The organism is Aestuariibius violaceus, from assembly GCF_040779325.2.
In the GTDB taxonomy this organism is placed as follows: domain Bacteria; phylum Pseudomonadota; class Alphaproteobacteria; order Rhodobacterales; family Rhodobacteraceae; genus Aestuariibius; species Aestuariibius violaceus.
In genome coordinates this window covers 55,154-112,024 of the sequence record NZ_JBFONT020000005.1, presented here as the reverse complement: position 1 = coordinate 112,024, position 56,871 = coordinate 55,154, and the positions used below count along the sequence as shown (strand labels likewise).

51 protein-coding genes and 1 tRNA gene (2 of these 52 only partly in view) are annotated in these 56,871 nt (G+C 63.2%); 39 read left to right on the top strand and 13 right to left on the bottom strand.

Annotated features, from left to right (window positions below; genetic code table 11):
- From AADZ90_RS16155 to hisH, 5 genes are all read left to right on the top strand, one after another.
- On the top strand, positions 1-949 hold the 3' portion of the coding sequence (locus AADZ90_RS16155; protein ID WP_367311700.1) for a phosphate ABC transporter substrate-binding/OmpA family protein. Its footprint begins 635 nt before the window's first position; 949 of the gene's 1,584 nt are visible here — the last part of the coding sequence; its start codon lies beyond the left edge, outside the window; its stop codon occupies positions 947-949.
- 85 nt (positions 950-1,034) lie between these two features.
- On the top strand, positions 1,035-2,060 hold the full coding sequence (gene dctP / locus AADZ90_RS16150) for a TRAP transporter substrate-binding protein DctP (protein WP_367311699.1): 1,026 nt from the start codon (positions 1,035-1,037) through the stop codon (positions 2,058-2,060).
- Positions 2,061-2,364: 304 nt separating this feature from the next.
- Positions 2,365-5,076, top strand: coding sequence for a protein kinase domain-containing protein (locus tag AADZ90_RS16145; RefSeq protein ID WP_367311698.1), 2,712 nt, complete (start codon positions 2,365-2,367; stop codon positions 5,074-5,076).
- A 79-nt stretch (positions 5,077-5,155) separates the two neighbouring features.
- Entirely contained in the window at positions 5,156-5,743 is a 588-nt protein-coding gene (gene hisB / locus AADZ90_RS16140) for an imidazoleglycerol-phosphate dehydratase HisB (protein ID WP_367311697.1), read from the top strand.
- Entirely contained in the window at positions 5,740-6,381 is a 642-nt protein-coding gene (gene hisH / locus AADZ90_RS16135) for an imidazole glycerol phosphate synthase subunit HisH (protein WP_367311696.1), read from the top strand. Before hisB ends, hisH begins: the two co-directional genes overlap by 4 nt.
- 125 nt (positions 6,382-6,506) lie before the next feature.
- On the opposite strand, the gene AADZ90_RS16130 is transcribed toward hisH, so the two are convergent.
- A complete protein-coding gene (locus tag AADZ90_RS16130) occupies positions 6,507-6,896 on the bottom strand; it encodes a DUF2147 domain-containing protein (RefSeq protein WP_367311695.1) in 390 nt (129 codons plus the stop codon).
- Between the two features lie 129 nt (positions 6,897-7,025).
- On the opposite strand from AADZ90_RS16130, the gene hisA reads away from it, so the two are divergent.
- Positions 7,026-7,745 carry a 1-(5-phosphoribosyl)-5-[(5-phosphoribosylamino)methylideneamino]imidazole-4-carboxamide isomerase gene (gene hisA, locus AADZ90_RS16125; RefSeq protein ID WP_367311694.1) on the top strand — a complete coding sequence of 240 codons (720 nt, stop codon included), beginning with the start codon at positions 7,026-7,028 and terminating at the stop codon, positions 7,743-7,745.
- 19 nt (positions 7,746-7,764) lie between these two features.
- Here the strand turns inward: hisA and clpS are convergent, their stop codons facing one another.
- Positions 7,765-8,070 (bottom strand): ATP-dependent Clp protease adapter ClpS, encoded by a 306-nt coding sequence (gene clpS / locus AADZ90_RS16120; protein WP_367311693.1) that lies wholly within the window; start codon positions 8,068-8,070, stop codon positions 7,765-7,767.
- A 123-nt stretch (positions 8,071-8,193) separates the two neighbouring features.
- Positions 8,194-8,277 (bottom strand) — tRNA-Tyr (locus AADZ90_RS16115).
- A gap of 132 nt (positions 8,278-8,409) precedes the next feature.
- Here AADZ90_RS16115 and rlmB point away from each other — a divergent pair.
- The 4 genes from rlmB to AADZ90_RS16095 all read left to right on the top strand — a co-directional run bounded on the left by rlmB (position 8,410) and on the right by AADZ90_RS16095 (position 10,738).
- Positions 8,410-9,189 carry a 23S rRNA (guanosine(2251)-2'-O)-methyltransferase RlmB gene (gene rlmB / locus AADZ90_RS16110; protein ID WP_367311692.1) on the top strand — a complete coding sequence of 260 codons (780 nt, stop codon included), beginning with the start codon at positions 8,410-8,412 and terminating at the stop codon, positions 9,187-9,189.
- Positions 9,190-9,198: 9 nt separating this feature from the next.
- Complete coding sequence (locus AADZ90_RS16105) at positions 9,199-9,492, top strand: hypothetical protein (protein ID WP_367311691.1); 294 nt, start codon at positions 9,199-9,201, stop codon at positions 9,490-9,492.
- 144 nt (positions 9,493-9,636) lie between these two features.
- Complete coding sequence (locus tag AADZ90_RS16100) at positions 9,637-10,095, top strand: YHS domain-containing (seleno)protein (RefSeq protein ID WP_367311690.1); 459 nt, start codon at positions 9,637-9,639, stop codon at positions 10,093-10,095.
- 175 nt (positions 10,096-10,270) lie between these two features.
- Positions 10,271-10,738, top strand: coding sequence for a CoA-binding protein (locus tag AADZ90_RS16095; RefSeq protein WP_367311689.1), 468 nt, complete (start codon positions 10,271-10,273; stop codon positions 10,736-10,738).
- 11 nt (positions 10,739-10,749) lie between these two features.
- On the opposite strand, the gene AADZ90_RS16090 is transcribed toward AADZ90_RS16095, so the two are convergent.
- Complete coding sequence (locus AADZ90_RS16090; protein WP_367311688.1) at positions 10,750-11,145, bottom strand: RidA family protein; 396 nt, start codon at positions 11,143-11,145, stop codon at positions 10,750-10,752.
- Between the two features lie 216 nt (positions 11,146-11,361).
- Between AADZ90_RS16090 and AADZ90_RS16085 the strand changes: the two genes are divergently transcribed.
- The 15 genes from AADZ90_RS16085 (at position 11,362) to AADZ90_RS16015 (ending at position 25,333) form a co-directional block, all read left to right on the top strand.
- The gene (locus AADZ90_RS16085) at positions 11,362-12,351 is read left to right on the top strand and encodes an ABC transporter substrate-binding protein (RefSeq protein WP_367311687.1); all 990 of its coding nucleotides are present in this window, start codon (positions 11,362-11,364) and stop codon (positions 12,349-12,351) included.
- 66 nt (positions 12,352-12,417) lie between these two features.
- A complete protein-coding gene (locus AADZ90_RS16080) occupies positions 12,418-13,203 on the top strand; it encodes an ABC transporter ATP-binding protein (protein ID WP_367311686.1) in 786 nt (261 codons plus the stop codon).
- A complete protein-coding gene (locus AADZ90_RS16075; RefSeq protein ID WP_367311685.1) occupies positions 13,200-14,060 on the top strand; it encodes an ABC transporter permease in 861 nt (286 codons plus the stop codon). The genes AADZ90_RS16080 and AADZ90_RS16075 overlap by 4 nt, the downstream gene beginning before the upstream one ends.
- The gene (locus AADZ90_RS16070; RefSeq protein WP_367311684.1) at positions 14,060-15,325 is read left to right on the top strand and encodes a cytosine deaminase; all 1,266 of its coding nucleotides are present in this window, start codon (positions 14,060-14,062) and stop codon (positions 15,323-15,325) included. Before AADZ90_RS16075 ends, AADZ90_RS16070 begins: the two co-directional genes overlap by 1 nt.
- Positions 15,322-16,722 carry an FAD-binding oxidoreductase gene (locus AADZ90_RS16065; RefSeq protein WP_367311683.1) on the top strand — a complete coding sequence of 467 codons (1,401 nt, stop codon included), beginning with the start codon at positions 15,322-15,324 and terminating at the stop codon, positions 16,720-16,722. Before AADZ90_RS16070 ends, AADZ90_RS16065 begins: the two co-directional genes overlap by 4 nt.
- 88 nt (positions 16,723-16,810) lie before the next feature.
- Positions 16,811-17,392 (top strand): NAD(P)H-dependent oxidoreductase, encoded by a 582-nt coding sequence (locus AADZ90_RS16060; protein ID WP_367311682.1) that lies wholly within the window; start codon positions 16,811-16,813, stop codon positions 17,390-17,392.
- A complete protein-coding gene (locus AADZ90_RS16055) occupies positions 17,392-18,021 on the top strand; it encodes an NAD(P)H-dependent oxidoreductase (RefSeq protein ID WP_367311681.1) in 630 nt (209 codons plus the stop codon). The genes AADZ90_RS16060 and AADZ90_RS16055 overlap by 1 nt, the downstream gene beginning before the upstream one ends.
- Complete coding sequence (locus tag AADZ90_RS16050; protein ID WP_367311680.1) at positions 18,018-18,917, top strand: isopenicillin N synthase family dioxygenase; 900 nt, start codon at positions 18,018-18,020, stop codon at positions 18,915-18,917. The genes AADZ90_RS16055 and AADZ90_RS16050 overlap by 4 nt, the downstream gene beginning before the upstream one ends.
- The gene (locus AADZ90_RS16045; RefSeq protein ID WP_367311679.1) at positions 18,914-19,687 is read left to right on the top strand and encodes a creatininase family protein; all 774 of its coding nucleotides are present in this window, start codon (positions 18,914-18,916) and stop codon (positions 19,685-19,687) included. The genes AADZ90_RS16050 and AADZ90_RS16045 overlap by 4 nt, the downstream gene beginning before the upstream one ends.
- Before the next feature lie 273 nt (positions 19,688-19,960).
- Positions 19,961-20,143, top strand: coding sequence for a hypothetical protein (locus AADZ90_RS16040; protein ID WP_367311678.1), 183 nt, complete (start codon positions 19,961-19,963; stop codon positions 20,141-20,143).
- Positions 20,144-20,851: 708 nt separating this feature from the next.
- On the top strand, positions 20,852-22,417 hold the full coding sequence (locus tag AADZ90_RS16035) for a bifunctional AfsR/SARP family transcriptional regulator/alpha/beta hydrolase (protein WP_367311677.1): 1,566 nt from the start codon (positions 20,852-20,854) through the stop codon (positions 22,415-22,417).
- 179 nt (positions 22,418-22,596) lie between these two features.
- Positions 22,597-22,995: a COG4315 family predicted lipoprotein gene (locus tag AADZ90_RS16030; RefSeq protein WP_367311676.1), complete on the top strand. Its 399-nt coding sequence runs from the start codon at positions 22,597-22,599 to the stop codon at positions 22,993-22,995.
- A gap of 156 nt (positions 22,996-23,151) precedes the next feature.
- Entirely contained in the window at positions 23,152-23,664 is a 513-nt protein-coding gene (locus AADZ90_RS16025) for an RNA polymerase sigma factor (protein ID WP_367311675.1), read from the top strand.
- A complete protein-coding gene (locus AADZ90_RS16020) occupies positions 23,661-24,437 on the top strand; it encodes an anti-sigma factor family protein (RefSeq protein WP_367311674.1) in 777 nt (258 codons plus the stop codon). Before AADZ90_RS16025 ends, AADZ90_RS16020 begins: the two co-directional genes overlap by 4 nt.
- Before the next feature lie 152 nt (positions 24,438-24,589).
- Positions 24,590-25,333 carry a metallophosphoesterase family protein gene (locus AADZ90_RS16015; protein ID WP_367311673.1) on the top strand — a complete coding sequence of 248 codons (744 nt, stop codon included), beginning with the start codon at positions 24,590-24,592 and terminating at the stop codon, positions 25,331-25,333.
- A 355-nt stretch (positions 25,334-25,688) separates the two neighbouring features.
- On the opposite strand, the gene AADZ90_RS16010 is transcribed toward AADZ90_RS16015, so the two are convergent.
- The 3 genes from AADZ90_RS16010 to AADZ90_RS16000 all read right to left on the bottom strand — a co-directional run bounded on the left by AADZ90_RS16010 (position 25,689) and on the right by AADZ90_RS16000 (position 35,187).
- Entirely contained in the window at positions 25,689-33,110 is a 7,422-nt protein-coding gene (locus AADZ90_RS16010) for a hypothetical protein (RefSeq protein WP_367311672.1), read from the bottom strand.
- Positions 33,111-33,300: 190 nt separating this feature from the next.
- The gene (locus tag AADZ90_RS16005) at positions 33,301-33,975 is read right to left on the bottom strand and encodes an outer membrane protein (RefSeq protein WP_411997063.1); all 675 of its coding nucleotides are present in this window, start codon (positions 33,973-33,975) and stop codon (positions 33,301-33,303) included.
- Between the two features lie 195 nt (positions 33,976-34,170).
- A complete protein-coding gene (locus tag AADZ90_RS16000; RefSeq protein ID WP_367311670.1) occupies positions 34,171-35,187 on the bottom strand; it encodes a LacI family DNA-binding transcriptional regulator in 1,017 nt (338 codons plus the stop codon).
- A gap of 140 nt (positions 35,188-35,327) precedes the next feature.
- Here AADZ90_RS16000 and AADZ90_RS15995 point away from each other — a divergent pair, with 140 nt between their 5' ends.
- The 7 genes from AADZ90_RS15995 (at position 35,328) to AADZ90_RS15965 (ending at position 42,625) form a co-directional block, all read left to right on the top strand.
- Complete coding sequence (locus AADZ90_RS15995; RefSeq protein ID WP_367311669.1) at positions 35,328-35,660, top strand: EthD family reductase; 333 nt, start codon at positions 35,328-35,330, stop codon at positions 35,658-35,660.
- Positions 35,657-36,412, top strand: a complete 756-nt coding sequence (locus AADZ90_RS15990; protein ID WP_367311668.1) for an SDR family NAD(P)-dependent oxidoreductase — start codon at positions 35,657-35,659, stop codon at positions 36,410-36,412. Before AADZ90_RS15995 ends, AADZ90_RS15990 begins: the two co-directional genes overlap by 4 nt.
- Positions 36,413-36,417: 5 nt before the next feature.
- The gene (locus AADZ90_RS15985) at positions 36,418-38,499 is read left to right on the top strand and encodes a glycoside hydrolase family 31 protein (RefSeq protein ID WP_367311667.1); all 2,082 of its coding nucleotides are present in this window, start codon (positions 36,418-36,420) and stop codon (positions 38,497-38,499) included.
- A gap of 62 nt (positions 38,500-38,561) precedes the next feature.
- Positions 38,562-39,776 (top strand): ABC transporter substrate-binding protein, encoded by a 1,215-nt coding sequence (locus tag AADZ90_RS15980; protein ID WP_411997062.1) that lies wholly within the window; start codon positions 38,562-38,564, stop codon positions 39,774-39,776.
- A 55-nt stretch (positions 39,777-39,831) separates the two neighbouring features.
- Positions 39,832-40,734: a carbohydrate ABC transporter permease gene (locus AADZ90_RS15975; RefSeq protein ID WP_367311665.1), complete on the top strand. Its 903-nt coding sequence runs from the start codon at positions 39,832-39,834 to the stop codon at positions 40,732-40,734.
- 8 nt (positions 40,735-40,742) lie between these two features.
- On the top strand, positions 40,743-41,558 hold the full coding sequence (locus AADZ90_RS15970; RefSeq protein ID WP_411997061.1) for a carbohydrate ABC transporter permease: 816 nt from the start codon (positions 40,743-40,745) through the stop codon (positions 41,556-41,558).
- Positions 41,555-42,625 carry an ABC transporter ATP-binding protein gene (locus AADZ90_RS15965; RefSeq protein ID WP_367311663.1) on the top strand — a complete coding sequence of 357 codons (1,071 nt, stop codon included), beginning with the start codon at positions 41,555-41,557 and terminating at the stop codon, positions 42,623-42,625. Before AADZ90_RS15970 ends, AADZ90_RS15965 begins: the two co-directional genes overlap by 4 nt.
- Positions 42,626-42,628: 3 nt before the next feature.
- Here the strand turns inward: AADZ90_RS15965 and AADZ90_RS15960 are convergent, their stop codons facing one another.
- Genes AADZ90_RS15960 through AADZ90_RS15940 form a run of 5 tightly spaced genes read right to left on the bottom strand, consistent with a single transcriptional unit; the run spans position 42,629 to position 47,964 of the window.
- Positions 42,629-43,501, bottom strand: coding sequence for an SMP-30/gluconolactonase/LRE family protein (locus AADZ90_RS15960; protein ID WP_367311662.1), 873 nt, complete (start codon positions 43,499-43,501; stop codon positions 42,629-42,631).
- Positions 43,498-44,442, bottom strand: a complete 945-nt coding sequence (locus AADZ90_RS15955) for an ABC transporter permease (RefSeq protein ID WP_367311661.1) — start codon at positions 44,440-44,442, stop codon at positions 43,498-43,500. Before AADZ90_RS15955 ends, AADZ90_RS15960 begins: the two co-directional genes overlap by 4 nt.
- Positions 44,439-45,404 carry an ABC transporter permease gene (locus tag AADZ90_RS15950; protein WP_367311660.1) on the bottom strand — a complete coding sequence of 322 codons (966 nt, stop codon included), beginning with the start codon at positions 45,402-45,404 and terminating at the stop codon, positions 44,439-44,441. Before AADZ90_RS15950 ends, AADZ90_RS15955 begins: the two co-directional genes overlap by 4 nt.
- Positions 45,401-46,894 carry a sugar ABC transporter ATP-binding protein gene (locus tag AADZ90_RS15945; protein ID WP_367311659.1) on the bottom strand — a complete coding sequence of 498 codons (1,494 nt, stop codon included), beginning with the start codon at positions 46,892-46,894 and terminating at the stop codon, positions 45,401-45,403. The genes AADZ90_RS15950 and AADZ90_RS15945 overlap by 4 nt, the downstream gene beginning before the upstream one ends.
- 41 nt (positions 46,895-46,935) lie before the next feature.
- Positions 46,936-47,964, bottom strand: coding sequence for a sugar ABC transporter substrate-binding protein (locus AADZ90_RS15940; protein WP_367311658.1), 1,029 nt, complete (start codon positions 47,962-47,964; stop codon positions 46,936-46,938).
- Between the two features lie 139 nt (positions 47,965-48,103).
- Between AADZ90_RS15940 and AADZ90_RS15935 the strand changes: the two genes are divergently transcribed.
- The gene (locus tag AADZ90_RS15935; protein ID WP_367311657.1) at positions 48,104-50,146 is read left to right on the top strand and encodes a glycoside hydrolase family 31 protein; all 2,043 of its coding nucleotides are present in this window, start codon (positions 48,104-48,106) and stop codon (positions 50,144-50,146) included.
- Positions 50,147-50,150: 4 nt separating this feature from the next.
- Here AADZ90_RS15935 and AADZ90_RS15930 read toward each other — a convergent pair whose 3' ends face one another.
- Complete coding sequence (locus tag AADZ90_RS15930; protein WP_367311656.1) at positions 50,151-51,059, bottom strand: LysR family transcriptional regulator; 909 nt, start codon at positions 51,057-51,059, stop codon at positions 50,151-50,153.
- Positions 51,060-51,173: 114 nt separating this feature from the next.
- Between AADZ90_RS15930 and cuyA the strand changes: the two genes are divergently transcribed.
- The 6 genes from cuyA to hisD all read left to right on the top strand — a co-directional run.
- On the top strand, positions 51,174-52,199 hold the full coding sequence (gene cuyA / locus AADZ90_RS15925) for a D-cysteate sulfo-lyase (protein WP_367311655.1): 1,026 nt from the start codon (positions 51,174-51,176) through the stop codon (positions 52,197-52,199).
- A gap of 10 nt (positions 52,200-52,209) precedes the next feature.
- The gene (gene cuyB / locus AADZ90_RS15920) at positions 52,210-52,986 is read left to right on the top strand and encodes a cysteate racemase (protein ID WP_367311654.1); all 777 of its coding nucleotides are present in this window, start codon (positions 52,210-52,212) and stop codon (positions 52,984-52,986) included.
- 30 nt (positions 52,987-53,016) lie between these two features.
- On the top strand, positions 53,017-53,979 hold the full coding sequence (locus AADZ90_RS15915) for an ABC transporter substrate-binding protein (protein WP_367311653.1): 963 nt from the start codon (positions 53,017-53,019) through the stop codon (positions 53,977-53,979).
- An 85-nt stretch (positions 53,980-54,064) separates the two neighbouring features.
- Positions 54,065-55,093, top strand: coding sequence for a quaternary amine ABC transporter ATP-binding protein (locus tag AADZ90_RS15910; RefSeq protein WP_367311652.1), 1,029 nt, complete (start codon positions 54,065-54,067; stop codon positions 55,091-55,093).
- Position 55,094: 1 nt separating this feature from the next.
- Complete coding sequence (locus tag AADZ90_RS15905) at positions 55,095-56,657, top strand: ABC transporter permease (RefSeq protein ID WP_367311651.1); 1,563 nt, start codon at positions 55,095-55,097, stop codon at positions 56,655-56,657.
- A 32-nt stretch (positions 56,658-56,689) separates the two neighbouring features.
- Positions 56,690-56,871, top strand: partial view of a histidinol dehydrogenase gene (hisD, locus tag AADZ90_RS15900; protein WP_367311650.1) — the 5' end (the start) only. 1,126 nt of this gene lie beyond the right edge of the window; the window shows 182 of its 1,308 coding nt (coding positions 1-182); the start codon lies at positions 56,690-56,692; its stop codon lies beyond the right edge, outside the window.

Sequence of the window (56,871 nt, the reverse complement as noted above, 5' to 3'; positions counted from 1 at the left end):
TGCGGCGCTTGCCTTCGGTGGCCAGATCACGAACTGGCGCGACCTCGGCGGCCGGAATGCTCCGATCAACCTCTATGTCCGCGAAGACGACAGCGGCACGCGCGAGGTGTTCGACACCCTTCTGATGCGGCCCAACGGTCTGACCGTGAATGGAAACATCACTGTCCTGGAAAGCGACGATGAGATCGCGGAAGCAGTCCGCAACGACCCGAACGGTATCGGCTTCACCAGCTTTGCCAATGCGGGCGAAACGACCGCGCTCGCCATTGAGGGGGTCTGTGGTCTGCGTACGCCGGCCACTGCCTTTACGATCAAGACGGAAGAATACCCGCTGACCCGCCTCCTCTACATGTACAACACGAACGAGGAGATGCCCTTCCATGCCCAGGACTTCCTGAGCTACATAAAGACTGATCCCGGTCAGGAACTCGTGGCCCAGGCAGGCTTCATTGACCAGACCGTCTCGACCGAGACGATCAACTCCCAGGGGATCCGCGTGGCTTCGGCCATCGTGAACAACGAGACGCCGGAAGAGTATAACGCAATGCGCGATATGTTCACCCAGCTGATCAACGCGGACCGTCTGTCGACCACCTTCCGCTTTGAGACGGGTTCCGCCCGTCTCGACGCCCGTGCAACTTCGGACGTCGAACGTCTGGCCGAGCTTCTGGCCAGCCCGCGTTTCTCGAACAAGGAAGTGCTCTTCGTCGGCTTCACCGACTCGGTCGGGCGCGCGGACCTCAACCAGCTCCTGTCGCAACAGCGCGCCGAACTCGTTCGCCGCTCGGTCGTTGCGGCAAACCCCAACCTGCGGACCAGCACCCAGACCCGTGCCGTCGGCTTCGGCGAAGCGTCTCCGCTGGGCTGCAACGAAACCGACACCGGACGCCGGATCAACCGCCGCGTCGAAGTGTGGGTGCAAGACGTCGTGGCCGACGACCGGACCTGATCCAGTCACGGCCAAAACAAAAAGATAGGGGGCGGCCCCGTTTCTGCGAAGCGCGGAAACGGGGACCGTAATAGGAGTAAATCGGATGAACAGACTGACAAAATACCTTACTTTGGCAGCGATGGCTCTTCCTGTCGCAGCCACCGCAGACCCGACGGGCTGTGATACTGGCGAAGAAGTGCTGAAATTCAGTGTCGTGACGGCGCTCCAAGGCCATCCGAAGGGCGAAGCTGCCCTGGCCTACGCCGACTACATCAACGCTGAAATGGACGGGCGCTATTGCGTTGAGGTTTACGGGCGGAGCGAACTCTATCCAGATGACGAGACGCTCTTCCAAGCCATGCTGGACGGCGACCTTCACTTTGCGGCGCCATCGTTCGCCAAGATCAGTGGGTACGCTGCGAAAGCGGATATCTTCAACTTGCCGTTCCTCTTCGACGGGCCGTTGCACGTTCTCGAATTTCTTCAGTCAGAAGAAATCAATCAGATCGGCGATCAAATGTCTGACGATGGTTTCGCCGCGCTTGGCTATATCAGCAACGGCATGAGGCAGTTTTCCTCGACGGTGCCGATGCGCCGTCCTGGCGATGCCGAAGGTCAAACCTTCCGCGTTTCATCCAGTTCGCCAGTGACTGCTGCAGTACTGGATATCATGGGCATTACGCCGATGAAGCTTAAGTTTTCGGAAGTGTACGACAACCTTGCCAACGGCACTGTCCAAGGTCAGGAAAACACTTTCGCAAACATCCAAAAAATGGGCTTCTATGAAGTTCAGGCCGCGGTAACCGAAACCAATCACACCTATATCGGCTATCCGATGCTGACATCGCAGAGGTTTCTTGACTCGCTCGATGCCGAGACCCGCGCAGTATTCTTGATCGGCGCTCAGCTCATCACCCACGAGCGCAACCGCTTCGCCTTCGAACTGAACCAGATCAGCCGCCGGAGTATCATCGAAGATGATGGGGTTGTTCTGGCACTCAGTCCAGCGGAAATGCAGGCGTGGCGCGATGCCTTTGCTCCGGTCCTCGACGAATTCAAACCGTCGGTCGGCGCCGAGTTCGTCGATGCAGCGATCCGCATCAACGCAGCCGCTGATCCGTACAACTAAGGCCGGTTCATGGCCGACGGGCAGTCTGGCGCGCCGTTTGTGCGCGCCGGATTCTTTTTGAACGCCACGTCAGTTTGCAAAGAATCTTAGCAAACCGGTCGAGAAGTAGCCCTCGGCCGGTTTTTACTTGGATTGTCAGGCATTTCCTCGAATTGAACACGAAATTGTCCGAATTGCACAAGACACTGATCCTGAGTAAGTATGTGGATTGTGCTACCGCTTTTTCGATGACCACCCTCGGTCCGGTCCACAGGAAAAACAAGTAAACCCGTAAGGGAGCGGGCGCTGGGGCCCTAGGATTGACATGCAGAACGCACCTAAGCAGTCCACCGGTAAGGATCAGGTCCACGATCAGGACGTGAATGACGAGCTTGACGATGGCACGCAGCTTCTTGGCGGCCTCTACAAGATCGAGAGCTTTCTGAATGCTGGTGGGTTCGGGATCACATACCTCGCCAAGGACAGCCTTGAACGCACCGTCGTAATCAAGGAATGCTATCCCTCCTCTATGTGCCGCCGTGTGGGCACGAAGGTGAAGGTACGGTCGAAGAGCCATGAGGCCGACCTTCAGGCGGTGATTAAGTGCTTTACGCAAGAGGCGCGCAGCCTCTCGAAGCTCGAGCACCCCAATATCGTCAAGGTTCACCTCGTCTTTGAGGATAACGACACCGCCTATATGGCCATCGACTACATCGATGGTCCCGATCTGCTGGATATGATTGAGCAGAACGACCCGTTCCTCACGCCGCAGACCATTACATCGATGCTGCGCCAAGTGCTCGACGCGATTGGATATGTTCACCAGCTTGGTGTTCTGCATCGCGACATCGCGCCCGACAACATCCTGATCGATGAGACGGGCAAGCCGACGCTGATCGATTTCGGCGCTGCCCGCGAGCAAGCATCGAAAAAGACACGTGTCCTGACCGCGCTCAGCTGCGTCAAGGATGGCTACTCGCCACAGGAATTCTATGTCCAGGGCTCGACCCAGTCGAACGCCTCGGACCTCTACGCGCTCGGCGCGACCTTCTATCACGCGATCACCCGCGATACGCCCCCGCCTAGCCAGTCGCGCCTCGTGGCCGTCGCAGAAGGCGGTGAAGATCCATATCAGCCCCTTGTCGGCCGCTTCCCGGAGTATTCCGAAGACTTCCTGCGTGCGATCGACAAGGCGATGGAAGTCGTCCCGAAGAATCGGATGCAATCGGCGGCCGAATGGGTCGCTATGATGAACGGCAGCGATCCGGAGAACGTCATCCGCCTGACCCCACCGGCCGAAGAGCCCGGATGGAGTACCGCAGCAGCTATCGCTGCTGTCGTTGCAGAAGACGCGAAGGCCGATGTCAAGGAAGACGCCGCGCAGCCTGCTCCTGCGAAAGCCGCAGGCAGCGGCTCGAGCCGCGTTGCATTTCTCGCAGGTGGCAGTGTCGCGGCCTTGGCAGCGGGCGCTGCGGGTATCTACTTGGCCATGTCTCCCAGCGATCCTGCCAGCGTTCCGGCGCCGACAGAGCAAGCTGAAACCAGCATTCCGGTCACATCGCCCGAGCCGTCCGCGACAGCCGAGGCACCTGATGCGTCCGCACCAGCTGAACCAACAGTCGATGTCGCCGCGACCCCATCTCCCGCGGTTGAAAGCGAGGTCCCGGCCTCGGATTCGGGCGAGACTGCGGCAACTGCTGAACAGAGCACAGCTGACGTTGCCGAACCTGAACTGCCGGTGACGCGGCCTGACCTCGTCGAGCCCGACGCACTGGTATCAGATACGCCTTCGGAAGCGATCGCGGCAGAACCGACGGAAGAACGTCTCGCCACGACAGGCGAAGATGAAACAGCCATTGCTCCGTCCGCCGACGTTCAATTCGAGATTATCGAGAGTACCACCTCAGTTGACACGGCCGAGGAAGCGACCGGTGGTGTGAGCGCTATCCCGCCTGGCATGGAAGCGGAAATTGCATCGCCGATAGAAGCACAAACCTTCGCTGGCAATGCACTGGACGGTTCTGCACTTGGCATCGCGCCGATCACGGACATTCTGCGCGAGGTTGACACTGCGCCATCCCCGATTACCCCCCGGGCGATCGACAGCGCCTCTCTGCCGATGCAGATGAGCGAGCGCGAAGTCCTTCCTTTCGCCTCAGAGGTATTCGTCGAAGACGCGCCCGCGGAACCCGAGACAGTCGCTGAGGCTGAGGTCACCAACATCATCACCTTCGGCGCGCCAGCAGAACCGGCCGATACATCGGATGAAGCTCAGGATGTCGTAGCCGCGCTGACCCCGGACAGCACCAGCGATCGTCCGGCATTTCAGATCGCGCCAGATACTTCCGCCGAAACCGAGTCGGCACCCGACGCGCCGACTGAGAATACCGAAACCGCATTCGAGATTATTACGTTCGGTACGCCGGCCCCTCAGGCAACACCTACGATCGCGGGCGATTTCGTGAGCGCTCGTTGGGATATCGAAATGCCGTTCGTGGTTGAAAGCGCCAATACGGAGTACGGGACCTTTCCGCAGGTTACCGAGCTGACCGGCGATCCCGTCTCACTCATCGAGAACGAATGGCTGACACCGGGTGTCGTAATCCTCTCGATCGATGGACAACTCGTTCAGGGCGTGAACGGCTTGGAGGATGCCTTCTCCTCTTCGGCGACGAGCGATAGCGATGGACGGCTGGCAGCCAGTATATTGGTTCAGATCCCCGGTCAGGAGGCCTTCGTTGATCGTGCCCTGCGCCTTCCTTCCGCCAGGATCGTCACCTTGGAGAACGGTCTTAGTTTCCGCACCGATCTTGAGGGCGGCAGCTGGGTAACCCGCGTGACCGCGACCGGCGGCGTCAGCGACCTCGAAGTCGGCGACAGGATCGTGAGCGAGGGTGCCTCCGGTATCCGTTTCTCTGGGCCCACAGACCTTGAAACCGCTCTGACGAGTGTTGCGGGATCGGGCTTTGCGGATGCGGAGTTCACCGTCCGTCGCGATGGACGTCAGTTATTCGTAACGGCACCGCTCGTCGAATAGACCCAGGCCACTCGCTAGCGCTTGGAAACCTGACGCCGCGCACTTATACCGCGCGGCGTTGACGTTTGAGGGTTCCCCAATGCGCAGAGCCGAGATCACCCGAAAGACAGCCGAGACTAACATCACGGTCGACCTAAATCTCGATGGGACGGGTCAATATGATTGTCAGACGGGGGTTGGTTTCTTCGACCATATGCTCGACCAGCTTGCCCGGCATGCGATGATCGATCTGACCGTCCGAGCTGAAGGCGATCTTCACATCGATGACCATCACACAGTGGAAGATACCGGCATCGCGATCGGCGCGGCGCTTGCCTCCGCGCTTGATGACAAGCGCGGGATCCGCCGTTACGGCGATTGCCTCCTACCGATGGACGATGCGCTGGTCCGCGCCGCGCTGGATCTTTCGGGTCGTCCGTTTCTGATCTGCAATCTCGATCTTCCAACCCCGAAGATCGGCAGCTTCGATACAGAGCTCGTGCGCGAGTTCTTTCAAGCATTTGCTACCCACGGCGGCATAACGCTTCACATCGACCGTCTGCATGGCTTCAACAGCCACCATATCGCGGAAGCCACTTTCAAGGCGGTCGCCCGTGCATTGCGTATGGCTATCGAGCCGGACCCGCGGCGGAGTGATGCGATCCCATCAACCAAAGGCAGCCTATGACGCTAACCGTCATCATCGATTATGACAGCGGAAACCTGCATTCGGCACAAAAGGCGTTTCAGCGCGTGGCACGCGAGGCAGATGCCGGAACGGTCGAGATTACCAGCGACCCAGATCGCGTTTCCCGGGCTGACCGCATCGTCTTACCAGGTGATGGTGCCTTTCCGGCCTGTCGTCGTGAACTTGATGCGCGCACCGGCATGGTCGAGGCGATTGCGGAAGCCGTCCGCGTCGAGTGCCGGCCCTTCCTCGGTATCTGCGTTGGGATGCAAATGCTTGCAACTCGCGGTCTGGAGTACGAGCCGACCCCCGGCCTTGCCTGGATCGACGGCGAGGTTACACGCATTCTGCCAGATGACCCCACACTCAAGGTCCCGCATATGGGCTGGAACGAGTTGACGATTGATCACCCGCACCCGGTGCTCGACGGCATCTCTAGCGGCGACCATGCCTACTTTGTTCACTCCTACCACATGGCAGTGAAAGATCCGGTAAACCTTCTCGCCCATACCGATCACGGGGGTCACGTCACAGCTATCGTCGGTCGGGATACATTCATCGGAACGCAGTTCCACCCGGAGAAAAGCCAGGCCGCGGGTCTTCGTTTGATCGCCAACTTTTTGACCTGGCGACCGTAGGCCTAGGCTATTTGCGTTAGCGACCGGTAAGTAAGGATGCGTTCGGTCGAGCCAGTAGAGGATATGGCTCGCGCCGTCCTTGCAGCGGATCAGACGATCCCGTCAGTTGCTCAAAACCAGACCGGTTAGTTCTGCCGCTGCCACGTTCCTCCGTTCCGGCAGATCCCGAACGCACAGCCGGAGACTGCGAGCTGGTTGCCCTGCAATTGCAGCCGCGAATTATATGTCCGACCGCGGTCCGGCGAGTAGATCTTCCCACGATAGCTGCCACCGCCTTGCGCCACTGTCTCGGTGATGATTTGGCGCCCGAGGTCATCGCTGTCGATCTGGGTTCCACTTCCATCAAACGCAGCAACCAGCGTCCCGCACAAAGCAGCGCCACAAGGCGCGATCCGGATCAGCCCGCTATTGCCGTTATCGTCGGGGATCGTCCGCCAATCCCCTTCAAGCGGGTCGGCCGCGGCCATGCCGGCAAAGCAGATCATCGCAAAAACCTTCAGAATGAGACACTTCATCTCCATCCTCCCTTATCACATTCAAGATTCTGCGGCTCTAGCGCACCCCAGGCAAGCCTTACGTGAGGTCGCGTTGCATGACGCCTTAACCCACCTTATGGCGGCAGAACGGTTGAGAAAGGCTGAACAATGATCCTCTACCCCGCAATCGACCTTAAAGACGGAGAAGCCGTTCGCCTCCTGCGGGGGGAGATGTCGGCGGCGACAGTGTTCAACGCTGACCCTGCCGCCCAAGCGCGCCTGTTTGAGCGGGCGGGCTGCGAGTGGATCCATCTGGTTGACCTCAACGGCGCGTTCGAGGGCTATCCTGTAAATGCAGCAGCGATTGGTACGATACTTGAGGCGATCTCTATTCCGGCCCAGCTTGGCGGCGGGATCCGCGACCTTGGCACGATCGAAAGCTGGCTCGACCGGGGGATCGAGCGGGTGATCCTCGGCACTCTTGCAGTCGAGGATCCGGACCTCGTCCGCGAGGCGGCGCGCACCTTCCCTGGTCAGGTTGCCATCGGCCTCGATGCCCGAAAAGGTCAGATCGCCACCCGCGGCTGGGCCGAGGAAACCGACCTGACCGTGACCGATTTGGCGAAAGCCTTCGAAGATGCAGGCATTGCAGCAATCATCTACACTGACATTGACCGTGATGGCGCGATGGAAGGCCCCAACTTGACCGCGACCGAGACATTGGCCAAGGCCGTCTCAATTCCCGTCATCGCCTCGGGCGGAGTTTCGTCTTTGGACGATCTAACACGGCTGCGCGATACGAACGTCATCGCCGGTGCGATCACGGGCCGTGCCCTCTATGATGGGGCGATAGACTTGAAGGACGCCCTATCAGCCTTGGAAAGTTGACGGCCGGGCGCAGGGGAGATCAACTCTCCCGCTCGGTCGTGAACGTAAGCGGGTAGCCGTGTTTCTGTCCGAGTTCAGTGCCTTGGCGAGCTTTCGTCTCCGCAATCTCCTTGGTGTAGACGGCAACCACGCAGGCACCTTTCTGATGCGCGGTAAGCATCACTCCTAATGCCTCGCCCTCCCCCATCCGGAAGATTCCCTTAAGCACGCTGACGACGAAATCGCGCGGCGTGAAATCATCGTTCAGCAGAATGACCTTATAGAGCTTCGGACGCTCGGTCTTGGGTTTCGTTTTGATCATTGGGAGAGTTGTCGTGTCGCTCATCACCGGGGCTCCGTCTGGGCCGCTTTCAGTAGAACATAGGCGTGATGGCCCAGCCTTCGGAAAAACTAGGCCAACAAAGAGGTTCGCCCAAAAGCCCTTGGAAGGTTTCACTCTGGAAAGTGATGGTGGGCGACCCTGGAATCGAACCAGGCATGGGTCTCCCCGGCGGAGTTACAGTCCGCTGCCGCACCTTGCAGCACGTCGCCCTTTGCCGGACACATCCGGCGTTGCGGGCAATAACGGCAGGGCCCGGGGGGCGTCAACCTTGAAATCGCGGGTTCTGGCAGGTGAGGCAGCGATCCGGTAGAGCGCGGGATCAGAACTGACGTGGAGTGGGTAATGAAGAAGCCGAAATGGGTCGTGGAGAAAGAGCGGGCAAAGCGCGCCGCGGCGACCGAGACCGTCTGGCTTTTCGGGCTGCACGCTGTTCGCGATGCATTGATGAACCCAAGGCGGGAAAAGCTCAGGCTCATTCTGACGAAGAACGCGGAGACGCGCCTGGAGGAGGCTGTGGCTGCGGGCGGGATCGCACCGGAGCTTAGCGATGCGCGGTCTTTTGCAGCGCCACTGGATCCGGAATCGGTGCATCAGGGCGCGGCTTTGGAAGTTCGGCCCCTGGACTGGGGATCGCTCGATGAAATCGTGACGGGGGCAGAACCGCCGCTGCGTCTTGTCTTGCTCGACCGGGTCAGCGATCCGCGCAATGTGGGCGCAATCCTGCGGTCGGCGGAGGTCTTTGGGGCGGCGGCGGTTATCGGCGTTAGGCGGCACGCTGCGCCAGAGACGGGCGCCTTGGCCAAGACGGCAAGTGGAGCCCTAGAACGTCAGCCGTATCTGAGGGTCCAAAACCTAGCAGCGACAATGGGTCGGTTGCGAGAAATGGGTATCGACTTATTGGGTCTCGACGGAGACGGAGAGCAAAGCCTTGCTGAGGCAATGTCGTCACGGCGAAATGTGCCCGTGGCCCTCGTGCTCGGCGCGGAAGGAGCAGGACTGCGGCAGCGGACTCGAGAGATGTGTGACGTCGTGGCCCGAATTCCCGCAACGGGCGGGTTCGGGTCGCTCAACGTCTCCAACGCGGCTGCGGTTGCCCTATATGAAGCAAGGCGAGGCACATGAGGAGCAGAAATGCCGGCACAGAAGATTGCGACGTGCTGCTATTGCGGGACGCGGGCGGCGCTCGTCCTTTCGGGGGACAAGCGGCATGAATTGGCGTGCTCGTCGTGCGGAGCGCCGTTACACGAGATGAAGATGCTGCCCTCGAAGGCAGCAAAGAAAGACCGGCGACCGGCGGATCCTTACCATGATCGCCGGCAGCCCGTGCGGGACGATTACCGCTACCGCAAACGGAAGAAGCGCAAGAGCCTGAAACGCAAGATCCTCTCGGAGGCTTTCGACTTGATCGAGGATATCTTCGACTGACGCGCCAGACACAGGTGGTGTTAAGCGCCGGACCACCGTTTTGAAACAATCCGCACAGGCGATCACGGCATGCGGAGGTGGGGTTTTGTTTGCGGCGGGTTGCGACATTTTGAGCCGCACAGTCATATCGCTACAGGAGCCCCCATGCTGACCCGCAGACAGACCCTCACCCTTTTCGCCGCCACCCCCGCTGTGGCGATGATGGCAAGACCCGCCTTTGCAGCGACGCCAGAGATCTATGCCGAAGGCGGGATCGCCATCGACGGCACTGATCCGACTTCCTACTTCACCGCAGGTGAGCCCATTGCCGGATCCGCCGAATACGCGCTTGAATGGCGCGGCGCGGCGTGGAGGTTCGCAAACGCTGAAAGCCAGGCGTTGTTCGAGGCAAATCCGGAGGCTTATGCTCCGCAATATGGTGGTTATTGCGCCTGGGCCGTGTCGGAAGGCTACACCGCCTCGACCGTGCCCGAGGCGTGGCGCATCGTCGATGGCAAGCTCTATCTCAACTTCTCGAACCGCATCCAGCGGCGGTGGGAGCGGGACATCCCGGGCAACATCGCACGGGCCAACACCAACTGGCCGAGTGTTCTGCAGTCCTGATCACGGCTGCGCGATCAGGGCTGGTGACGTGAGGTTTCGCTCACCACGTAAAGAGGGAGCCCGGGTGCGGAACCCCGGTGCCTCGCTAGATCTGTCCCTCGTTCCGTTGACTGGCGCCCCGGTGATGTTCGCTCGGGGCGCTTTTTTGTGCCGGATACCGGGGATAGTGTGAGGCATGGATTATTCGGATGACCATCTGCGAGACATCCTGAGCCGTGTGCGGACGATCGCAATCGTCGGCGTGTCAGCCAACCCGGTGCGGCCGAGCTACTATGTCGCGCGGTATCTCGGATTGAAGGGCTATCGGATTATTCCGGTTAATCCGGGACTTGCCGGACAGGAATTGCTGGGGCAGCGGGTCTGGCGGGCTTTGTCCGACGTGCCGGACGAGATCGATATGGTCGATATCTTCCGCCGGTCCGACGTTGTCCCAGGCATCGTGGACGAAGCGCTCGCACGGTGGGCGAAGCTTGATGTGGTCTGGATGCAGATCGGCGTGCGCCACGCAGAGGCGGCGGCTGCGGCCGAAGCGCGCGGTGTGACGGTCGTTCAGGATCGCTGCCCGAAGATCGAATACCAGCGGCTGTTCGGAGAGCTGCGCATGGGTGGGTTCGCCACGGGCGTGATCTCGTCGAAGCTGTAGGCGCCCTTGGCTCAGACCCAGGCCGTCGCTTCAACCTCGACGAGAAACTCTTCCCTGGTGAAGCCGCTGACGACAAGGAGCGTCGAGGCGGGCTTGGGCTTCACATCTGCGAGCCATGCATCGCGAGCTTCCATATAGGCCGGAAAGTCCTCGCGCCGGGTCACGTAGGCGTTCAGCCGCAGGATGGACGAGCGGTCTGCCCCCGCCTCTGCCAGGGTCGCGTCGATATTGCGAAAACAGATCTCGGCCTGGCCCGCCAGCGTGTCAGGCACCGTGCCATCGACTTGCATCCCAAGCTGACCAGACGTGACGAGCAGGCGCCCCTCTTTCGGGCCAAGGATACCGTGCGAATACGCGCCAAAGGGCGGCGCGATCCCAGACGGCGTAAGCGGTTTCTTCTCAGACATAGGCGCAGCCTAGTCGGCAAATTGGGCGAATCCATCCCGATGTCTTGCCGCGCTGTCTAAAAACAGAGTCTGCTTAAAATTTGGGATTTCCGTCAAAACATGTTCAACTCGGCAGCAACCTCTCCCGGAGGGTCGATGAAGAGCGGCGCGGCCCCTTTCCCCCGCGTCGCTCAGCGAAAGCTTACGCCAAATGGTTTGATAACGGGGAGAACAGGGATGTCTTTCAAGAATGCGGTCTCGATCGCGGTCATCTGCACGGCCGGAGCCGCGCAGGCTGAAACAGTCGTGTTCGGCACGAACTGGCTGGCCCAGGCGGAACATGGCGGTTTCTACCAGTCGGTCGCCGACGGCACCTACGAAGCAGATTGTGGGTTTGAGGTCGAGATCCTGCCGGGCGGACCGCAGGTGAACAACCGGGCCCTGATGCTGGCCGGGCGGATGGATTTCCACATGGGCGGCGACCTCCTCCAAGGGTTTTCCGCAGTTCAGGAAGGTGTACCGGTCGTCAACATCGCGGCGATCTTCCAGAAGCATCCGCAGGTCATCGTGGCCCATCCCGGATCCGCCGATAGCTGGGAAGACCTCAAGGATCTGACGTTGCTGATCGGCGACAATGGCTTTCAGTCCTACTACCAGTGGATGATCAAGGCCCATGGCTTCACTGCCGAGCAGCGGGAGCCTTACACGTTCAACCCGGCCCCCTTCCTCGCTGACGAGCAGGTGGGCATGCAGGGCTACCTGTCGTCCGAGCCCTATCTTGTCGAGAAGGAAGGTGGCTTCGAGCCGAACGTCTTCCTGATCGCCGATAACGGCTATTCCTCCTACGCCACGACGATCGAAACGATGGCGGATACGATCGAGAACGAGCCTGAGAAGGTGCAGTGCTTTGTCGATGCGTCGATCAAGGGTTGGTACAACTATCTCTACGGCGACAACACGGCGGCGAATGCGCTGATCCAGGAGGCCAATCCCGAGATGACGGCGGACAAGATCGACTACGCCATCGGCAAAATGAAAGAGTGGGGGATTGTCGATTCCGGCGATGCCGAGACGATGGGGATCGGCGTCATCACGGACGAGACGGTCGAGAACTTCTATAACCTGATGGTCGAATCCGGCGTTGTCGAGGAAGGTGTCGATTGGCAAGCATCGTATACGACACAGTTCGTCGGCAACGGCGTCGGGATGGATCTGAAGACCAACTGAATACGAGCAGACGGCGCCGGACGGGGTGTGCTGTGAACGCCCGGCGCCTTAATTCTTGAGGGGCACATGACGACAACCCGCCGGCCCTTGGGCGAGCGCGACCCCATCCTGACGATGAGCCACGTCGAAAAGACCTTTGGTGGAAACGTCGTGGCGCTCAAGGACATGCAGTTTCAGGTGAACGAGGGAGATTTTATCTCTCTTCTCGGGCCGTCAGGCTGTGGAAAATCAACCGCCCTGCGCCTGATCGCGGGGCTGATCCATCCGACATCCGGCCAGATCCGCTGGACGGGCGGACAGGGGACGGACGATCTGGGGATCGTCTTTCAGGAGCCGACGCTGATGCCCTGGGCGACCGTGGCGCAGAACGTTTGGCTGCCTTTTCGGTTGCAAGGCAGATCCTATGCGTCGGTGAAGGACGATATCCTAGAAGCCCTGCGACTCGTGGGGCTGGAAAAGTTCCTGAACGCTTATCCGCGGGAATTGTCGGGCGGCATGAAGATGCGTGTCGCGATCGCCCGAGCGATGGTGACAAAGCCACGTCTGATCTTAATGGACGAACCCTTCGCCGCCTTGGACGAAATCACGCGGTTCAAGTTGAACAACGATCTTCTGGAGTTGAAGGAGGCGATCGGCTGTACGGTGATCTTCGTTACCCATTCGGTATTCGAATCCGTTTTCCTGTCTGACCGGATCATCGTCATGGCCGCACGTCCAGGCCGCGTGATCCACGAGCTTGAGGTCGACGCGCCCTATCCCCGCGACGAGGATTTCCGGACCTCTTCTGACTACGCCGCCTATACACGGCGGGCCTCGGAAGCTCTACAGGATGCCATAGGAGAAGCCGCATGAGCATCGCAGAGAACGCCGCAGGCATCGTACCCGTGATCGACGAAGAGGAAGAGGCGCGCGCGCGGCGGGCGCGGATCAACCGGATCGCGAAATGGACCCTGCCCTCGCTGGTCTTCGTCGGGATGATCCTGGCCTGGCACCTCTACGTGGTGATCTGGGAAGTACCTCACTACATTCTGCCAGGCCCGGTGCAGGTCTTCAGCAGCATCTTCACCGATTGGGCCGTCCTTGGACCCGCGGCGCTGGTGACGGCGCGGCTGACCCTGATGGCACTGGCTTTGGCGGTGCTCGGTGGAGTGGCTCTGGCGGTGACCTTCACCCAGTCGAAATGGGCCGAGATGTCGCTTTACCCTTACGCGGTGATCCTGCAGGTGACACCCGTCATTGCCATCGCCCCGCTTCTGCAGATCTATATCGACAGCGCGTTCGCCGCGGCGATGGTCTGCGCATGGATCATCGCCTTCTTCCCGATCTTGTCGAACACGACGATCGGGCTGAAATCAGCGGATCACAACCTGTCGGACCTGTTCACGATCTACGGGGCGAGCCGGTGGCAACGGCTGCGCTATCTGGCGGGGCCGTCCGCCCTGCCCTTCTTTCTGGGCGGCTTGAAGATCGCGGGTGGCTTGGCGCTGATCGGCGCCGTGGTGGCGGAATTCGTGATCGGCCGTGCGGGGACTGGGCTAGGGCTGGCATCGACGCTCCTGGAGGCGAGCTATCGCTACAATTTCGACCGGCTCTATGCGGCGCTGATCCTGATTTCGCTGATGGGCATCGCGATTTTCGCGGCGATGAGCCTTATCAGCCATCTGGCGCTGCGGAAGTGGCACGAAAGCGCACTCAAGCGGGAGGAGTGATGGACTTCCGCACCCTCCCGGACGGCCCCTTGACACTTGCCGACGTGACTGTCCCAGCCTGCTTGCAGGGACAGGAAGACGATCTTCTACGCACCGATCTGCATATCGTAGATGGGCAGATCAGCGACATGCCGGGCGAGCGGGTGGAGATGTCGGGCGCGATGGTGCTGCCTGCTTTCGTTGACATGCATACGCATCTGGATAAGGGCCATATCTGGGGCCGCGCGCCAAATCCGGACGGGACGTTCGACGGGGCGCTGACGACGGTCGGCGCAGATCGGGAAGCCAACTGGGTGGCTGACGATGTGCGCCGGAGAGCCGAGTTTGGCCTGCGCTGCGCCTATGCTCACGGCACGCGGGCGGTGCGGACACATCTGGATTCGATCCCGCCGCAGGACGACATCTCTTGGCCTGTCTTTCGCGATCTGCGCGATGACTGGTCAGGCAAGATCGACCTGCAGGCCGCCTGTCTGATCGGCTGCGACCGGTTCGACGCGGACGGTCCGTTTGCGCATACTGCTGATCTTGTTGCTGAATCGGGCGGTGTCCTTGGCATGGTCACCTACCCTGTTCCCGATTTGCATGACCGCCTGCTCGGCTTCTTCCGCATGGCCGAAGAGCGCGGCCTCCACGCTGATTTCCATGTCGATGAGACGATGGATGCCAGCGTTGAGACCCTAAGGCTGATCTCCGAGACCGTGATCGAGACGGGCTTTTCAGCGCCCGTGACTGTCGGCCATTGCTGTTCCCTCTCCGCTCAGGAGGAACCGCGGGCGCTCGATACGCTCGATCTTGTCGCACGGGCCGGGCTGAACGTCGTATCGCTGCCGATGTGTAACCTTTATCTGCAAGACAGGCATGCCGGGCGAACACCCCGCGGCCGCGGCATCACGCTGGTGCACGAGATGGCGGCGCGCGGCATCCCGGTCGCCTTCGCGTCGGACAATACGCGGGATCCGTTCTATGCCTACGGCGATCTCGATATGCTTGAGGTGATGCGTCAATCCTGGCGGATCGGGCATCTGGACCATTCGCGTGCCGATTGGGCCAAGTCCGTGTCCGAAACTCCCGCGGCGATCTGCAGGTTTCCGGCGCAAAGCCTCGCGGCGGGCGATCCGGCGGATCTGGTGATCTTCAGGGCCCGCGACTGGACCGAGCTGTTCGCTCGCCCGCAAAGCGACCGGATCGTCCTGCGCGGCGGCCGCGCGATCGACCGCACGCTTCCCGATTACTCCGAACTCGACGACCTGATGAGGGCATCATGAGAGACAACGTCGCCGCCGCGAAGGCGGCCCTGAGCCATCTCGATATCGAAGGGAACGACGCCGCGATCCGCGCCAAGAGCCGGGACTTCTTCTGGTACTCACCGGTGCTGAAAGATCGGTTGGACCATGTGGTTGCAGATTTCGTTGCCTCGCCGAAGAACGAGGGCGAAGTCATTGAAATCCTTAAGACCTGCTATGCCCACGACGTGCCGGTGACGACCCGTGGCGCCGGCACTGGGAACTACGGACAGGCGATGCCGCTGGCCGGAGGATGCGTCATGCATCTGCGGCACATGGCGGCGGTGAAGGAGGTGCATCCGGGCCGGGTGATCGTCGAGCCGGGATGCCTGCTGAAAGACCTGGACGCGGCCTGCAAGGAGCATTCCGGGCAGGAGATCCGCATGTTCTCCTCCACCTGGGCGACGGCGACAATCGGAGGGTTCATTGCCGGCGGATCGGGCGGGGTGGGGTCTTGTACATGGGGGTCTTTGCGCGATCTGGGCAACATCATCCGCCTACGGGTCGTGACCATGGAGGAGGAGCCGCGGGTGCTGGAGTTCCGTGGGGAAGAGCTGGCGCGGGTGAGCCACGCCTATGGCACGAACGGGATCATCACCGAGATCGAGATGCCCTTGGCTCCCGCCTATGAGTGGGTCGAGATGTTCCTGGACGTGGGCGACTTCATGGACGCTGCCCGCTTCGCCGAAGAGTTGGCGAACGAAGACGGCATCTTGATCAAGCTCGCCACGGTGTTCGAGGCGCCAGTGGCGTTCGACTACTTTCAACGGGTGAAACCCTATGTGAGCGAAGGCTCGCATCTGATCGGGCTGATGGTCGCGCCGCAATCGATGGACGGCTTCCTGACCTTCCTCGCCCGGCGACCCGGGGTGAAGCTGATCTACCGGCACGATGACCATGACTGGGCACGCAGCCCCGGGCCGGTCTTTGAATATAGCTGGAACCACACGACGCTGCGGGCGCTCAAGGTCGATCCGTCGATTACGTATCTGCAGGTCCGGTACGGCTTCCCTAAGCATTTGGACCTCATAGAAAAAATGCAAGCCGAGTTCAGCCCGGAAGTGCTTCAGCATCTGGAAGTGCTGAAGGAGAACGGGAAGGTCATGTTTGCCGGATTGAGCCTCGTGAAGTTCACGACCGAGGAGCGGCTGGACGAGATCATCCGCATCCACGAAGAGGCGGGGGCGATGATCTTCAATCCGCACCGCTACACTCTGGAAGAAGGTGGGCGCCAATCCGTCGACGACCGGCAGCTGGTCTTCAAGCGGGAGGCCGACCCGAAAGGGCTCTTGAATCCCGGCAAGATGATCGCCTGGGACGATCCGGATTGGTCCTATGACCGGATGTATGCCTATCCAAAGATGCAGGCGGCGGAATGAGGCGGCATGGCCAGAGGGGGGCTGTCTGCCCCCCGCGCCGTACGGCGCTCCCCCCGAGGATACTTGTGAGGCAAAGAGAGGCTGTGGGATGACGCGGGCGATGGTGCTGTTCGCGCATCCCTGTGAGGAGAGCTTCTCGGCCGCGCTGCACAAGAGGGTGGTGTTGGCTCTTGAGGGCCGGGGATGGGAGGTCGATGATTGCGACCTCTATGCCGAGGACTTTTCGCCCGTTCTGACCGAGGCGGAGCGGCGGGGCTATCATGAGGTGCCTGACAATACCGGGCCGGTCGCCGCTTATGTGGAACGCCTGCAGGCGGCGGAGGCGCTCGTCATGGTGTTTCCGGTCTGGAATTTCGGCTATCCGGCGATGCTGAAAGGCTTTCTCGACCGGGTCTTCCTGCCCGGTGTGTCGTTTCGGCTGGAGGACGGGCATGTCCGCCCGAACCTCACAAAGATCCGCCGCCTCGCCGCTGTGACGACCTATGGCGGCACCCGGCTGCGCGCGGCCCTTTGCGGCGACCCGCCGCGAAAATGCGTGACCCGGGCCGTCTGGCATGTGTGCCGCCCGCGCAAGATGCGGTATCTCGCGCTTTATGACATGAACCGGGCGGATGATGACCGCCGGGCGCGGTTCCTCGGCCGCGTTGCAACCGAAATGGAGACCCTTTGATGCGCGCCCTCATCGTCTTCTGCCATCCCAAGCAGGACAGTTTTACCGGATCGGTTCTTGCCACCGTGCGGGACCGGCTCGACGCGGCGGGTGTGGAGTATCGGGTACGCGATCTCTATCGGTCGAATTTCGCTCCTGTGCTGACTGCGGGAGAGATGGACATCTATCTTGACGAAAGCGTTAACACCGGGCCCGTTGCAGCGGATGTCGAAGACCTGCGGTGGGCGGATACGCTGATCTTCGTCTATCCGACCTGGTGGTACGGCCTACCCGCGATGCTGAAAGGGTGGCTGGATCGGGTGCTGGTGCCGGGGGTCGCATTCCTGATGCCGGACGGGGAAAACAAGGATATTCGGCCGGGTTTGACGAACATCACGCGGCTTGGTGTGTTCACCACGTGCGGGGCAAGCTGGTGGCTGACGCGTTTCATTGGCGCGCCGGGGAAGCGGACGCTGTTGCGCGGGGTGCGGCTGATCTGCGCGCGGACCTGCAAGACCACTTATGCGGCGCATCATCTGATGGACAGCTCGTCCGACGCGTCGCGCAAGGCACATCTGCGCAAAGTCGCGGCGCGCATGGATCGGTTGATCGGGGCGCCGCGAGCAGCGCCGAGGGAACAGACCGCATGATACCGGTCATCGACTGGTCGCGTTATGGCGCGGCGCCGGACGTTGTGGCCGCAGAGATCGGGCTCGCCTTTCGCGAGACGGGGTTCGCGACGCTTGTGGGACATGGGGTTCCGGAGGAAGTGATGGCAGCAGCCTACGATGCGGCGGATGGGTTCTTTGCGCTGCCTGCGGCGGAAAAGGCGAGGATTGCCATAGACATAACCAATCGCGGCTGGGCGGCGACAGGGACCGAACGGCTGGATGAGACCAGCGGAGAGGTCGACGCGAAGGAAGCGTTCAATGTCGGTTGGGATCTGCCGCCGAACGATCCGCGGATCATCGGCGGGGAGCCCTTTCGCGCGGTGAACCGGTGGCCGGATTTGCAGGGGTTTCGCGACGCAGCGCTTGGCTATTTCGACGCCGCGCATCGGCTGGGGGTTTCGGTGCAGAGCGCCATTGCGCGGGACCTAGCCCTGCCGCCCGACTATTTCGACGGCCACTTCGATGCACCGATGGCGACGCTGCGCTTCCTGAAGTATCCGGCCGGGGACGGTGGGATCGGTGCGGGGGCACATAGCGATTACGGGTCGATTACACTTCTGTCGACCGATGGGGAGGCCGGGCTGCAAGTGCTTGGAAAAGATGGAGAATGGCTGGACGTCCCGTTTCAGCCAGGCGCGCTCATCGTCAATATCGGCGATTGCCTGATGCGCTGGTCGAACGATCTCTATGTATCGACGAAACACCGCGTGTTGCGTCCGAAGCGGGTCCGGCGGTCGATTGCGTTCTTCCTCGACCCGAACCCGGACAGCGTGATCTCGGCACTGCCGGGGACCGGGGCGGCGAAGTATCCGCCGATCAGCGCGGCGGAGTACCTGCGCAGCCGCCTCGATGCGACCTATGAGGTGCCGGCTTGAGCGGCTATCGCGACTGGGCCGATCTGACGGCGGACGACTTTCGCGATGTCGATCCGATGCGCACCGTTGCAGTCTTGCCAACCGCGGCGATCGAGCAGCATGGGCCCCATCTGCCGGTCGGGACGGATACTCTTATCGCTTTGGGAATGCTGGAAAAAGTTCGCGAGCTTTGCCCGGATGCACTTGATCTGCGGGTCCTGCCGGTGCAGGCGGTCGGCAAGTCGAACGAGCATCTTTGGGCCGCCGGGACGCTGACGTTTACGGCGGAAACGGCGCTGAAGGCGTGGATGGAGATCGGGCGGTCGGTGCATCGGGCGGGGGTGCGGAAGATCGTTCTGGTGAATTCGCACGGGGGCAATCTGGACCTTGTGTCGATCCTGTCGCGGGAGCTGCGGGTGGAGCTGGGGATGCTGGCGGTGAAATGCCAGTGGATGGGGTTCGGGGTGCCGGAGGGGCTCTATTCGGAGCGAGAGCTGACCTTTGGGATCCACGGGGGCGATCGGGAGACGTCGCTGATGCTGGCATTTCGGCCGGAGACGGTGCGGATGGAGACGGCCGAGGATTTCGGATCGACGGCGGAAGACGCCGCGATTCCTCCAATCGGGCCAGTGAGTTACGGGTGGATCGCAACAGACCTTGGGCCGTCCGGCGTGGTCGGGGAGGCGCACCTGGCGACGGCGGAGAAGGGGCGGGCGACGGCGGAGCATCAGGCGCACGGGTTTCTGGCGCTGATGGAGGATGTGGTGGCGAGCCCCCTGCCCCGGGACTGATCTGACGGGGATGTGATCGCTTGCCTCAGGCGTAAACGGGACGTGAGACGGGCGCGCGGTCGGGGGATCGCGGCGAAACAGCAAACTGGCCGAATCGCGCTGTTAACCTAGGAAAATCTGGGGAGAGATCCGTGGCGGCGTTTGGTCGGCATAACGTCAGCATTCTGTCGGACATCTTTCGGGCGAAAACCGGGATTAACGCGGCGCGCGGAAGCGCGCGGCGCAACGGCCTTCAACAATTCTGAGTATTTGGGATATTGTTTCCAGATCGGGATGCGCGGAGCCAGGCCGCGCATCACCAATGTTCATGGCTTACGCGGACGGATCGTCTTCGACCTGCCATTCACCTGTCCAGATATCGAACCGCTCGACCTCGCTGCCGCAAGGCGACATCAGGACGAGGTCATCGAAGTGCCGAACGTTCTGTACATATCGCTTTCCGATATCTCGCAATAGCTGTGCATCCGGAGATGAAACGCATCCGCCGCCATCAGGTGCCGTATTCAAAATGAGATTATATTGTCGTTCCGTCATTTTCTTTTAATACCTATACACTTCTTCCCTTTCTTCCTTCCCATCACCGCGCCGCCGCGTTTTCCGCGAGTGGTCTATCCGCAGGGTGTTACGGACCGGAAACGCAGCGGCGCAGGATCGGCAGGTCGCGACGGGCAATCCTGGGATTGGCCTCTTGAACCAGACGCCCGCCGCGCCTGCCGTGAGAGAAGAAGTAACGGGTGAACGTTGGAGCCAGCGTTTGAATAAACGTGGTAAGTTGACGTCGCGTCATGTGAGAATGCAGAAAACTCGCTGCCTGGGGATGCAATCCCTCCCAAAGCTGTTTTTAAGCGGAGCTGCATTTGTTGCTGATTCTACTGAGTCCCTTTTTGGATCGCGTAAGCGCCGGGCGCCCTGCGATAGATTGAGTCTCCCACGGCTGGCATCGCCAGATCAGGATCGCGCAACAGGTCGAGAACGCGCGGTTCGGCGTTGGTGGAGAATAAGATGACCCCCTCGCCCGTAACCCTGATGAACACGGACCGAGAGGAGAGAAGAGAAGTGAGTATCGCGACGCAGGAAAAGACACCGTTGTCAGTTCATGCGAGCGATCCCGATCGCCGAGACGGGAGTGGCCTTGAAACACTGGCGGATCGGCAGGTCTGACCGATGCAAAAGCCGATCCAGATCAACGTGCTTGGACGCATGCGCGTCACCCATGCCGGCGAGGACGCGCCGATTGTATCATCCCGCAAGACCCGCGCGCTGCTCGCCTATCTGGTGATGACGGGGCAGCCGCATCACAGGGAACATCTATGCGATCTGTTCTTTGATAATACCCATGATCCGCGCGGCGCCTTACGCTGGTCGCTGAGCAAACTGCGCACCTTGCTGAATTGGGGCAAGACCCCGAGATTGATTGCCCGTCAGGACCGGGTTGAAGTCGATATGACCGATATTTGCTTGGATATCGATTTCGTTCGCAAAACCCATGAGCATCCAAACCCGTCGACAGACAATTTGCGGCGTGCTACGAAACTTTTACTGCAGAAGCCTTTAGCGGATTTAGATCTGCAGAGATCCGAGGAATATCAACTTTGGCTATTAAGTGAACGCGAGGAGCTTCAGGAATTGCGGGCGGGTATTTTCCAGAAGCTGGCCTGGTCGAAAGATATCTCAGACCCGGAATCGCTGAAATGGCTGCGGCTTTGGTGCAGTCTCGATCCGTTTTCCCACGATGCGCCCTTCGCGCTTTGGCGGAAGCTTTCGCTACTTAATCGGAAGGACGAGGCAAAGGAGATTGCGAGCCGCTATCGGGCGCTGATGGGCCCAGAAGCTCGGGAGTGGACAAAATCGCCCGCCCCGAGCGAGGAAAACGGCGATCTGTTCCGCCTGCGGCAGAGCATCGGGTTCTGCCGGGCATCGGACGGTGTGAAGATCGCCTATGCGCGGGTCGGATCCGGACCGCCCCTGGTGAAAACGGCGAACTGGCTGAACCATCTGGAACTGGACTGGCAGAGCCCGATCTGGAGCCGGACATTCCAGGCGCTGGCCGCGCGCCACACGTTCATTCGCTATGACGAGCGGGGGAACGGCCTGTCGGATTGGGATGCGCCCGATATCAGCTTTCCGTCCTTCGTCGATGATCTGGAAACCCTGGTGGACAGTCAGGCCATAGGCCGATTCCCGCTTCTGGGGATGTCGCAGGGCTGCGCGGTGTCGATCGAATATGCGGTGCGCCACCCCGACCGCGTGTCGGCGCTGATCCTGATCGGCGGTTATGCGGCGGGCTGGCGGATCGGCATGTCGCAGGAGGAGCGGGAGCGGCGCGAGGCGGTGCTGACCCTGACCCGTCTTGGATGGGGCACGTCGAACGCCGCATACCGCCACATCTTTTCGCAAACCTTCATGCCGGATGCGGATCCCGACACACTGGCCTGGTTCGACGACTTCCAGCGGCAGACGACCTCGGCCGCGAATGCGGTGCGGTTTCAGGAGGCGTTCGGGGATATCGACGTGCGGCATCTGCTGTCACAGGTGAAGGCGCCGACGCTGGTGCTGCATGCGACGGGCGATCAGCGGATCCCGGTGGAGCATGGGCGGGAGCTGGCCGCGGGCATTCCGAATGCGCGGTTCGTGCCGCTGGAAAGCCGGAGCCACATCATCCTGAGCGACGAGCCCGCCTGGCAGGTCTGCATGGACGAGATCGAGCAGTTTCTGCACGAATACGGGTGAGCTGGCGGATCTATTCGGGCGCTCCTTGCCGATGCGAGGGGCGCTTTTTCTATTTTGCTCAACGCCTTGTGAAGTCTTTCAGAAAAAAGTCGAAGCGGCGGGAATAGCTCGGCGCGCCGGGGCGTAACCCTACCGAGAGCAGCGACAAGCGCCGCTTGAACACAGGTAGGAGCCACATTATGAAACTGATGCCCGTTCTCGCCCTTGGCGTTTTTGTTGCCGGATGCGACGAGGCCTATGCCTATGATTACAGCAGCTATGGTGCCGCCGACGCCACGGTAACTCAGGTTGCCGGTCATGGCCCGCTGACCGCGGCCAACGGCATGACGGTTTACACCTTCGACAACGACGCGCCGGGCGTGTCGAACTGCTACGGAGATTGCGCCGTGAGTTGGCCGCCTTACGGGGCTTCGGCCGGCGAGCAGCCTCCGGCCGAGGGTCTGACGACGGTCGAGCGCCGGGACGGCACGCTGCAATGGGCCAAGGATGGCGAGCCGCTCTACTTCTGGGTGGGCGACACTCAGCCGGGCGACACGACCGGGGATGGTGTTGGCGGTGTCTGGCACGTCGCGAGCTGATCGGGATGGCCCGATGCCGGTGCGGGGGACGCGCCGGCATCTGCCAAGGAACGCGGCGGGAAATCGCCGCGTGAGGCGCATTATCGCGTTGAAAAAAATGCCAAAATCGTGGAAAAGTTCGACTAGGTTACCACTAGTCCGGAACGACCCAGCACGATGGCAATCACCCCTGATCAGTTCAAGGCGGATATGATCAGTCTGTTGCCCCGCCTGCGCCGTTTCGCGCTGAGTCTGACCCGCTCGGGCCCCGATGCGGACGACCTGTTGCAGGAGGCGGTCACGACGGCGCTTCAGAAGTGGCAGCAATACGATCCCTCGCAGCCGCTGGACCGCTGGATGTTCCGCGTTGTGCGCAATCACTGGATCAGCGAGGTCCGCAAGCGCAAGGTGCGCCAGGGCGAAGGCCAGGTGGCGGCGGAGGATGCGGTGGAGCTGCAGGTGGAGAACCGCAACGAGGATATGATGACGGCGCAGCAGGTACGCCGGAAGGTGGCCGACCTGGACGAGGATCTGGCCCAGCCGTTGATGCTGGTCTGTGCGGAAGGCTACAGTTACCGCGAGACGTCGGAGATGCTGGACATTCCGATCGGGACGGTGATGAGCCGCATTCACCGCGCGCGAAAGTTGCTTATATCCAGTCTGTCGGACGGAGAGCGTGTGCTGCAATGACAGACCTGTCGGAAAAACTGAGCGCCTATCTGGATGGCGAGTTGGACCCGGGCGAGACTGCGCGGGTCCAGGCGCTTTTGGACTCCGATCCGGAAGTGCAGGCGGAACTGGACCGGCTGATCGAGGCTGACGCGCTTGCCCGGGAGGAGTTCGACGCTCAGCTCGACGATCCGGTGCCCTTCGCGCTGGCCCAGCAGATCAAGGCGGCGGAGCTGCCGGAGCGGCCCGCCAACACGAACGCGCCCGCCCGCCCGATCTGGGGCGCGCTGGCCGCGAGCCTAGCCTTCTTCCTGATCGGTGGCGCAGGCGGGTACCTTCTGCGCGGTCCAGCTGCCCCGGTCGAGACCGCCGGGTGGCTGGCCGACATCGCTGATTACCACGCGGTTTATGCCAGCCAAGGCCGGCATCTGGTCGAGGTGTCGGCAGACGAAAGCGACCATATCGAGACGTGGCTGGGCAACCAGACAGGCGTCAGCTTTTCGATCCCGGACCTGTCGGAATTCGGCCTGACCTTCGAAGGCGGCCGGTTGCTGGTCGCGAACGCAAAGCCGGTGGCGCAGCTGATGTACCGCCAGCCCGACGGGACGGTCATCGCGCTTTGCCTGCAGGAGAGCAACCGCGAAGGGGACGGGGCGCCGACCTTCAACGAGCGGACGATCAACGGCTTCGACTTCGTCTCCTGGACCGAAGGCGGCGCCGATTACGTGGTGATCGGCCCGGAAGGGGAACCGGATCTGGGCGCGATCGCCGAGAATGCGGCGGTGGAGATCTGAGGCGCCAGCATCCTTTTCGGAGGCTGGACGTTCGCCCTTTCAATCTGCTCAGCCGGTTGCGGCTCGCTTGATTTCCAGTCAACCGAGGCTGACGCCCGCCGGGGCCGGATGTAAACGTTGCGTGCCCTGCCGGTCGGTGTGAGAACCGTCCCATGAGATTTGCCGTTCTCGCCGATATCCATGGAAATGCACTCGCCCTGGAGGCTGTCCTTCGCGACATGGAGGGGCTGGGGCTTTCCGAGGCGGTCAATCTGGGCGATTGCTTCAGCGGCCCGCTCGACGCCGGGGCGACAGCGACGCGTCTGCTGGAGCGGGATTTTCCCACGATCCGCGGCAATCACGACCGATATCTGATCGAACATGATCCTTCGGAGATGGCCCCGTCTGACAAGGTGGCTTTCGATCAGCTGGAGCAGAAGCACCTTGACTGGATCGCAGCGCTTCCAAGCACGATGACGATCCATGAAACGGTGTTTCTCTGCCACGGGACTCCGACGAGCGATCAGACCTACTGGCTGGAGCGTGTCGAACAGGACGGAATGGTGCGATCCGCGACCTTGGACGAGGTCGAGCGGGAAGCGGACGGGCTGGAAGCCGATCTGATCCTCTGCGCCCATACGCATATCCCGCGGAACATTCGCTTGAGGGATGGCCGTGTCGTCGTAAATCCGGGCAGCGTCGGATGCCCGGCCTATGACGACGATGTGCCCGTTTACCACCACATGCAGACGGGCACGCCGAACGCCTCCTATGCTGTGATCGAAGGGGCGCCCGGTGATTGGCGCGTCATGTTCCGTTCGGTGCCTTACGCCTGGGATGAAGCGAGTGCGCTGGCCGCGAAGCGCGGGCGGGAGGATTGGGCCAGAGCGCTTGCGACCGGTTGGTTCGAAGGGTGAAGTGGGTGCGACGTCAGTAGCTGCTCCGTTGTAAGCGGAATGCCGTGATTTGGGTGTCTCCCACTTGAAGTGGAGCGCGGGGCGAGCGCCTGACCGCGGGCTGGCGCTGCGACGGTCCAACGGCCCGCTTTATGGCAGCCAAGCTCGTCCCGCAGATGGAGCGGGCAGTGCAACAATACCAAAGCGCCTGACCGTCGGGGCGGTCAGGCGCTCGCCCGGCGCGGCGGTGCCGCTTGATTCCGGGCGGGTGGAGCTTTTGATTGGCCTCTACCTAAGGAAGCGATGACGACCAGCGAACTGCCGGTCTTCTGTCCGACCCGGCGGAGGGAACGCCGGGCCGGACCCCTTCCCCGACCTAGAACTTGAAGCCGACGTTGAGGCTGGCGGCGAGCGCGTCTTCGTCGCCGTCGGCGAAGAGGTATTCGACGTCGCCCGTGACGCTCAGCCGGTCGGACTGGACGAAGGTCGCCCGGGCACCGACGAAGCCGCCGAGGGCCGTGTCGCTGTCGGACGTCTCGAAGCTGAAGCTGTCCTCGCCGAGGGTGAAGTTCACATCCTCTTCGTTCGTCGCCCGCCCGAAGGCCCCAACGCGGAAGGCCGTCTCGACCGCACCGAAGGAGGTGACCGCCTCGATCTGGGCGCGCGCGGCCAGCGTCTGGGCCGTGCGGCTGTCGACCTCGAGATTGGCCCCGGTCGTGCCCTTCTCCTCATAGCTGTCGTAGAAGGTTGCCGTGTAGTTGGCGGCCGCAGAGGGGCGCAGGTCGAAGCGGCCGAAGGTGAAGGTCTTGGTCTCCACATGCAGGCCGGCGCTGAGGAAGCGGCTGTCGATTTCCGCTTTCGCCGTCTCCTCGCCCCCGTTGAGATTGGTGAAGACGAGCCGTTCGCTGTCGTGGCGTTCGATCCCGGCCAGCAGGCTTGCCGTCAGGTTCGTCGTGCCTGCGGGCATCTTAAGGTATGCGCCGCCGAAGAACGACTGGCTTTCGAGCGTGGCGGATTCGATCTCGGTCGAGAGTTGCCCAGCCGAGAAGCCGCCGACGAAGCCAAGGCGCTTGCCGTCGAGGTCGCGCTCGTAGCCGCCCATGAGACCCGCGAAGTTGTGGGTGAAGGCGAGCGTGTCGCCGTCATCCTCGCGGGTGCGTTCGGCTCCGATCAGGGTGGCCCAGCCGCCATCGATCTGCGCCTGGCCGTTAATCGCCTGGTGGGCGCTGCCGGCGACGGCGCTGGTGGCCTCGTTCAGGACGGAGAAGGCGGTGGGATCGATGGTCGCCACGGTTGTTTGCGTGCCGTCTCGGGCGACGAAGGCCTTGCTGCCCTCGTCGAGGTTCACGATCTCGACATTCTCCATGACGAGCGCGGTGGAGGCACCGGGTTCGAAGCCCACACCCTGGACGTTGGCGGTATCCGCGTCGCCCGCGCCGAGGTCGATGGCGCCGAGGAGTTCGGACTCTTCGGCCAGCGTCATGATCTGGTTCCCCTCCTCGCCGAGGATCGCGAAGCTCTCCTCGTTCTCGGCGATGATGATGCCTGCGTTGAGGAAGGTCACGTTCTCGCCGGCGAGCTGGATCGCGTTGGAGGCGATGCCGTCGGTCAGGACCATGCCGCTATTGGTGACGGCCCCATCCTCGCCCGAGAGCTGGATGCCGGAAGAGGCGTCGCCTTCGGTCATGACCAGGTTGGTGTTGTCGACCGTGCCGGCGAGGCCGTCGACATTGACCCCGTCGGCGTTGAGGCCGGTGGTCAGGATCGTGCCGTTGTTGGCGACAAGAGTATCGTTGGCGTCGACCTCGATCCCTTCGGCGCCGCCAAGCAGGTCGTCGTCGAGCTCTTCGCCGTTGCCGGTCGTCAGGATCATGCTGTTGTTGATGAGCGTGACGTTGTCGCCGTCGGCTTCCATGCCAGCGGAACTGGCGCCTGCGACCGAGATCAGGCCATTGTTGATGCCGATGGAATTGTCGCCATCGACCTCAAGCCCGTCACCGTCCTCGCCCGTCGTGGCGATCATGCCCTGGTTTTCGACGGTCGAGTCGTCGCCATCGGCTTCGACCCCGTCGGCGTTCTCTCCGCTTGTTACGATGTTGCCGACGTTCAGGATATCGTTACCGTCTCCGTTGGAGGCGATGCCTTCGGAGCCCTCCCCAGTGGTGGTGATGTCGCCGAAGTTGCTGACCTGGGAGTTCTCGCCACCGGAGAACAGACCTTCGGCAAAGAACCCCGCGGTAGAAAGCATGCCGTTGTTGATGAGCAGCGCATCATCACCAGTCGAAAAGATACCTTCCGCGTCCACTCCGAGCGTCGCGATGAAGGTGTCGTTGACCACCTGCGCGCCGACTCCTTCGGAATTGATCCCATCGGCGAGTTCTCCTGTCGTGGTAATCGCAGCACTGTTCGCGATCACCGTGTTTGCACCGGCAGAACGGATGGCGAAGCTGTCTTCGCCGGAGGTGGCGATGGCGTCGTTGTTGGCGATCGTGATGTCATCGCCGTCTGCGAAGATGCCGAGGCTGTCGTCCCCGAGTGTCACGATCGTCCCGGTATTGGTGATATCGATGCCGTTGCCTTCGGCGACGATGCCGTCGGAAAGGCTGCCTTCGGTCTGGATCGCACCGGCATTGATGACGATCACCTCGTTGGCCCTGGCCACGATCCCGTCGGCGTTTTCGCCGTCGGTGAGGATCCGGGCACCCGCCACGTTTTCGGCGAGGCCGCCGTCCGCATCTACGAAGATTCCGGCCGAGTCGGTCAAGGTGCCGCCGTCGGCGGCTCTGACGGCAATCGTGCCCGTATTGGTCAGGCGCACACCGCTGGAGAGTTCTCCGGACGCGATGCCGAAGGAGTTGTCGCCCTCCACGATCACGAGGCCAGTATTCGCGACGAGGCTCGCTTCGCCGAAGGCCGCGATGCCGATGGAGCCTCCGCCTTGCGTTACGATGGTGCCGCTGTTCTGCAGATCGGCATTGTCGCCATTTGCGAGAATGCCGACCGACTCGTCGCCTTCGGTTGTGATCGTGCCGGTGTTGTCGGCCAGGACGTTTAGGCCGTTTGCAACGATCCCGGCAGCATCCAGGGCGGTTGTCACGATGGCACCGGTATTGTCGATGTCGGTGTCGTCGCCCAGAGCAAGGATGCCAGCACCGTCGTCCCCTTCGACACGGATCAGACCTAGATTGGCCAGATCGTCTTCGTCGCCTTCGGAGGTGATGCCCTGCGACCCTTCGCCGGTGCTCAGGATCGTGCCGCCACCCGAGTTGGTCACGATGGAGCTTCCACCCGTCACGCGGATGCCAGCCGACCCAGCGCCGGAGGTCTGGATTTCGCTGTCATTGAAGGCCATCGAGTTGGCCCCGCCTGCGAGAATGCCGTCTGCAAAGTCGCCGGAGGTTTCGACCCGGCCCCGCCCGCCGTTAGTCGTCAACGCGTTGACGATCAACGCATTGTCTTCGGTTGCGACGAGCCCAGACGCGAACTCGCCCGCGGTGATGACCTCCTCCTCGTTGATGATGTCGGCATTTGCACCTCCTGCCCGGATCCCCTCGGCTTCATCGCCAGAGGTCACGATCCGTCCGGTATTGACGATGACGGCGTTGTCGCCGGTCGAGAAGACGCCGAAGGCGTTAAATCCGCTGGTATCGATCTCACCATTGTTTGTGATGATGGCAGTATCGCCAGACGAGAATATGCCGTGCCCCAAGAACCCCGTGGTCATGATGTTGCCCTCGGCGGTGTTTTCGATCTCAGCATCGGCTCCTTCGGAGAACATGCCGGCGGAGAGGTCGCCGCGGATCTCCATGTCGCCGGCATTGGTCAGGGTCGCCGTGTCGCCGGTCGAGAAGATACCGTTAGCCTCTTGGCCGTTCGTGATGATCGAGCCGGTATTCACCGCGATGGCGTCGGCTTCGCCCGTGATCGAGAGGCCGTGTGCGAAATCGTCGAACGTCTCGGTGGTGCCGCCATTGAACGCGAAGTCGCCCGAGCCGCGCGCGTCGATCCCGATGCCGGAGGACGTGATCGTGCCGGTGTTGAAGATCGCTGCGCCACCTTCAGTGCTGGTCGAGGCGATCCCCGATGAGCTTGCGCCCGACGCCTCGATCGTGCCGGCGTTAGCGATCAGGGCACCGCTTGTCGTGGCCAGAATACCGCTACTGCTGTCTCCTCCGGTTCCGATATCACCGAAGTTTTCGATGAGAGCGTTCTCCCCGGTCGAAAAGATGCCGTGTGCCTCTGGGCCTTCCGTCTCGATTTCGCCTGCGTTCGAAAGCTGGGCGCCGGCGCCGGAGGAGTCGATGCCGTGCGATCCGTCGCCTTCCGTCGCGATCCTGCCTGTCTCCGTGTTCCCGATATCGGCATCATCGCCTGTCGATACGATACCTTCGGACTCCGCCCCCGTCGTTTCGATGGACCCGTCATTCAACATCGCGAAGTCGTTGCCAGTGGAGACGATGCCATTGGAGTTTTCGCCAGTGACGGTGATGTCGCCGAAGTTTTCGATGACGCCGCTGTCCCCGCTCGACAGGATACCGATCGAGCTGCCGCCGCTGAGATCGATGAGGCCACCACTCTCGATATCGGCATTCGCCCCCTCGGCGGCGATCCCGTGAGAACCTGTTCCGAAGCTGGTGATATCGCCATCGTTATCGATTAGGGCATCGTCACCGGTGGAAAGGATGCCGATGGCGCCGTCCCCGGCGGTCTCTAGGGAGCCAAAGTTGCCGATCTGTGCCGAGGCGCCCTGGGAGTCGATCCCGTGGGACAGGTTGCCGTCGGTGGCGATGTTGCCGCTGATGTTGTTGCTGATCAAGGCGTCTTCTCCGGTCGAGAGAATGCCGTTTGCCTGATTTCCCTCCGTGAAGATCTCGCCTGCATTGGTGATTTCCGCACGGGCGCCGGAGGAATCGATGCCGTGGGAGTCATTGCCTTGGGTGAAGATGGTGGCCCCGGCCTCGTTTTCGACCACATCGTCGTCGCCTTCCGAAACAATCCCTTCGGAATTGGCGGCAACAGTTTCGATGAAGCCGGTGTTCCGGATCGTCGCGTTGTTGCCGGTCGAGGTGATGCCGTTTGAGAACTCGCCGACGATGCTCATCTGCCCGATATTCTCGATCTGGGCGTTCTCGCCGTTCGACAGAATACCGCTCGCGTTCAGACCGCCGGTTTCGATGAAGTCGACATTGAAGATTTGGGCATCGGCCCCTTCGGACGCGATCCCATGCGCGCCGTTGCCTGCGGTGATGATCACTTCATCGTTGCTGAGATCGGCGTCGCGGCCGGTGGAGAGAATCCCGACGGCTTCCTCACCAAAGGTCTCGATCCGAGCGAAATTGCTGACCTCCGCAGAGGCGCCTTGGGAGTCGATCCCGTGCGATAACGCGCCGTCGGTCTGAATGACACCGCCAGATGTCTGAACGAAAGCGCCGTCACCGGTCGTCAGGATGCCTTGAGAACCTGCGCCTTGGGTTGTGATGTCGTCGTCCGCAAAGATGCTTGCATTCGCGCCGGTCGCAACGATGCCAATCGCACCCTCGCCGTTCGTTTCGATGGCGCCGAAGGGCTGGATCCCGGCATTGTCACCGGTTGAGTTGATGCCGTGGGCGCCCTGACCATTCGTGACGATGGTGCCGCTACCAAAGATTGTCGCGTCGTCGCCGGCGGAGTTGATCCCATGAGAGCCTTCTTCGTTCGTCGTCAGGTCGCCGTCGTTGACGACCAATGCATCGGCTCCGGTCGAGTTGATGCCGTGGGCTCCCACGCCCTCCGTCGTCACGTCGCCGGTATTCGTCGCAATCATCCCGGTGCCGTCGATGATAGAGATGCCGTGGGCGGCATCCTCTGACGTTTCGATGGTGCCGTCATTCGTGGCCTCATCACCATCGCCGGTTGTCTCGATCCCCGCGCCGGTGGTCTGGATCATGCCGGTGTTGGAGAGGATGTTGCCGCCATCGGTGTTTGTCGACTGGATGCCGATTGCGCTTGCGCCGCTGGTCTGGATGGTGCCGGCATTTGTGACTTCAACGCCGGAGCCATCGGTGTTGATCCCGTGGCCTTCCAAGCCCGTCGTCTCGATCAGCGCTTCCTGGCCGTTCGAAACGGACGTGTCGTCGCCAGAGACACGGATCCCGAAAGACTCCTGACCCTGAACCGAAATCGCGCCGTCATTGATGATCTGGGCTTCGTCGCCGGTTGAGCTGATGCCGTCGTTGAATGTTTCGGTCGCCGTGATGTCACCGGTATTCGTGATTTCGGCGTTCGCGCCCGAGGATCTGATCCCGGCGTTGACGTTGCCATTCACGTCGATGGTGCCGTCATTCGTGATGATGGCATCTGCGCCAGTTGATTCAATGCCGGCCACGCCGGCGCCACTTGTCGAGATATCGCCTGAATTCGTGATAGCGGCGTTATCCCCTTGGGACGAAATCCCGTCACCCCCAGCCGCGTTTGCCTGGATCGTGCCCGTATTGTCGATCTGGGCATTGTCCCCTTCGGACCGGATACCATCGGCTCCGAAGCCGGAGGTCTCGATCGTGCCGTCGTTATCGATATCGGCTCTGTCACCGGAGGACGCGATGCCGTGGGAGTCGTTGCCCAATGTCTCGATGCTGCCGTCGGCGCCGTTGTCGAGATCAGCGTCGTCCTCGGTCGAGAGGATCCCCTCGGATCCGTTGCTGAGTGTTGTGACAGATCCGGTATTCTCTACCGTAGCGCCCACGCCGGTCACCTGGATCGCAGAATCTGCGCTCTGGGTTAGGACGTCGCCTTCATTGGTGACGAGGCTGTTCTCACCCGACGCCACAATCCCAGCCCCGTTTGTGCCGAGTGATAAGATAAATCCGGAATTGGTGACCTCGGCATTGTCGCCCTCGGCAGAGATGCCGATGCCCCCCTCTTCCCCCTGTCCCCCCGTATTGATCGAGCCGTTGTTGGCGATGAGGGCATCGGCGCCTTCGGACTGGATGCCGTTGGCATTGGCGCCGGACGCTATGATGGACCCGGAATTGTCGATGTCGGCATTGGCGCCGGAGGAGAAGATGCCATGGGACGCGGCGCCCTCGGTTGTGACGGTTGCGCCCGCTTCGTTGATGACGGTCGCGTCATCCTCCGTCGACACGATCCCCTCGGCATCGTCGCTGAGGGTGCTGACCTGACCGGAATTGCTCAGGAAAGCGTCCGCACCGTTGAGAACGACGGCAGCGCCGTCCGTGGTCGACAGGGTGCCGCTATTCGTGATGTTGACATCAGCGCCGTCGGCGACAATCGCAGATCCACCTTCGCCATTGGCCGTGACCGTACCGGAATTGTCGATCTCGACCTCGTTTCCGGCCGAAAAGATGCCGAAGGAGTTGAGGCCGGATGTGGTGATGGTTCCGGTATTGGTCACGACTGAGTTTTCGCCGTTGGCGGCGATGCCGTCGGCCAACTCACCGTTGGTCGAAATGTCCCCGCTATTGGTGATGTCCCCATTCGGCCCAAACGAAACGATGCCAACGGCGCTCAGGCCTCCGGAGGTGGTGATCTCACCGTCGTTTGTGATGACCACATCTGCCCCGGAGGCGTCGACGCCTTCCACGCCGTCCGTCGTGATCTGCCCACCATCTTCAACCGTCAGGCTGTCGCCATCTACATCCAGGCGGACTGTCTCAGTCACGACCTCACCATCGGCGACCGTCACGGCCTGTTGCGTCTGGGCGGGGCCTGCGACCAGAGCCAGGGTCAGCGCGATGACCGAGGAGGTGGTGATCAGGTGGGTGGTGGTGGACTGAATGTGCGGTGGCAATGCGGATTTCATCTTTTGCTCTCTTCGGTTTCTCAGGTTCTTGGCACCGGCAATTGATGCGGCGTTGGACCTCGCGCCCGATGGGGTGACGCGCGAGGCGCGGGAATTATTCTGAAGGAATTGTGCGGGACGCCCCGTGAAGGGCGCCCCGCGAGGCAATCAGGCCGCACCGGGGGCCTCCGATTGACGCGGCCCGGCTGCTTTAGAAGAAGTGGTAATTCAGACCGATCGTGATCGTGTCGGCGCCGATATCGGTGTTGATGTCGCCGAGATCGAAACCTTCGCCGTCGGTGTCTACGTCGATCCGGTAGGTCAGGTATTCGGCGGTCAGCGACAGGTTGTCGGAGATCATCGATTCCAGGCCGAAGCCGACGACCAGCGCATCCTCGCGTTCGTCGTAGTCGATGAGGGAGAAGGACTCTCCGCCGCCACCCTCTCCGCATTCGAGGTTCTGGTCGACGTCCAGAAGGGCGACGCCGGCGGTTCCGTAAAAGAGCGAATTGCCGACGGCGAGGCCCGCGCGCCCGCGGAGGGAGGCCATCGCGTCGATCCCGGTCGAGGCGTTGCAGTCGATGAAGGCGAGATCTTCGATGAGGGAGGCATCGAAGCCTTCGTCGAAATTGCTCGCGCCGACGCTGGCGACGACACCGTAGACGAAGTTGCCGGTCTGCCAGTTATAGCCGCCCTGGAGGTTGAAGACGCCGTCGGTGCTTTCATTCTGGAAGAGGCCCAGATCGCTTTCGAAGGCGCCGATGCCGACGCTGCCGCCGACGAAGGCACCCGACCAGTCCGCGTCCTGCGCTGCGGCTTGGAGCGGCAGCAGAACTGACGTAGCGGCAAGCAGATGGCGCAGCATCGGTGATTGAGTTTTTGTCATGTCCGTTGTCCCTTGGAAATTGGCCCGACAATCGTTCGTCGGGCGCCCACCAGCGGACGTCCTAAACGCTCACCGTGGTGCGGAGCGTTTGAATTGGCGTGGTAATCCACCCTGACGGCGTTGTATTTCTCGACCGGAAAAGGCGTATCTTCACAAAGCCTTGCCACCTTTGGTGGTATCTTCGGTTGCGCCCCTTCAGCGGACCAGCTTGTGGGACTGCCGCAGGAGCGGCGTCGGCTGGATCTCGTGATGTTCGTATCCGTCCAGAGGCCGTGCGCCATTCGCCTCGAGGTGCCGGAGCATCACCTGGCTGAGCAGGTCCGCCACGCGCCGGTCTTCGGTCGAGAAGGTCGAGAGCGGCGGGGCGGTGTATTCGGAGCCGGGGAAGTTCTGGCCACCGAAGACGGTCAGGTCGCGGCCGACCGCAAGATCCAGCGCGGCGGCTGCGCCGAAGACGCCGAAAGCGAGGCTGTCCTGGATGCAGGCGAAGGCGGGGCGCCCGCCGTCGGCGAGGATCCGGGCGGCGGTTTCGGCGCCTACCTCTTCGGTCATCTCGATGCGCCAGATCTGCGGGGCGGGAAGGCCCAGCGACGCGGCCTCCTCGACTGCGCCGCGGACGTAATTGTCGGCGAAGTTCAGGCCTTCGGGCGCGCTGAGGATGTGGATCCGTTCGGCGGCGAGGGCGCGGATGGCAAGGCGGCCAGCATGGGCGTAGTCGATTTCGACCGTCGGATGCTGGTCGATCCAGTCCGTCGTGCCAAAGGTGATGAAAGGGACGCCGACATCGAGGAGGTAGCGGACGCGGGGATCGTCCTTGCGGGTGCGGCCGAGGACAAGCGCATCTGCGAGGCCTTCGTCGACGATCTGGCGCACGATCTCGGCTTCCTCATCGCGCGCGCGGGCGGCGAAGACGGCGAGGTTGAGGCCTTCGTCGCGGAGTTGCTGATCGAGGGTCGAAAGGAGTTCGAGGAAGATCGGCGAAGCGAAGCGCTGTTGGGGCGGGGAAAGGAGGACGGCCACGCGGCCCGACTTGCCGCCGCGCAGGGCACGGGCGGCGGCGTTGGGGCGGTAATCGTAGTGCCGGGCAAGGTCCCGGACGGCGCGGCGCGTTTCGGATTTCACCCGCGGATCGTCGCGCAAGGCGCGAGAGACGGTGGAGACGTCCACGCCAAGTTCAGCCGCAAGCGTCTTGAGCCCGATCCGTTTCCGCATCTCTCCTCCACCGGGTGTGCCGCGCCGCACGTTGCCCTTGAGTACCCGGTCGATGGGGCGGTGGAAACAGGAATCCAAACGTTTGTATTGACGGCGGAGGCGGAATCGACGCTCACTTCTTTAAGGAGAAGGCGGAGGCGATGATCAAACTGGTGGCTCTGGTCCGCAAGAAGAGCGGGATGACGCGGGAGGCGTTCCGGGACTACTGGGTCGGCACGCACGCGCCTTTGGCCGCGGCGATCCCGGGGATGCGAGGCTACCGGATCAACGTCGCGGGCGATCCGGGGGATCTGGAATCTGCGGAGTATGACGGGTCGGCCGAGATCTGGTTCGACAACCGGGCGGCGATGGAGGCGGGTTTGGCCTCGACCCAAGGGGTGATCGCCGGAGACGACACGGCGCATTTTACCGAGAGCATCGAGTTTCTCGTGACCGAGGAGCATGTGATCCTGCCGAGGGAGGGCGCAGGATGAGCGCGCGGATGTTTCCAGTGCCGGATCGCCATGAGGGCAAGGTCTATGTGGTCACCGGCGGCGCGCAGGGTATCGGGCGGGCTTGTGCGGAGCGGTTCGCGGCCGAAGGCGCGCAGGTGATGATCGCGGATGTGGACCCGGCGGGGGAGGCGGTCGCGGAGGCGATCGGCGGGGCGTTTCACATGACCGATATGTCCGATCCCGAGGCTGTGCGGGGTCTGGCCGCGGCGACGGTCGAGCGGTTCGGGCGGATCGATATCTGGCACAACAATGCCTTCACCGCCGTCTTCAAGCCGATCCACGAGCAGACGCTGGAGGAGTTCGACCAGATCACCGGGGTCGGCATCCGGGGTTACTGGATGGGCGCGAAGGTGGCCGTGGAGCAGATGCGCAAGCAGGGCGGCAAAGGCGTGATCGTGAACACGGCAAGTGTGCAGAGCTTTGTCGGCGAGAAGGGGTTTTCGGCCTATCAGGTCACGAAAGGGGCGGTGCTGGCCCTGACCCGGTCGCTGGCTTTGGATCACGCGCCGGACATTCGCGCCGTCGCCATCGCGCCCGGGTTGATCGCGACGAAGGCGATCGAGGGGATTGCCGAGGACGTGATGGAGGAGGTGATCGCGGGCATCCCGGCGGGTCGGGCGGCGGAGCCGGAGGAGGTCGCGGCGCTGGCCGCTTTCATCGCGTCAGAGGAGGCGGACTACATGTCAGGCACCGCCGTGATCCTCGACGGCGCCTATCTGGCGATCGGGTGAGCGGGGTGGCGGTGTTCTCTGAGATCGAGGGCGGGCTGGACTGCCGGTTCATGGGCGAGGTTCTGCGGATCGCGCCTTGGGGTGCCGATGCGCTGCGGGTGCGGGCGCGGCCGGGGGTCGCGCTGGTGGCTGGGCATGTGGATGCGCTGTTGCCTGTGGAGAACCAGTCGGCGGTGATCGAGATCAGCGAGGACCGGGCAAGCATCACGCGCGGCCGGATCCGGGCGGAGGTGGTACTGACCGATCGCTACGGCGCCGATATCAAGCGCGAGGCGGTCATCCGGTTCGTCCGGTCCGATACCGGGGAGGAGCTGCTGAGGGAGACGCGTAGCCATTTCGCGGGGCCCCGGACGCGGAGTTTCAAGGCGCTCGCCTCAGGGTCCTGGCGGCTGGAGCAGCAATTCGCGGCTTATGAGGGCGAAAGCCTTTGGGGGATGGGGCAGCCGCAGCACGGGGCGATGGACCTGAAGGGTGTGTCGACGACGCTGTTGCAGCAGAACGCCCATGCGGTGATCCCCTTCGTGGTGTCGTCTCGCGGCTACGGGTTTCTGTGGAACAACCCCGCCGTCGGAAAGGCGGAGTTCGCGCGGAACGTCACGCGGTGGACGGCCGAGGCGACGGGGGTGCTGGATTACTGGATCACCGCCGGCGACAGCCCGCCGGAGATCGTGCGGGCCTATGCGGCGGCGACGGGACGCTCGCCCGACGTGCCGGACTGGGTGCTTGGCTTCTGGCAGTGCAAGCTGCGCTATCGCAATCAGGAGGAGCTTCTGGGGATCGCGCGGGAATATAAGCGGCGGGGGTTGCCGCTGTCCTGTATCGTGATCGATTTCTTCGCCTGGACCCGGCAGGGAGAATGGAAGTTCGACCCCAAGGACTGGCCCGACCCCGAGGGCATGGTGGCCGAACTGCGGGAGATGGGGGTCGAGCTGATGGTCTCGATCTGGCCCACCGTTTCGGCCGCGTCGGAGAACTATCGGGCGATGACCGAGCGGGGGCTACTTCTGACGACCGAACGGGGGATCCCGGCGGTCATCCCCTTCCCCGACAAGGATCCGTTTGGGCCGGGATTCTTCACCTATTACGACGCGTTCAATCCCGAGGCACAGAGCTTCCACTGGGACGTGGTCAAGCGGAACTATGTGGACCGCGGCATAAGGCATTTCTGGCTGGATGCCTGCGAACCCGAGATGCGGCCGGCGCATCCCGAGAACGTGCGGACAGCGCGCGGTAACGGGGCCGAGATGCTGTGCGCCTATCCGCTGCTTCATGAAGAGGTCTACCGGCGCGGGCTGAGCGAGGCCGGGGTTGAGGGCGGCACGCTGCTGTGCCGGTCGGCCTGGGCCGGGTCGCAGCGGCATGGGGTGATCCTGTGGTCGGGCGATGTCTGGTCGGACTGGGACTGGTTTCGGGCGCAGATCCCCGCGGGGCTTCATGCCGGAATGGCCGGGATGGGCTGGTGGACGACGGATATCGGCGGGTTCTATGACGGGCACGGCGGATCGGAGGCATTCCGGGACCTGCTGGTGCGGTGGTTCGAGTTCGGGGTGTTCTCGCCCATATGCCGGTTGCATGGGTTCCGGGTGCCCGATGACGTACCCCCGCCCCTGCCCGGCGAGCGCGTCACCTATGGGCAGGACACGTTCAACATCTTCACCAATTCCGGCGGGTCGAACGAGGTGTGGAGCTTCGGTGAGGCGGTCGAGGCGGTGCTGGTCCGGCTGCTGGCCTTGCGGGAAAGGCTGCGGCCCTACCTCGAGGACGCATTCGCCACCTATGCCGCGACTGGCGATCCCGTCATGGCGCCGCTGTTCTACCACTTCCCGGACCAGACGGAGCTTTATGACCGGGGCGACGCCTATATGCTCGGCCCCGATATGCTGGTCGCGCCGGTGCTGGACGCCGAGGCGGTTGCACGCGCGGTTGCGCTGCCGGAGGGTGAGACATGGATCCACGCCTGGACGGGTACCGCCCATCCCGGCGGCACTGCGCCTGAAATTGACGCGCCCTGGGGGCAAATCCCTGTTTTCATACGCGAAGGCCGGGCCGAGGCCCTGCTGCCCCTCTTTCGGGAAGGGACGGGCTGACCGATAACGACGCCAGGCCCTTCCGGGCGCGGACTGGCGCGACACCAACAAGGAGGAGGACCATGATGAAACAGACACTCGGCCTGGCCGTTCTGACGGCCACGATCGGCGGCGGCGCACTGGCGCAGGACGTGACCCTGACGCTCTGGACGGAAAGCGCGACGGCGCCCGAGGGGGTCTTTGCGCAAGAATTCTCCGAGATGGACAACGGCATCACGATCGATGTGCGCGAAATCCGCTTCGACGATCTGGTGACGGATACGCTGCGCGCTGTGGCGACAAACACGAACCCCGACCTGATCGCGATCGACAATCCGGATCACGCCGCCTTCGCCTCTCGCGGGGCGTTTCTGGACATCACCGACCGGGTGGCAGGCTCGGACGCAATCGATATCGAGGCGGTCTTCCCGGGGCCGCGCGCAAGCCTGACATGGGAGGACCGGATCTATGGTATTCCGCGCGCGTCGAACACCATCGCGCTTTACTACAACCGAGAGATGTTCGAAGCAGCGGGGCTGGATCCCGACAGCCCGCCCGCGACATGGGACGAGTTACTGGAGGCCGCCCGCGCGCTGACCGACCCTGAGAACGACGTCTACGGCATCGCGTTTTCGGCGCGCGCGTCTGAGGAAGGGACTTTCCAGTTCCTGCCCTGGGCGCAGATGGCCGGCGGCGGTTATGAGAACATCAATGCCGAGGGCGTGGCGGACGCGCTGGCGCTGTGGAAAACGTTCCTCGACGAAGGGCTCGCCTCACCCGACACACTGACGCGCGGCCAGTGGGATTCGACGGGCACGTTCAACGGCGGGAATGCGGCCATGGCGATCTCGGGCCCGTGGGAGCTGGGGCGGATGGCCTCCGACGCCGATTTCAACTGGGATGTCACGCTGCTGCCGGTGAAGGAAGAAGGCGGGCCGCGCGCCTCGGCGCTGGGGGACTTCAACCTGGCAATCTTCGCCAATACGGAGCACCCGGACGAGGCGTTCCAGTTCCTGGAATACTACCAGAGCCAGATCGACCGGGTGTGGCCCGAATTCACCCGCCTGCCGTCCGTTGCGGGGGTCGCGCTGGCGCCGACGGGTGACGAGCGGATCGATGCGGCGGCGGCCGTGTTCACCGAGCAGTTGGGCTATGCAGTGAACCGCGGCCCGCATCCCGAATGGCCACGGATCAGCAACGAGATCCAGGATGCCTTCCAAGCGGTCCTGACCGGGCAGGCCGAGGCGCAGGAGGCGCTGGACGAAGCGGCCGAAGGCATCGACCGGATCATCAACTGATGCCCGGCAGGGCGGCGACTTGCCGCCCTAACGCGGCCTCGGGATAAGGAGGATCATGCGACGCGTCCTATCCTCGATGCGAGACGGGATCGGCTTCGATACCGCGCTGGTGATCCTCACCCTGAGCTACCTGTTCGTCTTCGCAGGGCTGCCGCTGATCTACAACGTGGTGATCAGCTTTCAGACGGTGGACGTGTTCAGCCTGGGCACGTTGATGCACCCCTCGGCGGGGACCGAGAATTACCAGAACATATTCGACGACCGGCAGGCGGGCACGGTCTTGTGGAACACGATCATTTTCACGCTGGGGTCGGTCGCGATCCAGTTCACGCTGGGCTTCGCGCTGGCGCTGTTCTTTCACCAGAACTTCACCGGCGCGACGTGGATCCGGGGGCTGTTCCTAGCGGCCTGGGTGATGCCGGGGTTGGTGGTAGGCGTCTTGTGGAACTGGCTTTTGTCGGGAGATTTCGGCGTCATCAACCACGTGCTGGAGAACGTGGGGCTGATCGACGAGCCGGTCTTCTGGCGATCGGACCCGGAGACCTCGCTCTATTCGGTGATGATCGCGAATATCTGGTACGGGACGCCCTTCAACATGATCCTTCTGGCGGTCGGCCTGTCGTCGATCCCCGAGGACCTTTACGAGGCGGCGGAGCTTGACGGGGCCAACGCCTTCCAGCGGTTCTGGACGATCACCCTGCCGATGATGCGGGCGACCATCGGGGCGGTGCTGGCGCTGGGGGTCATCTTCACCCTGCAGCAATTCGACCTCTTCGCCGCGATCACGCAAGGCGGCCCGGCGGGGTCGTCGACCGTCGCGCAATACTGGTCGTGGGAGCTGAGCTTCCGCGAGTTCGATTTCGGGCGCGGGGCGGTGATCTCTGTCCTGATGATCATCGTGGTGCTGCTGGTCAGCGTGTTCTACGTGCGGTCCACCAAGGCGGAGACGCAGCTGTGACGCCTGCGATGACCAACCGCCTGATGCTGATCGCGGCGCTGTTTCTGGCGGCGATCTATCTGTTTCCGCTTTACTGGATGTACGTCACCAGTCTTAAGACGCAGTCGTCGATCTTCGCGGTGCCGCCGGAATTTCTGCCGGGTGTCCCGCAATGGGAGAATTACGCGACCATCTGGGAGGTCGCGAACATCCCGCGCTTCATGTGGAATTCGCTGGTCATCGCCTTTGGCGTGACGCTGATCACGGGGGTCTTCGGATCAGGCTGCGCCTATGTGCTGGCCCGCTATCGCAATGGTTGGATTGACGCCGCTCTGTTCGCGGTGCTGACCCTGCAGGTGCTGCCGCCCTCGCTGATGGTGACGCCGATCTTCGTGGGTTTCTCGTGGGCGGGGCTGCTGGAGTATCCGCGCTTTGCGGCGGTTCTGGCGATCTCGGCCAAGACGATGCCGTTCTTCGTGATCCTGTGCCGGGCCGCCTTCATGACCGTGCCGCGCGAATTGGAGGAGGCGGCGCTGGTCGACGGCAACAGCCGGGCGGGCGCGTTTGCGATGATCGTGCTGCCGCTGGCGCGCAACGGTCTGCTGATTTCGGCGCTGCTGGTCTTCATGCAGGGCTTTGGCGAATACGTCTATTCGGCCTCGATCATCGCCGATAACCGGCTGCAGCCCGCCTCGATCGGGATGACGAATTACCTGCAACCGAACCAGGTGAACTGGAACGCCATCATGGCTTTTGCGGCCACCTATGTGACCCCCATCCTTGCCGCTTTCGTCCTGCTGCAACGCCGGATCGTGAACGGCCTGACTGCCGGAGCCCTGAAATGACGGCCCAGATCGCGCTTGAGAACGTTCAGAAGCATTACGGCACCTTCCACGCGCTGAAGGATATCGATCTGGCGATCCCGAAGGGGCAATTCGTAGCGCTTGTCGGCCCCTCGGGCTGCGGGAAGTCGACCCTTCTGCGGTCGATCGCGGGGCTGGAGAGTATTTCGGGCGGGGTGCTGAAGATCGACGGCGCGGTGGTGAACGATCTGCCGCCGCGCAAGCGCGATCTGGCGATGGTGTTCCAGTCTTACGCGCTTTACCCGCATATGTCCGTGCAGGACAATCTGACCTATGCGCTGCGGCTCAAGCGGGTGCCGAAGGCAGAGCGGGCGAAGCAGGCCGAAAAGGTCGCGGCGATCATCGGGCTGGAGGATCTGCTGGACCGCAAGCCGCGCGAGCTGTCGGGCGGCCAGCGGCAGCGGGTCGCCATGGGCCGCGCGATCATCCGGGAGCCGAAGGCGTTCCTGTTCGACGAGCCGCTGTCGAACCTCGACGCTGCTCTCCGCGTGCGGATGCGCAAGGAGGTGCGGGCGCTGCATGACCGGATCGGCGCGACGAGCGTCTATGTCACCCACGACCAGATCGAGGCGATGACGATGGCCGATCACGTCGTGGTCCTGCAGGCCGGCGTGATCGAACAGCAAGGGGCGCCGATGGAGCTGTATGACCGCCCGGCGAACCGGTTCGTCGCCGGGTTTATCGGGTCGCCCGCGATGAATTTCGTCCCGGGGGTGTTCGCGGAAGACGGGACGGTGCGGCTGGAGATGCCAGGCGCGCCGGAAATCACCGTGGAGACGCCTGGACGCAGCGGGCAGGCGGTGATCGTCGGGATGCGGCCCGAGCACCTGGCGATCGGGGAGGCCGCGGGGTCAACCATCCGGGCCGAGATCGATGCGGTCGAGCAGACGGGATCATCCTGCTACCTGTTCACGGCGGGCGATCCGGAAGTTCTGATCACGACGGATGGGACAACCGCCATCAAGGCGGGCGACCGGATCGAGCTGAGCATCGCGCCGGGGCAGGTTCATCTGTTCGATCCGGAGAGCGGGCTGGCCCTGCGGGGGTGACCCCTACCAGGCGCGGCCGCTGCGTGTGGTGGTCCTGATCCGGTAAAGGGATGTCGTGGCGGTGATGTAAAGCTCCGACAAGTCAGCGCCGCCGAATTCCACATTCGTCACCATCTCGGGCACCGGCACGTGGCCGACCTGCGTGCCGTCGGTGTCGTAGATATAGACGCCATCGCCGCCCGCCACCCAGAGGCGGCCTGTGGCGTCGACGCGCATCCCGTCGGGTACGCCGACCGGCATGACCGCGAAGTCACGCAGGTTCGACGCGGTGCCATCGGCGAAGTCCAGGGCAAGCACCTTGTGGTGCGTTTCGGAACTGTCGGAGACGTAGAGCGCCCGCTCATCCGGCGAGAGGCAGAGGCCGTTGGGGCGATAGATGTCGGTGACGACGGGCCGAGGGGCCTCGGCCGTGGCGCCCACGGCGAAGACGAAGGCGCCGTCGATCTCCTGCGCCTGCTGATAGCCGTGAAGCGCGCCTTCCAAGTTGCGGACCCCGAAGGGCGGATCGGTGAAGAGGATCAGCCCCGTGCTGGTGCAGATCACGTCATTCGTCGAATTGAGGACGCGGCCGTCGTAGCTGTTCGCGAGCGCCTCGCGCCCAGCCAGCGCGCCGTCTGGGCCAACGGTCAGCGCGGTCAGGCTGCGCGTCGAATGCTCGCAGGAGAGCACCCTTCCCTGCCCGTCCCGTGTGAGGCCGATGGCGAAATGCGCGTTCTCCATCCATGTGGACACGCCATCCGTCGACCAGCGCAGGATCGCATTGCCGGGGATGTCGGTGAAGAGAAGGCAGTCGTGCTCGGCCAGCCAGCAGGGCCCTTCGGTGAAGCTGAGCCCGCCTGCAAGCTGTTCGAGGTCACCGGCCAGAAGATCGCTCATCCCATTGCTCCTTTTCCGCGCACCCAGCGGTCGATCAGGACGACGCCGACGACCAGCGCGCCCTTGATGACCTGTTGGGTGTTGAAATCCACGTTCATGATCGCAAGCCCGTTGTTCAGGACGCCGATCAGCAGGACGCCCAGCATCGTCCGCGGCATGGACCCGTAGCCGCCGCCCAGACGCGTCCCGCCGATGACGGCGGCGGCTATGGCGTCGAATTCCAAGCCGATCGCGCCGTCCGCCCGTGCATTTCCGATGCGCGCAATCAGGATCATGCCGACGATCCCCATCAGCGCCCCGGTCATGGTGAAGATCGCGATCCGCAGCCGCCCGACCGGCAGGCCGAGCATCGCCGCGCTCTCGGCATCGCCGCCCAGCGCGTAGGTGTTCGACCCGAAGCGGGTGCGGGCCAGCAGCCACCACAGGACCAGCGCGACGGCGACGAGCCACCAGAATGCGGCGCGACTGCCGAGGAAGTCACCAGTGGCAAAGAGGGCGCGGAACCAGTCGGCATCGAAGAGGATCGTCTGGCCGCCGGTCAGCGTCAGCGCCACGCCCTGGGCGATGAAGAAGCTGACCAGCGTCGCAATGAAGCTCGGCACGGCGATGTAGACGACCAGGAGGCCGTTCAGCAGGCCGAACCCGGCCCCGACGAGCAGACCGATGGGAATGGCCCAGGCGCCGTATCCGGCGGCAAGCGCCAGCGCGGTCACGACCGCAGCGGCGGAGGCGACAGCGCCGACAGACAGGTCGATCTCTCCCGCCAGGATCACGAAGGTCATCGCCGCGGCGGCGATCCCGAGGATGGCGACCTGGCGGCCGATCCCGATCAGGTTCGACGGGTCGCGGAAAGCGGGGCTGATCAACATCAACGCGCCGATGACGAGGATGACGGCAAGGACGAGGCCGTAATCGGCGAGGTTCGCGCGGCGGAGGGTCACGGGCGCGCCCCGCTGGCCAGACGCTCCAGCACGACGGCGACCAAGATGATGACGCCTTTGACGATGTATTGCGCGTCGATGTTGATGTTCATCAGCACCATGCCGTTGTTCAGCGCCGCGATCAGCGCGGCCCCCATCAGGGTGCGGACAAGCGAGGCGCGGCCGCCGAAGAGGCTCGCCCCGCCGATGATGACCGCGGCGATGGCGTCGAGCGTCAGCGCGGGGACGGAGGCGGGCGCACCCGAGCCCAGCCGCGCCGCCGACAGAATCGCGGCAGCGGCGACGAGGAAGCCCATGATCGCGAAGACGGTGATCTTCCGTCGCCGGACCGGCACGCCGGACAGGCGGGCGGCGGCCGGATTGGCGCCGACGGCGTAGAGCTGACGGCCAGCCACCGTGCGGGTCAAGTAGAAGATCGCGACAGCGAAGGCGACCGCGGTGATCCAGAGCGGGACCGGGAGGCCCAGGAAGCGGGCGTCGTAGAAGAGGACAAGGAACGGCTCGCTCAGGATCGCGACGGAGATGGCGCCGGTGAAGACGAAGGACAGGCCGGTGGCGATGGCCATCATGCCAAGCGTCACGATGAAGGACGGGATGTCGCCCAGAACGGTGATGATCCCGTTCGCCATGCCGATCGCCGTCCCGAGGAGCAGTATGACCAGAACCGCCAGCGGCCACGGAAGACCCGCCCCCATGATCTGCGCAAGAATGACGGCGAGAAGCGAGACGACGGCGCCGACGCTCAGATCGATCTCACCCAGAAGGATGACGAGTGTCATGCCGAAGGCCACAAGCATCAATGTCGCGCTGTCGGTCACAAGCCGTTCGAAATTGCGAAGGTTGAAGAAGAAGTCGGAGGACAGACTGAAGAAGAGAAGGACGGCGATGAGCCCGGCATAAGGCAGGATATCACGCAGGAGACGGGCGATCGGGAAACGCGGGGATGGCTGTGCCGCGCTCATGCCGCTTGGTCTTCGCTGAAGGCGAGGTCGAGCAGCCTTTCTTCGGTCGCGTCCGCTGCAGAGACGACCCCCGCCACCTTGCCATGAGCGATGACGGCGATCCGGTCGGAGATCTGCAGAAGCTCGGGCAGTTCGGACGAGATGGCGAGGATCGCCGTTCCGTCCTCGGTCAGTTGTCGGATCAGGGCGTAGATCTCGGCCTTGGCGCCCACGTCGACGCCGCGCGTCGGCTCGTCAAGCAGGATCACCCGGGGCCGGATGGCGAGCCATTTGGCAAGCGCTACCTTCTGCTGGTTGCCGCCCGAGAGCGTTTCGACGGCCACGCTGCCGCTCGCTGCTTTCACTCCCAAGCGATCCATCCAGTCCCGCGCGAAGGCGACGATGCGGCGGGGCGGAACGATGCCTTTGGTGGCAAGCGTGTCGAGGCTGGGCAGGGCGATGTTGTCGGCGACCGACAGCGGCAGGACGAGGCCGAGGCCCTTGCGATCCTCCGACACGTAAGCCACGCCGCGCGCCAGCGCCTGCCGGATATCGCCCGGTGCGTAGGGCTCGCCGAAGAGGCGCATCTCGCCCGCATCGGGGCGGTCGATGCCCGCGATCAGGCGCGCAAGTTCGGTGCGCCCTGCCCCCATCAGCCCGGCGATGCCCAGCACCTCGCCCGTATGAAGCGTCAGATCGGCCCCGCGAACGGCCCGGCCGCGCGATAGCCCCCGCGCCTCGAGCGCGACGGGCAGCGTGTCGGGATCGAGCCCGTGGCGATCTTCGGCCACCTCCCGGCCGACCATCGCGCGGATCAGGGCGGGACGGTCGACTTCGGCGGTCTCAGCCGCCATCACGAAGCGGCCGTCGCGCAGGACGGTGATCCTGTCGGACAGCGCGAAGACCTCGGACATGCGGTGGGTGATGTAGACGATCGCGACGCCGTCTTCGCGAAGGCGGCGGACCAGATCGAACAGCAGCTCTTCCTCGGCCCGCCCCAGCGAAGAGGTCGGCTCATCGAGGATCAGGACGCGCGGGTTCTGGGCACAGGCGCGGGCGATTTCGACCATCTGACGTTGCCCGCTGCTGAGCGTCGCCGCCAGCCGCCCTGCATCGAGGGCGATGCCGAGGCGATCGAGGATCGCCTGCGCCTCGCCCCGCATTGCGGCCTTGTCCAGCCACAGGCCGCCTGCCCGGGTCGGTTCGCGCCCGATCAGGAGGTTTTCGACGATGGTCCGGTTGGGCAGGATCGTGAGTTCCTGAAAGACCGTGTGGATGCCCGCTGCCTTGGCCTCGGCCGGGGTGGCAAATCGCACGACGGAGCCGTCCAGCCGGATCTCCCCCGCATCGGGCGGGAAGAGGCCCGAGACGATCTTCATCAGCGTGGATTTACCCGCGCCGTTTTCGCCCATCAGCGCATGGACCTCGCCCGCGCGCAGATCGAACCGGGCGCCGTCCAGCGCCAGAACGCCCGGGAAGCGCTTTGTGATATGGGTCAGATCGAGGCGCATTGGGTCGGCTCCGGAAGGCGGACCCCAGGAGCCCATGATGTTCAGTTTTCCCAGGGCGGCGTCGTGCCGGGATACTGAACCTCCCACATCTCCTGATAATTGTCCGCCGTGACCAGAAGGTTGGGCGTGATGATCTCTTCGCACAGTTCGGCGCCGAGGGTCGCCTGGCTGAGCCCCTGCAACGCGGCGCGGCCTTGCAGCGCGGCCTGCTGGCCAGACAGCGCGACGATGTTGGTGTCGCCCGAATGGAACTGCATGTAGCCCGGCACCTCGCTGTCATAGCCCGCGATCGGGATGTCGCGGCCGGATTGCTCGACAGCTTCGGTCGCGGCGTTCACGGCAAGCGACCAGGTCGCGACGATCCCGGCGAGGTCGGGATTGGCCTGGATCACGTTGGTCGCGAGTTCCAGAAGGCGATCCTGGCTGAAATCGGACTGAAGCGAAATGATCTGCCCGCCCGCGGCGCCAACGGCGTCGAGCACGCCCTTCTCCCGGTCGCGGATCGTCTGCAACGCAAAGGGAATGCCGAGGATAGCGACCTGCGCGTTCGGGGCGCCGATCGCCTCCATCATCGCGGCGGTCGCGTCATAGCTGCCCTGGTAGGAGGCCGCGTTCATGACCGAGATCACCTCACCCCGCGCAGGGGCGCCGCCGACGATGAAGACCGGGATGTCCGCCTGGTTCGCGCGTCGGACGGCCTGCCCGATGGAGCCCGCATCGACGGCGGTCAGGAAGATCCCGTCGACCCCGCGCTGGACCAGCGCATCGAACTGGCTAAGCTGGGTGTTGGCGTCGAAATCGGCGTTGCTGACAAGGAGTTCGACGCCGAGTTCCTCGGCATAGGCCTCGGCCCCCGCGACCAGCGTGCGGCTGAAATCGTCGGACTGGTTGTTCGTCAGAAAGCCGAAGGTCAGCCCCCGCGATCCGATGTCCGAGGCCTGTTCGGGTGTCAATTCCAGCGCCTCGGCCGTTCCCAGACAGGTCTGCGCGGAAACTGGCGCGACCGCCAACAGGCCGATGATCACAGCCGCCGTGCCACGCGTCAGCGCGGTGAGTGTCGGGTATCCCATTGCTCTTCCTCCCATGAGCAGCGTTTCGCATAGCAGACCGCAGATCGGGGATTTTATCAATACAAACGTTTGTATTTTGCTTGCCGTGCCCCGCAACACAGGCGAGAGATGGGGTGTCTTCCAACCGAAGGTCGTCGTGATGCTCCGTGCCCTCTTTCAAGTTGACACCAATCGCCTCACCTGCCGGATCGGGCGCGAGACGCTATTGGTCGAACCGGTCGGGCCGTCGGCGATCCGCGTGCGCGCGACCAAGAACGCGCGCTTCGACGACACGCTGCCGAGCGGATTGCTGGACGACTTTTCCCCGCCAGAAGCGGAGCTGAGGATCGACGGCGATCTGGCGACCGTGACGACCGGGCGTCTGCGGGCCGAGATCCGCAAGATGCCGCGCGGGCTGGAGCCAACGCTGGAGATCGCGTTCCACGACACCGAGACCGGCGCGGTGCTGCTGGAAGAGGAGATGCCCCACATCCTCTACCCCAACACCCGCAACTACGACGCCGAAGAGGGCAACCTCTGGCGGATCGAGACGCAGTTCAAGGCCCATGAGGGCGAGCGTTTCTACGGGCTTGGCCAGCACCAGCACGGGCGGCTCGACCAGAAGGGCTGTGTGATCGACCTGTTGCAGATGAATACCGAGGTGGTGATCCCATTCCTCGTCTCCTCCCGCGGGTATGGCCTGATCTGGAACAACCCCGGCACCGGCCGGGTGGAGCTGGCGCAGAACCGCACGCGCTGGACGCTCGATGCCTCGCCGCAGATCGACTACGTCGTCGTCGCAGGGCCAGAGCCCGCGGCCATCCTGCAAGGTTATGCCGCACTGACCGGCCATCCGCCGATGATGCCCGATTGGGCGATGGGATTCTGGCAGTGCAAGCTGCGCTATTCAACGCAGGACGAGGTGCTTGAGATTGCGCGGGAGTATCACCGGCGCGGCCTGCCCGTTGGCTGCTTCGTCATCGACTTCTTCAACTGGACGAAGGGCGGCGAGGGCCGCATCGATCCGGCCGCCTTCCCCGACCCCGCCGCGATGGTGGCCGAGTTGGAGGCGATGGGGATGCGGCCCATGATCTCGGTCTGGCCAACAGTCAACGCCAATGCCGAGAACTTCGAAGAGATGCGCGATGCCGGCTATCTGATCGAGCATCGGCGGGGGGTGCAGGCGTCGTCCATCTTCCTCGACGCCAATTCCGAGGGGCGCGTGCCGCTGTCCTTCTACGACGCGACGAACCCCGACGCGCGGGCCTATCATTGGGCGCGCCTCCGGGAGGGCTATGTCAGGCACGGATTCAAGGCCTTCTGGCTGGATGCGAACGAACCAGAGGTCTATCCCGCCCATCCCGACAACCTGCGTTATCACCTGGGCGACGGGCGTGCGGTGACGAACGCCTATCCGGTGCTGCACCAGCAGGGCTATGCGGAGCATATGGCGGAGGAGGGGATCGAGGGCGGCGTGCTGCTATCGCGGTCGGCCTGGCTGGGCACCCAGCGCTATCCGGTAGTCGTCTGGTCCGGCGACGTGCATTCCACCTTCCCCGATCTCGCCCGGCAGATCCGTGCCGGGCTCAATATGGCGATGAGCGGGATCCCCTGGTGGACGACCGATATCGGCGGGTTCAAGGGCGGCGATATCCGCGACCCTGCTTTCCACGAACTGCTGGTGCGGTGGTTCCAGTACGGCGTCTTCTGCCCCGTCTTCCGGCTGCACGGCTTCCGGCAGGACAGCAACGGGGACGAGCGGTTGGGCCGCGACTTCCTCTTCGGCGGGGCGGATAACGAGGTGTGGAGCTTCGGGCCCGAGGTCGAGGCGCTGTTGACGGCCTGCCTGTCTCTGCGTGAGCGGCTGCGGCCCTATGTGACGGCACAGATGGCGGCGGCGCATGAAACGGGCGTGCCGCCGATGCGGCCCCTCTTGCTCGAGTTTCCGGGCGACCCCGACGCGGTCGGGGTGGACGATCAGTTCATGCTCGGGCCGGATGTCCTCGTTGCTCCGGTGCTCGAAGCCGGAGCGGCAGTGCGCAGGCTCTATCTTCCGAAGGGACCGACCTGGCGCGATGCGTGGAACGGCGAGTCGTTAGACGGCGGCCAGTGGATCGAGCGGGACTGCCCGATCGACTTGATCCCGGTCTTCCTGCGGGAAGGTGCGAACCCGGATCTCGTGGAAGCGTTCGGGTCCGACTGACCGGTCAAAGCGCGCGCTCCTGCCCCAACGTCGCGAGTTGCCGCCATGCCGCGAGGACGACCGGGTTCTCATCGGTCTTCCAGCGCCGGGCGATCAGTTCCATGTCGATGGCTCCAAGCTCTTCCGCCAGCTCCACCAGTTCCCCCTGTCCGATTGCATTTCGCGCCAGCGCACTCGGTACCCAAGCAACCCCAAGGCCGGATCTCGACAGCTGCAGCGCCGCCGTGGTCAGCCCCGTCTCTGCGACCACGTTGACCTGACACTTGCCTTCAAGACCCGGCAGGATATGGCGCGAAAGCGCGATGCCGAGGAAAACATCCGCCGGATATCCGATCAGCCGCAATTCGCCGTTGTGGAAGCGCCACATGATGTCGCGCGCGTGATCCTGCGCCGCGACCGGGATGAGCTTCTCGTGGCCCAGCGTGACTTCGGTCAACACGTCCGGCAGCTCTGCCGGAACCTCGGCGAGTATACGGTAGGTCAGCGCGACCGACGCCTCGCGCGTCATCAGCATCGTCTCGCATTCATCGAAATTGGCGGACCTGAGGCGGATATGGATCTTTCCCGGCTGGGTCAGGACCGACACCATCTCTGGCCCCAGCGCCGTCGTGATCGCGTGCTGGCTGGCCACAACGATCTGTCGCGCGCCGCTTCCATGTTCAAGGCGCATCTTCGACAGAAGTTGGCCCTGTGACGAGGCAAGCTTCCGCAGCTCCGCCTCATGCGCCTTGAGGATCGGGGACGGGCCACTTGGACGGGCGCTGCGATCGATGATGTCGAAGCCAAGAACATCCTCCAAAACCTTGATGCGCCTTGAAAACGCAGGTTGCGTGACATTGCGGCGCGAGGCGGCCTCGGCCACCCCGCCCCTGTCCAGAAGCGCGATCAGATCGTCCAGCCAGTCGACACGCATGGTTAGGCCCTTATATGCAGTTTACGCATAATATACGCCCAACTTTCTATTTGACCAAGCCTCGCAACAGGCGCACCCTGCCCCATCGTCGCCACTTCTTGCCTGGAGCGCTTGATGCACCTTTCGCGGTTTCCCCGAATTCAGCTGGCCCATCTTCCGACCGCCCTCGAACCGATGGATCGCCTGTCAGAGGCTCTGGGCGGGCCCCGGATCTGGATCAAGCGCGACGATTGCACCGGCATGTCGACGGGCGGGAACAAGACCCGCAAGCTGGAATTCCTGATGGCGGAAGCCCAAGAGCAAGGGGCGGACCTTGTGATCACGCAAGGGGCCACCCAATCCAACCATGCCCGCCAGACCGCCGCTTTCGCGGCTCGGCTAGGCATGGATTGCCATATCCTCCTTGAGGATCGCACCGGATCGAACGATCCCAACTACAATCACAATGGCAACGTCTTCCTCGACTTCCTGCATGGCGCGACGGCTGAGAAGCGCCCGGGCAGCGGGCTCGACATGAATGCCGAGATGGAGGATGTCGCCGACCGCTTCCGCGCTGAGGGACGAAAGGTTTACACGATCCCCGGCGGCGGCTCCAATCCCACGGGCGCACTCGGCTACGCCAACGCGGCTATGGAGCTTGTGACGCAGGCCAACGCAATGGGCCTGAGGATCGACCGGATCGTTCATGCAACCGGCAGCGCGGGGACGCAAGCCGGGCTCGTGGTCGGGCTTAAAGCCATCAACGCGCATATCCCGCTTCTGGGGATCGGCGTCCGCGCGCCGAAGCCGAAACAAGAGGAAAACGTCTTCAAGCTGGCCTGCGCGACCGCCGAAAAGCTTGGCTGCCCCGGCATTGTCCAGCGCGAGGATGTGGAGGCCAACACGGATTATGTCGGCGACGGCTACGGCATTCCGACCCCCGAATGCATCGAGGCGATCGAGATCTTCGCACGGCTCGAAGGGATCCTGCTCGACCCCGTCTATTCGGGAAAGGGTGCGGCCGGCCTGATCGACCTGATCAAGAAGGGCGCCTTCAAGGGGGACGAGAACATCGTCTTCCTGCATACTGGCGGTGGGGTGGCCCTCTTCGGCTACACCTCTGCCTTTCATTACGAGGGCCCGGCCCTCGCGGCGGAGTAAGCGGCGCCCGATGCGGCCAAGCGGCACATCCTCCCCTTTGCGCAGGATCGGCGTTCTCGGTGGCATGGGACCCGAGGCAACGGTCGATTTCATGCAGCGCGTGATCCGCGCTGTCGACGCGCGCGACGATGCGGATCACATCCCGCTGATCGTTCATAACAACACGCAGGTGCCCTCGCGCATCAATGCGATCCTCGAGGGCGCGGGGGATGACCCCAGTCCGGTTCTGGCCGACATGGCGCGAGAACTGACCGCGGCCGGGGCCGAGGCGCTCGTCATGCCCTGCAACACCGCCCATCACTACGCCGCCCGGATCGCGTCGGCGACGCCCCTGCCCTTCCTCAACATGGTCGAACTTGCAGCCGCCCATGCCCGGCACGTCACCGGCGGCCGCCCTCTTGGCCTTCTGGGTTCGCCCGCGCTTGAGAAGGTCGGCGTTTACGATCCCGCGCTCGCCGCCCAAGACATCAAGCCCATCCATGCCCGTACCCCCGACCGCCTGCTGGCCACGATCCGGTCGGTCAAGGCGCAGGGTCCGTCCGAGATCGCAGCCCACACGCTCAGCACCGTCGCCGCCGAGATGGCGGAGGACGGTGCGGCGGCGATCTGCGTGGCCTGCACGGAGTTTTCGCTACTGCTCAAGGATATCGGCGCACCGGTGCCGATTTTTGACTCCCTCGATCTTTTGGTCGACGCTGCCGTCAGGTTCTCCAGATCCGGAGACGCGACTGCACAAGACCCCACCAAGGCAATGCCGGCAGTCACCGCCGGCGCGCATGTTGCATAGACAAGTCACTCAACAGGGAAAGGTGATGTAATGATGATGAGAAAGTCCGCCCTCGCGCTTTTGGCCTCCGCGGCCATCCCGCTGATCGCCGGATCCGCGCAGGCCGCCGACCTTGTGCTTGGCGTGCCGAACTGGCCGGCCGCCAACGCGACGTCGAACATCCTCAAGGTCGTGATCGAGGAGAACTTCGGCCTGGAGGTCGAGCTGCAGAACGGCACCAACCCGATCATCTTCGAGGCGATGGATGCTGGCTCCATGCACCTCCACCCCGAGGTCTGGCTGCCGAACCAGGTCAACCTGCACGACAAATACGTCAATGAAGAGCAGTCGGTCGTGATGAACGAGAACCCCGTTCAGGCGATCCAGGGCATGTGCGTGACGCAGCACACCGCCGACACCTACGGGATCACGTCGATCAACGACCTGACCGATCCCGACAAGATGGCGGTGTTCGACAAGGACGGAAACGGAACGCCCGAGGTGTGGATCGGCGCGCCTGGCTGGGCCTCGACCGTGATCGAGAAGATCCGCGCCAAGTCCTATGGCTACGACCAGACGATGGAGCTGAAGGAATATGACGGCACCGTCGCCTGGGGCGAACTGGGCGCCGCGGCCAATGCGGACGAGCCCTGGATGGGCTTCTGCTACGAGCCGCATTTCATCTTTGTGGCCTACGATCTGGTCTATCTCGACGAGCCGGAGCATGATCCGGCGACCTGGACCATCATCCAGCCGACGGACGATCCGGCCTGGCTCGAGAAATCCGAGGCATCGACCGCCTGGAAGGGCGCGACTCTGCACCTGCACTACGCGGCGTCGATCCGCGATGACTTCCCGGAAGTCGCCGCCATGCTCGACAATTACGAGATGCCGCCGGAAGTGCTGAGCCAGGCGGGCTATGCCCTCTCGGTCGAAGATGTCGATGTGGAAACCTTCGCGCAGGACTGGGTCGCCAATAACGAGGATATCGTCCTCGGCTGGCTGACCAACTGATCGCCGGACCGACACCACCCGGACATGTCCCCGATCGGGGGCATGTCCCATGCTTGACCGGATCCCGAACGGGGCGTGCACCATTATGACCGAACACGTAGTAGAGCTTTCGGGGGTCTGGAAAGTCTTCGGCGAAAGAGCCGACGAAACCATTGCCGAAGCTGAAAAGACCGGGCTGACAAAGGCCGAAGCGCTCGAAAAATTCCGAACCGTGATCGGCGTGCGCGATGCCACCTTCTCGGTCGCCCGGGGCGAGATCTTCTGCATCATGGGTCTGTCGGGCTCGGGCAAGTCGACGCTCGTGCGCCATGTGAACCGCCTCATCGACCCCACCGCAGGCACGATCCGCGTTCTTGGCGAAGACGTCAGCGCCATGGGTCAGACCGCCCTGCGCGAGATGCGCGCGCGCCACATCGGCATGGTCTTTCAACACATGGCCCTGATGCCGCACCGGTCAGTGCGCGAAAACGTGGCCTATCCGCTCGAGATCCGGAAGATCCCGAAATCCAAGCGCTGGGCGATCTCGGACCATACGCTGGGCCTCGTCGATCTGAGTGGTTACGAGGATCGCCTGCCGAAGGAGCTTTCCGGCGGCATGCAGCAGCGCGTCGGCATCGCCCGTGCGCTCGCCTCCGACCCCGAGATCCTTCTGATGGACGAGCCCTTCTCGGCGCTCGACCCGCTCATCCGGCTGCAATTGCAGGACCAGTTCAAGACGCTCGTCCGCGATCTGAACAAGTCGACGCTGTTCATCACCCATGACCTCGACGAGGCGATCCGCATCGGCCACCGCATCGCGATCATGAAGGACGGGGTGATCGTCCAGATCGGCACCCCGGAACAGATTGTGACCCAGCCCGCCGACGACTATGTGCGCGAATTTGTCCAGGGCATCTCGCGCCTCAAACTCGTCAAGGCACATACGATCATGACACCGCTCAACGGCAGCGCGCCGCCAGAGACCGCCCACCGTGTCTCGGGCGAATGCGATCTTGACGCGCTGATCGACGTTTCGGTGGATTCCGATCAGCCGCTCATCGTGCAGGAAAACGGACAGGACGTGGGCGTGATCAGCAAGACGACGCTCCTGCGCGGCATTCAGGGAGGACGCTGAGATGGCTGTGACCGATATGGGAACCGTCCCTCAAAGCTCCTCCGTCAGCGATATCGAGGTCGACCGGGCAGAGCTTGACGCCTCGATCAAGGATTTCGCAGGCCCCAACGCCGACTATTACGCCAAGGCCTTCCACACGATCCATGACAGCACCGGCGCCATTCCGAAGGTTTTCAACTGGGCCGCGGCGCTTGCCGGCCCGTTCTGGGCCGGGGCCCGTGGCATCTGGGGCATGTTCTGGGCCTTCATTATCCTCGAGATCATCGCCTTCGTGCAGATCGGCCGCGGGACGTGGGGCGAATTGGGCGCGACCGAACTCGCCCGGGCCGAAGGGCAGGAAGCCCGCGCCCAACAGTTCTTCCAGCAATCCGCAGACGCGATAGCCGCAGGTGAAGATGGATCGCGGCTCCAGACATTGGGCGAGAACCTGATGCGCGCCGCCGAACGCTCCCGCGAAACGGCCGCGGCGGCCGCGGCGGATGCGCAGATGATCCTGCTTTCGGGGATCGCCCTTCTGTTGCTTCTGCGCGTCATCCAGGGTGTCTGGGGCAATGTCGCCTATGAGAAGCAATACAGCCGCTGGCGGGTGGAGCCCGATGCCGTCCCCTCCGGCATGCAGCTCAAGAACATCGCGCTTGGAATCGCCCTTGGCATCGTCATCATTCCTCTGACCGTCTACCGTTTCACGGTCGAAGGCGTCATTGATTGGCTGACGGAGTTTCCCGCCAATCCCGACCACTATTCCGACAGCGCCCGCTGGCTGGAAGCGGTGATCGACGACGCCGCGCGAAACGGCGCAGGCGCTTTCGACGGCATCGTGCTGGCCGTGCGCCGGGTGCTCGACACGATTTCCGTCGCTTTGATCGGCACGCCATGGCCCGTGGTCATGACGGTCATTATCGTCGTCGGCTGGCGCGCCGCAGGCCCGCGTGTCGCGATCTTCACCGCCGCCGCGCTCGCCTACATCGCCTTGCTCGGCTACTGGGAGATCGCGATGGAAACGGTGGCGCTCGTCGGCGCAGCCGTGGTCCTTTGCGTCGTCATCGGCATCCCGCTGGGCATCTGGTTCGGCAAGTCCAAGCGCGCCTACGGCTTCGCCGAACCCGTGCTCGACCTGATGCAGACGCTGCCCGCCTTCGTCTATCTCATCCCTATCATCGCCTTTTTCGGCACCGGCAACCCGCCCGGCATCCTTGCGACGATCATCTTCGGAATGCCCCCCGTGATCCGGCTGACGGCCCTTGGCATGCGCGGCGTGCCCGACAGCATCAAAGAGGCGGCCACCGCCTTCGGCGCGACCCGTTGGCAGCTTTTGAAAGACGTGGAACTGCCCCTCGCCCTCCCCTCCATCATGACGGGCGTCAACCAGACGATCCTGATGTGCCTGTCCATGGTCGTCATCATCTCGCTGATCGGGGGTGGCGGGCTTGGCCAGGTGATCCTTGAGGCGCTTCAATTCGCAGCCAAAGGCCCCGGCCTTCTGGGCGGCTTCGCAATCCTCTTCGTGGCAATGGTGATCGACCGGATCGTGCAGGGCGCGTTCCGGCGGGCCGACCAGCGCTGACCTCAACCCCGAACCGCAGGAACCCACAGCAGATGTCCGTCACCTACCTCAAGAAATCGGTCATTTCCGCCGAACACGGCCAGGCCGATGTGCGCGACATGGTGCAGGTCATGCTGTCGAACATCCGGCAAGAGGGCGACGAAGCCGCGCTGCGCTATGCCGAACAGCTCGACGGGTGGGACGGTCCCGCGGTCGTCTCGGGAGAGGAGCTCGC

What these genes read in the sequence shown, in the direction of transcription:
- AADZ90_RS15980 (WP_411997062.1), top strand. Translation starts at nt 38,562, where the DNA reads ATGATGAAACAGACACTCGGCCTGGCCGTTCTGACGGCCACGATCGGC.
- AADZ90_RS16080 (WP_367311686.1), top strand. Translation starts at nt 12,418, where the DNA reads ATGACGACAACCCGCCGGCCCTTGGGCGAGCGCGACCCCATCCTGACG.
- AADZ90_RS16090 (WP_367311688.1), bottom strand. Translation starts at nt 11,145, where the DNA reads ATGTCTGAGAAGAAACCGCTTACGCCGTCTGGGATCGCGCCGCCCTTT.
- AADZ90_RS15950 (WP_367311660.1), bottom strand. Translation starts at nt 45,404, where the DNA reads ATGAGCGCGGCACAGCCATCCCCGCGTTTCCCGATCGCCCGTCTCCTG.
- AADZ90_RS16015 (WP_367311673.1), top strand. Translation starts at nt 24,590, where the DNA reads ATGAGATTTGCCGTTCTCGCCGATATCCATGGAAATGCACTCGCCCTG.
- AADZ90_RS16005 (WP_411997063.1), bottom strand. Translation starts at nt 33,975, where the DNA reads ATGACAAAAACTCAATCACCGATGCTGCGCCATCTGCTTGCCGCTACG.
- rlmB (WP_367311692.1), top strand. Translation starts at nt 8,410, where the DNA reads ATGAAGAAGCCGAAATGGGTCGTGGAGAAAGAGCGGGCAAAGCGCGCC.
- AADZ90_RS15930 (WP_367311656.1), bottom strand. Translation starts at nt 51,059, where the DNA reads ATGCGTGTCGACTGGCTGGACGATCTGATCGCGCTTCTGGACAGGGGC.
- AADZ90_RS15965 (WP_367311663.1), top strand. Translation starts at nt 41,555, where the DNA reads ATGACGGCCCAGATCGCGCTTGAGAACGTTCAGAAGCATTACGGCACC.
- AADZ90_RS15970 (WP_411997061.1), top strand. Translation starts at nt 40,743, where the DNA reads ATGACCAACCGCCTGATGCTGATCGCGGCGCTGTTTCTGGCGGCGATC.
- AADZ90_RS15945 (WP_367311659.1), bottom strand. Translation starts at nt 46,894, where the DNA reads ATGCGCCTCGATCTGACCCATATCACAAAGCGCTTCCCGGGCGTTCTG.
- hisA (WP_367311694.1), top strand. Translation starts at nt 7,026, where the DNA reads ATGATCCTCTACCCCGCAATCGACCTTAAAGACGGAGAAGCCGTTCGC.
- cuyA (WP_367311655.1), top strand. Translation starts at nt 51,174, where the DNA reads ATGCACCTTTCGCGGTTTCCCCGAATTCAGCTGGCCCATCTTCCGACC.
- AADZ90_RS15910 (WP_367311652.1), top strand. Translation starts at nt 54,065, where the DNA reads ATGACCGAACACGTAGTAGAGCTTTCGGGGGTCTGGAAAGTCTTCGGC.
- AADZ90_RS15990 (WP_367311668.1), top strand. Translation starts at nt 35,657, where the DNA reads ATGAGCGCGCGGATGTTTCCAGTGCCGGATCGCCATGAGGGCAAGGTC.
- AADZ90_RS15960 (WP_367311662.1), bottom strand. Translation starts at nt 43,501, where the DNA reads ATGAGCGATCTTCTGGCCGGTGACCTCGAACAGCTTGCAGGCGGGCTC.
- AADZ90_RS16095 (WP_367311689.1), top strand. Translation starts at nt 10,271, where the DNA reads ATGGATTATTCGGATGACCATCTGCGAGACATCCTGAGCCGTGTGCGG.
- AADZ90_RS16130 (WP_367311695.1), bottom strand. Translation starts at nt 6,896, where the DNA reads ATGAAGTGTCTCATTCTGAAGGTTTTTGCGATGATCTGCTTTGCCGGC.
- AADZ90_RS15940 (WP_367311658.1), bottom strand. Translation starts at nt 47,964, where the DNA reads ATGGGATACCCGACACTCACCGCGCTGACGCGTGGCACGGCGGCTGTG.
- AADZ90_RS16105 (WP_367311691.1), top strand. Translation starts at nt 9,199, where the DNA reads ATGCCGGCACAGAAGATTGCGACGTGCTGCTATTGCGGGACGCGGGCG.
- AADZ90_RS15995 (WP_367311669.1), top strand. Translation starts at nt 35,328, where the DNA reads ATGATCAAACTGGTGGCTCTGGTCCGCAAGAAGAGCGGGATGACGCGG.
- AADZ90_RS16020 (WP_367311674.1), top strand. Translation starts at nt 23,661, where the DNA reads ATGACAGACCTGTCGGAAAAACTGAGCGCCTATCTGGATGGCGAGTTG.
- dctP (WP_367311699.1), top strand. Translation starts at nt 1,035, where the DNA reads ATGAACAGACTGACAAAATACCTTACTTTGGCAGCGATGGCTCTTCCT.
- AADZ90_RS16075 (WP_367311685.1), top strand. Translation starts at nt 13,200, where the DNA reads ATGAGCATCGCAGAGAACGCCGCAGGCATCGTACCCGTGATCGACGAA.
- AADZ90_RS16085 (WP_367311687.1), top strand. Translation starts at nt 11,362, where the DNA reads ATGTCTTTCAAGAATGCGGTCTCGATCGCGGTCATCTGCACGGCCGGA.
- hisH (WP_367311696.1), top strand. Translation starts at nt 5,740, where the DNA reads ATGACGCTAACCGTCATCATCGATTATGACAGCGGAAACCTGCATTCG.
- AADZ90_RS15915 (WP_367311653.1), top strand. Translation starts at nt 53,017, where the DNA reads ATGATGATGAGAAAGTCCGCCCTCGCGCTTTTGGCCTCCGCGGCCATC.
- AADZ90_RS15905 (WP_367311651.1), top strand. Translation starts at nt 55,095, where the DNA reads ATGGCTGTGACCGATATGGGAACCGTCCCTCAAAGCTCCTCCGTCAGC.
- AADZ90_RS16050 (WP_367311680.1), top strand. Translation starts at nt 18,018, where the DNA reads ATGATACCGGTCATCGACTGGTCGCGTTATGGCGCGGCGCCGGACGTT.
- AADZ90_RS16025 (WP_367311675.1), top strand. Translation starts at nt 23,152, where the DNA reads ATGGCAATCACCCCTGATCAGTTCAAGGCGGATATGATCAGTCTGTTG.
- AADZ90_RS16145 (WP_367311698.1), top strand. Translation starts at nt 2,365, where the DNA reads ATGCAGAACGCACCTAAGCAGTCCACCGGTAAGGATCAGGTCCACGAT.
- AADZ90_RS16030 (WP_367311676.1), top strand. Translation starts at nt 22,597, where the DNA reads ATGAAACTGATGCCCGTTCTCGCCCTTGGCGTTTTTGTTGCCGGATGC.
- AADZ90_RS16055 (WP_367311681.1), top strand. Translation starts at nt 17,392, where the DNA reads ATGCGCGCCCTCATCGTCTTCTGCCATCCCAAGCAGGACAGTTTTACC.
- AADZ90_RS16070 (WP_367311684.1), top strand. Translation starts at nt 14,060, where the DNA reads ATGGACTTCCGCACCCTCCCGGACGGCCCCTTGACACTTGCCGACGTG.
- AADZ90_RS16060 (WP_367311682.1), top strand. Translation starts at nt 16,811, where the DNA reads ATGACGCGGGCGATGGTGCTGTTCGCGCATCCCTGTGAGGAGAGCTTC.
- AADZ90_RS16035 (WP_367311677.1), top strand. Translation starts at nt 20,852, where the DNA reads ATGCAAAAGCCGATCCAGATCAACGTGCTTGGACGCATGCGCGTCACC.
- AADZ90_RS15935 (WP_367311657.1), top strand. Translation starts at nt 48,104, where the DNA reads ATGCTCCGTGCCCTCTTTCAAGTTGACACCAATCGCCTCACCTGCCGG.
- cuyB (WP_367311654.1), top strand. Translation starts at nt 52,210, where the DNA reads ATGCGGCCAAGCGGCACATCCTCCCCTTTGCGCAGGATCGGCGTTCTC.
- AADZ90_RS16040 (WP_367311678.1), top strand. Translation starts at nt 19,961, where the DNA reads ATGCGCGGAGCCAGGCCGCGCATCACCAATGTTCATGGCTTACGCGGA.
- AADZ90_RS15975 (WP_367311665.1), top strand. Translation starts at nt 39,832, where the DNA reads ATGCGACGCGTCCTATCCTCGATGCGAGACGGGATCGGCTTCGATACC.
- AADZ90_RS16000 (WP_367311670.1), bottom strand. Translation starts at nt 35,187, where the DNA reads ATGCGGAAACGGATCGGGCTCAAGACGCTTGCGGCTGAACTTGGCGTG.
- hisB (WP_367311697.1), top strand. Translation starts at nt 5,156, where the DNA reads ATGCGCAGAGCCGAGATCACCCGAAAGACAGCCGAGACTAACATCACG.
- clpS (WP_367311693.1), bottom strand. Translation starts at nt 8,070, where the DNA reads ATGAGCGACACGACAACTCTCCCAATGATCAAAACGAAACCCAAGACC.
- AADZ90_RS16065 (WP_367311683.1), top strand. Translation starts at nt 15,322, where the DNA reads ATGAGAGACAACGTCGCCGCCGCGAAGGCGGCCCTGAGCCATCTCGAT.
- AADZ90_RS16100 (WP_367311690.1), top strand. Translation starts at nt 9,637, where the DNA reads ATGCTGACCCGCAGACAGACCCTCACCCTTTTCGCCGCCACCCCCGCT.
- AADZ90_RS16010 (WP_367311672.1), bottom strand. Translation starts at nt 33,110, where the DNA reads ATGAAATCCGCATTGCCACCGCACATTCAGTCCACCACCACCCACCTG.